Source organism: Treponema sp. J25, from assembly GCF_004343725.1.
Classification (GTDB): domain Bacteria; phylum Spirochaetota; class Spirochaetia; order Treponematales; family Breznakiellaceae; genus J25.
This window is the reverse complement of sequence record NZ_PTQW01000041.1, coordinates 1-57,671: the sequence shown is the minus strand read 5'-3', so window position 1 is coordinate 57,671 and position 57,671 is coordinate 1. Positions and strand designations below refer to the sequence as shown.

Genomic DNA, 57,671 nt, shown 5'->3' with positions numbered 1-57,671 from the left:
CGCAGAGCCTTTTGTGCTACTTCTGGTCCGGCATCTTTATAGAGGTCCACAAAACCCGCCATCATATCCTCCAGGGTATAAGTATGCCCATTTTTTGACGATTCGCAAGGGGGCGCTTCCGCCGGGGCCACCACTGAAGGTACCGGCCCTCCTCGGTGGAAAGGGCTGGTACACTTTTCTGTGCCCCTTTGAGGATTGGTACCATGATACTTCCACACCTTTTTTAGAAGGTCGCTTTTCTTTTAGTTCTGGGATAGGCCTGAGGCCCCGGCGGGGCCCTCAACGGGCCTCGATGGAGATTCTCTGACGTTCCAGGTACGGGGCTTCTTGCTACGGGTCTTCCGCGAGAAGACCCGTAGCACGGTACCACATCGCTTAATCAGGCAGAACCAGGGCAAGGACCTCTTCAAAACGTTCCACGGGGTGGAATTCAATCCCCTTCTTTACATGCTCTGGAATCTCGTCAAGGTCCCGCAGGTTTTTCTTCGGGATGATGATATGCTTTGCCCGGTTCCTCTGGGCCGCGATGGTCTTCTCTTTGAGTCCTCCGATCGGAAGCACCTGGCCCGTAAGGCTCAATTCCCCCGTCATGGCATAGCGATCCGCAATGACCCGACCGGTTACGAGGGACACCAGGGCCGTGGCCATGGTAATACCCGCCGAAGGCCCATCCTTTGGCGTGGCCCCCTCAGGAATATGCAGATGGATGTGATGTTTTTCAAACCACTCCTGGCCAATGCCGTATTTTTCTGCCACCAACTTACGGGTGTAGGTGTACGCGATGGTAGCGGACTCTTTCATCACCTCTCCCATTTTACCGGTAAGGGTAATCCCCTCTTTCCCGGGGATAGCTACCGCTTCGATGATAAGGGTGTCCCCACCCAGGCTTGTCCAGGCAAGGCCTACGGCCATTCCCGGCCGATCTGCCCGTTTTATCTCTTCCTCTGCGAAGATGGGTTTACCCAGATATTTTTCCACCGCGGGCTTATCGATGACAAAGCGGGGAAGTCCATTTCTGGCGAGGTTATTCCCTTTTCCTTTTCCCCGAGGCGCAGAAGAGGCTTCCACCGGCTTCGCCGCTTGATCGGCTTTTTCTTGACCCGGTACCGTTTCCTGCCCCGCCGCAAGCTGTACGGGGGAGGTTTCCCGGGCGCCCTCTTCCTTTGCCGAGGAAACCCGCGCCGAGACGGTTCCCTCCTGACTCGTATCGGGCACTGCCCTGGCCTCGCCGGCAGGTTTCCCCGAAGAGGAGACCCCTTCCTTAGCCGAGGCTTCGGCGCTGGCCCCTGCAGGGGGAGTGGATGCCCCATCGACTGTTTGTTGCTCCTCTTCCAGAGCATCCACCACCTGTTTTGCCAGTTTCCGATGAATCTTATCCAGGTTCTTTTCGAAATTACGGACCCCCGCTTCCCGGGCATAGCCATTAGCAATAAACAGCAGAGCATCCCGGGTATAGCGTACCTGGGTCTTTTTAAGCCCATTCCGTTCAAGGCTCCGCGGAATAAGGTACTGCCGGGCGATTTCCAGTTTTTCCACATCAATATAGCCCGGCAATTGAATCACCTCCATCCGGTCTAAGAGCGGAAGGGGAATCGTATCCAGGGTGTTGGCGGTAACAATAAAGAACACATGGGATACATCAAAGGGCAAGTCCAGGTAATGGTCCCGGAAACTGTAGTTTTGTTCCGGGTCCAGTACCTCAAGGAGCGCGCTGGAAGGGTCCCCTTGAAAACTGGAACCCATTTTATCGATCTCGTCTATCATAAACACCGGGTCCTTGGTCTTTACGATTTTAAGCCCCTGGATGATCTTCCCCGGCATGGCACCCACATAGGTCCGACGATGCCCCTTAATTTCCGCCTCATCCCGCATGCCCCCCACCGAAAAGCGGAAGAACTGCTTATTCAGGGCCCGGGCAATAGAACGGCCCACACTGGTTTTCCCCACCCCCGGGGGACCCACAAGGCACAGGATAGAACCCTTGGTGTCCTTCCGGAGTTTTCGCACTGCCAGATACTCTACGATACGATCCTTCACGTCCTTAAGCCCATAGTGGTCCTCCTCCAGAATTTCCCGGGCCCGGTGAAGATCAAACTGTTCGGGTTCGGGATCTTTCCAGGGAAGGTTCACGATGGTATCCAGGTAATTGCGGGTTACGATAAACTCACTGGAGTTGGGATCCATGAGGCTGAATTTTTCTAATTCCTGTTCTACGGCCTCTTTGATTTCCCCTTCAAAATGGAGCTCTTCGATCTTTTCTTTAAAGCGCTGGTACTCGCTGCTCTTCGCATCGGTGGTCATCCCCAGCTCTTGTTTAATCGCCTTGAGCTCTTCCCGCAAAAAATATTCCCGCTGGCTTTTTTCAATCTTTTCGTTGATTTCTTTCTGGATCTTCTTCTGGATTTTTAACAGTTCCTGCTCCTTTTTAATAAAGACCAGGACCTGTTCCATCCGCTTGCGCACATTAAGGATTTCCAGGATCCGCTGCTGTTCGGTCTTATCGATATTAAGGATGCTGGCAATGAAGTCGGCGATCTTCCCGGGATGATCAATGTTGATCATATTCAGGCGCATCTCTTCCGAAAAGAGGGGGTTGTTTTCGGAGATCTGCTTCATCTCGCTGATCAGGGCCCGGGTAAGGGCCTTTACTTCGCTGGTGTCATCCTCTTCATCTTCCAGATATTCCACCGCCGCCACGATGGGGTTTGCCGGATTCAGGGCCTTTTTTATCCGGAAGCGCTTCAGGGTAGAAATGAAGATATTCACCCCCCCATCGGGAAGGTTAATCTTCTTTACGATTTTGGCCACGGTTCCTACCTTATACAGGTCATCGATGGTGGGATTCTCGGTTTCATTCATCAACATCACGAGCCCAATGAGCCCGTCTCCCGAGAGGGCCTCTTCCACCACCTTTACGTCGGTGGGATTCCCAATCATGATGGGAGTAAAAATACCGGGAAATATGGGGCGCCCCATGAGGGCTACCAGGTACAATTTGTTGGGTAATATTTGTTCAATAGGAACGATGCCTTGTTGATCTGACATAGTGCAACCTCTGGCTAAAATATCGCAAATATGGGGCAAAAAAGCAAATAGAAAGACCAAAAGCACAAAAATTCCCGGTGTAAGGTTCTAAAAAGCTCCCAGGCAAAAGGGTACGCGGCTACCCTTATGTTCTGGGGCAGAACCGTATGGCGACAAAGGAGAGGAAAGACCATTTTCACCGGTGGCCCCTTTCCGAAAAAAAAGGAGAAGACTATAATCAGTAAAACCATACCACCACACAAGGGGCAGGGGCATGCAACAAACGAGTCAGGTAGAACTCATCCGGGAAGCCTTTTTTTACCAGAGCCGCTTCCACGGAAGGACGATGGTGTTTAAAGTTGATTATCCCCTTACCGAAGCCCCATCCTTTCCTTCCCTGATGAACGACCTGGCCTTGCTTGCCCAAACGGGCATCCGGGTTGTGATTGTACCGGGGGCCAAAGAATGGATTGATGCGGTCCTCACGGAATACGAAATTCCCTGGTCATATGAGGGGACCGTCCGGCTGACTTCAGGCCAGGCCATTCCCTTTGTAAAAATGGCGGCCTTTGAAGTGGCGACCCGCTTTATGACGGCCCTTTCGGCGAGCCGTATCGACTCGGTGATCGGTAATTTTGTGCGCGCCCGTGGCTTAGGCGTGGTAAATGGAGTCGATTATGGGCATTCGGGGGTGGTAGAAAAAATTCTGGTAGAACCCCTGTCACGGGTACTCCAGATGGGGATGGTTCCCATTATTCCCTGTATCGGCTGGAGTATTGCGGGGAAGCCCTACAATCTTCCCAGTGATGAAATAGCCCTGGAAGTATGCCGGGCCCTGGGGGCGGTAAAATTCTTTATCCTTTCAGCCCATGGACCTCTCATGACATCCCACTACCAGGTGCCGGCGAACCTTTCCTGCGATGCCTCGGGCCGTATTGGACGCCTTACCCTTCAGGAAGCCCAGGCCATCCTGGATATGAACAGCCCCCAAAAGGACCGCCCCCTGGAAGAACTCCAGTTGGCCCTGCGGGCAGGCCGGGCGGGGGTGGAGCGGGTACACCTGGTAGACGGCCGGGAAGAAGGGGCGGTACTCCGGGAACTTTTTTCCAATCTGGGGGCAGGGACCATGATCTACGCCGATGAATATGAGTCGATCCGGCCCCTTTTGGCTGACGATATCCCCCAGATCCTGCGGCTCATGGAACCCCTTATGGAACAGGGGATACTCCTCCGCCGCAGCGCCGACGATATTCACGAAAAGATAAAGGATTACGTGGTATTTGACATCGATGGGTCCGTACACGCCTGTGGAGCCCTCCACGATTGGGGGGAAGGACAGGGAGAAATTGCCGCCCTGGCCACAGATCCCCTCTACGGGGAACTCAACATGGGGCGCCGTATCGTGGGCTATCTCATAGAAAGGGCCCGCAAGCAGGGCATGAAGCGGGTTTTTGTGCTCACCACCCGGACCCACGATTGGTTTGAGTACCTGGGGTTCAAGGAAATTTCCGTAGAAGAGCTTCCCGAGCGGAAACGCCGCCTCTACGATTACAAACGAAAGAGTAAGGTGTTTGCTCTGGACCTTAGCTCCCTTCCCCAGGGTTCGTCATAAGATGGGCGGTTCTATTTTGAACAGTTCTCATAGGAGGAAGAAAAGCCCCGTGCGCCCCCGGAAAACTTCGGGCCTAAAAGAAAAACCAGCTCCCCTCAGAGTAGTACCGTATGGCACGCAATAAAACCTACCAGGCCATCGTTCTGACGGTAAAAAACTCAGGCGAATCGAATCGGGAGGCGGTCTTCCTTACCCGGGAAGAGGGGCTCCTGCGGGCGACCCTTTTTGGCGGCCCCAAAAGCAAGCTACGTTCCCACGTGAGTTCCTTTAATAGGGGTACGCTGTGGGTATACCACGATCCGGTGCGGGATAGCCGCAAGGTAACCGATTTTGACGTAGAAACCTGGCGCCCCGGCATTCGGGAAGACTATGGGAGAATTCTGGCGGCCAGCTTTCTTGTCGAATTGGTGCTCCAGGGACATGGCGGCGGCGCCAATCCAGAAGAGGTATATCTTCTTTTAGATGAAAGCCTGGAAATCCTGGCGGAGGCCCAGCGGGACCAACGGCGACACCTGGTGCTTTGTTTCATATGGCAGTATCTGGACATTCTGGGGATTTTTCCCGATTTTTCCCATTGTGGTTCCTGCGCTTGCCCCATCGGTCATCTTGATATACTATGGTATCTCCCGGACCAGAATCTCCTGGTGTGTTCCACCTGCCGGGAAAGGGCGGCTCCCTCAGCTGGACTGGCAGCGGTCCCCCTGTACCCGGGATTCCGGCGCTGGTTCAGGGAGGTACACAAGCAGCATGGCCCGCAGGCCCTCCGGTACACCCTTGAGGATGAGGTGCTTGCCAGGGCTATACAGGTAGGAGAGGGACTATACACTGCCTTCAGTGGTAAAAGGATACAATGGCATGAGGAATAACAAAAAGCGGACCTACCCAGAAGGAGGGCTATCATGCGAGCGGTAGATATCATCATGAATAAACGAAATGGCAAAGAGCTTTCCCGGGATGAATTAGAGTTTCTTATCAGAGGATATGTGGAGGGCCGTATCCCGGATTACCAGGTTTCTGCCTGGGCAATGGCGGTGTACTTCCAGGGGATGACTCCCCGGGAAACGGGCGCTCTTACGGAGATAATGCTTCATTCCGGAAAAACCATCGACCTTTCGGGGATAGAAGGCCCCTTTGTGGATAAACACTCCACCGGGGGAGTGGGGGATAAAACAAGCCTTATCCTGGCACCCCTCGTCGCCTCCCTGGGAATCAAGGATCCCATGATGTCTGGCCGGGCCCTGGGGCACACGGGAGGAACCCTGGACAAACTGGAAGCCATCCCCGGCTATCGAACAAACCTTTCGGTGGAAGAATTCCGGCGCATCCTTGCAACCACCGGCTTTGCCATGACCGGCCAGACCAGCGAGATCGTCCCGGCGGATCGGCTCCTGTACGCCCTACGGGATGTGACCGCCACGGTGGAATCGATTCCGCTCATTACCGCGAGTATTCTTTCCAAAAAGGTGGCCGAAGGAGCAGAAGCCCTGGTATTCGACGTTAAATTCGGGTCTGGTGCCTTCATGAAGGATTTTTCCCAGGCGGAACAACTGGCCCGGTCCCTGGTAGAAACGGGCAAGGCCATGGGGAAACCCATTATTGCCCTGCTTACGGACATGAATGAACCCCTGGGGACCATGGTAGGAAACTTTTTAGAGGTCGAAGAAAGCCTTGATTGTCTTGAAGGAAAGGGTCCAGCGGATCTCATGGAGGTTACCCTGGAACTTGCCGCCCGGATGGTACTGCTGGCGGGAAAGGCCCCCGATGCAAGCACTGCCCGCCAACTCTGTGAAAAAGCCCTGGCAAGCGGCAAACCCCGGGAACTCTTTCTTAAAAATGTGGAAGCCCAGGGCGGCAAGCCGGAAGAACTCCTCCGCTTACGGGGGACCTATCGCTCTCCCCATTGGAAAGAAGTCCGGGCACCCCGGAGTGGATATATCACCCACATCGATGCTTACGACATAGGCCGAGCAGGGGTGCTCCTGGGCGTAGGGAGAAACACCACCAGCGATCCGGTCAGTCCCACAGCGGGGATCCAATTCCATCATCGGCGGGGAGACAAAGTCCAGAACGGAGAACTAGTCATGACTGTGTGGGGTAAGGATCAGGGAAGCCTTGAGGAGGCGCTTCCCCTTCTGGAGGGAGCCCTGCATATAGAGGACGCCCTCCCCGCACCACGTAATCTTGTGGCAAAGGAAATTTGCGCCTCATGAAATGGGAAAAGAAAGAAATACCCCCGGAACTCGTAAAGAGCCTTGCCCAACGGTATGGTTGCGATACCCTTACCGCGGCCATCCTTGCCCGACGGGGCATTTTACGGGGAGAAGAAATTCAATTCTACCTTGAATCGGATCTACGCTATCTCCACAATCCTTTCCTCTTCCCCGGCATGGAAGACGCGGTGGATCGGATCCTGTCGGCGGGGGAAGAACAAGAAAAGGTCCTGGTTTTTGGGGATCGAGATGTAGATGGCATCACCAGTACGGCCCTCCTGGTTCGTCAATTACAACGTATGGGGCTTACCGTAGAATGGCGGGTTCCTCTGGGGAACGATGCCTACGGTCTTTCAAGACAAACGGTTCAAGAATGGGCAAAACAGGGGGGAACCCTCATCATCACCGTAGATTGTGGGATTTCGAACCATGAAGAAATTGCCCTGGCCCAGGAATTAGGCATCGACGTCATTGTGGTAGATCATCATAACCCTCAAGAAGAACTGCCCCCTGCCCTGGCTATCATAAATCCAAAACTTAAAGACACCCCCTATCCCTTCCGGGACCTGGCAGGTTGTGGGGTGACCTACAAACTCGTGTGGGCCCTCCGCTTTGCCCGGAAAAGCAGTCTCTACGGGCAAAACCTCTGCTTATTAACCACCCGCCCCACCAACGATGCCTTTGAAGTGGAGGTTGCCATCCTTCGAAACCTGGTCGTGGTCCGGCGACTTACCGAAACAATCATCCCCGGTATGGTAACCATAGAACAGACCCGCATTCTGCCCCTCATTCAAGACACGCCTATTCTTGTCTGGGATAGGCCGCTCCATGTTCGCAATTTCCATAAAATGTTCGGGTCCGGTATAGAGCCCTACTTTCAAGATATACGAGAAGAAATTGGCCGGGAATTTCCCCAGGTGGCGGGGAAGAGTCTTCTCAGATTAAAGGAACTTTCCCGTATCGCCCGCTATAGCGAAGGGAACCCTACCGAATTAGATACGTTTATCAACCTTTTCGTAACCTATATTCAGAAAAAAGAAAACCTTTACACGGAGGAAGACCAGGAAGATCTCCAACTCGTTGCCCTGGGCACCATCGCGGACATGATGCCCTTACAGAACGAAAACCGCATCATCGTAAAGAATGGGGTCAGCGCCATGGAAAAGAAGGCCCGGCCGGGGATCTCGGACCTTTTCTTTAAGCTCGGCCTCAGCGGACGACCTATTATCGCCAGTGATCTTTCCTGGCAGGTGTGTCCCGCCATCAACGCCAGCGGAAGGATGGGCCGGCCCGATCTGGCGGTGGAACTCCTGTTAGAAGAAAAACTTTCCCGCCGGGAGGAGCTCGTCCAGGCGGTTCTCCAGATGAACGAGGATCGCCGAAAACTGGGGAATGACATCTGGGCGGTAGTAGAACCGATGGCTGCGGCAAGCTTAGAACAATTTGGGGGAAAGCTCGTCGTTGCCTTTGGCCCCGAAATCCACCGGGGAGTAACGGGCATCATGGCCGCCCGGATGGTACAGCGCTTTAAAGTCCCCGCCATCGCTGTGGCCTTTACCAGCGAAACTACCCTTTCGGGCTCCCTCCGCTCTACCCGGGGATACGATGTCCGTTCTTTGCTGGAACAATGCGCAGACCTTTTTACCGACTGGGGAGGCCATGATTATGCGGCAGGTTTTACCATGGACCATGAGAAGTGGCCCCTCTTTCTGGATCGACTTAAAATAGTCAGCGCCTGCATGGAACTCGAAGAGGCCCGGGATGAAGAAATCCTCCATATCGATGCGGAACTACCCCATGGCTATCTTACTCCCGAGCTCCTCAAGGTAGTAGATACCTTTGAACCCTATGGAGAGGCAAACGACCACCTCTTTTTCCTTGCCCGGGGCTTACCGATTATCGATATACTTTTGATGGGGAAAAACGGAGCCCCCCACGTAAAACTGACGGTGGATGCGGGAGCCTACAAGTGGCCCGCCGTATACTGGCAGGCCGCAGAAAAGGTAAAAACCGAGTTTGACCTCCACGACCGGGTGGACCTGGTATTTCGGTTACAGCGTAATTGGTTCAATGGGACTGAAACGCCGCAGCTTATCATCACCGACCTTAAACGATCGGAAGTTGCTCATGAAAAAAAACAGGTTTCATAAGATTTTAGCATTGCTCGCCTGTATCGTTACGGGTCCCTATCTGGGGGCCCAGGAACCTACCGCTTTCTTCGTGTATCCCGAAAAGCCCCGGATAGGAGACGCCTTTCAAGTAGTGTTCCTCTTACCCAACCAAACAGAAGCCGCCGGTTCCTTTAGCGACTATCAGGTCGAGCTTTTGTCGCCGAAGGGGAAAAGGATCCTTTCTAGTCCCTTTTTCATCTTTGATACCTATCAAAATGAAACAGAAACCGGCACTATTGCCATGGCCCTGCTTACCACCGGTCCAGCCTACGAGGGAGCTACCATCCTTATCCGGATTCTTAAAGGAGAACAGCCCTTACAAGAAGGAAGCATCTCTCTGGAACCGGTCCAATTCGTTTCCATGGAAATAGCCCTGGATAGCACAAACACCGACCTATTAACCAAACCGGATCCCCGTAAAGAAGCGGAAAGCCGGGAACTCTGGCAGGTCCTTACCACGCCGACACCCCTTCTCCACAGTCAGGAACCCTGGGTGGAACCGGTGGCAAGCAAACGTCGTACCGCCTTCTTTGGAGATCAACGGGTGTACCGGTACAGTAATGGTAAGCAGAGCACCAGTATTCACTACGGTCTTGACTATGGCGTTCCCCGGGGGACACCGGTGCGCGCCTGTGCACGGGGGCGGGTTGCCCTGGCCCGATATCGCCTGGTAACGGGGAACACGGTTATTCTGGAACATGCCCCGGGGGTGTATTCGCTGTACTACCACATGGATACTATTTCGGTAGCGGTAGGAGAAATAGTTGAGCAGGGGGCCCTCATAGGCACCAGTGGTTCTACTGGCCTTTCCACGGGGCCCCATCTCCACTGGGAAATTCGCATCCAGGGGGAAAGCGCAAACCCCGATAGTCTTATCACAAATCCTCTGCTTGACAAAGATGCTATTCTCAGTAGAATATCGACCTATCGTGCGAAGGCACGTAATTCTGACCGGTAAGCGGAAAGGAGGTGAGAAGAGTGGCCCACATTGTCGTTGATGAAAACGAGATGCTGGAAAAGGCGATCAAACGCTTTAAGCGGATGGTCGAGAAAGAAGGCATCATCCGGGAATTTAAGAAGCGGGAATACTACGAAAAGCCTTCTACCATCCTGAACCGCAAGAAAAAGGCAATCCAGCGCAAGCTGATGAAGAAGAACCGCAAGGGGAAAGCCGAATACTAAATCCCCAGAGGAATTTCTCAGGAAGTGGAGAAATTCCCTATCTATCTAAAAAGGGAAGGGGCTCATCCAACGTATGCACGGCTCAATTGCTGGAGGATGCCCCGAAAGGATGGTAAGAGATTACCACCCAAAAGTCGTAGATTGGTATAGAATGATGAGGCCCGGAAAGGGCCTTATTTTTTTACCAAGTTCCTTTTCCTTAAAAAGAGAGACCTGCCATGGGATGCGATGTTTCAGGCCCCCTAAGGGTATACCTTAAAAAAACAGCAAGAAAGGCCTGGTTCCTGGTTGTCTTTTTCTGGACCGCCTGCACGAGTTTCTCGGCATATCTCCCCGGTCCTGAAGAACCTTCTGTACCACACCCCTACCCCATTACTTTTCAGGCAGACACCATTCAGGACTTGGAAGAAGCCCCATTCATTCCCCTCGTTCCCGGTATAGCCTATACCAGTTTTGCTATCCACAATCCCCCCCTGGAAAGCTGGGCGGTGATGGTGGACCTTTCTCATCCTCAGCTAAAAATAATCGTGGGGCCACCGGCAGAACGCCCCGGTGTGGGACGGTCCATCACGGTCCGGCACTTTGCAGAGAAAACTAACAGTCTGGTTGCAATTAATACCGCCCCTTTTGGACCCGTCTCCGATAGGGAAGGAGAAATCCGGGAGCACATCGGGCTTGGTATTCACAAGTATGAACTCCTTTCTCCTCCCCATCCCCGATATAGTGCTCTTGTCATAACCCAGGAAAAAACCGCGGCTATCATAGAACAAGAGGTCCTGATAAAAGATCCCCAGCTTCTTCAAGAAATTCCCTACGGAATTGGGGGCTTTTTCACCATTCTAAAGGATGGGGAGATTCTTCCCTATCGAGCCATCCGCAATCCCCGTTCTGCCATTGGAGTGCTCCCTGATAAGAAGCATATCATTCTCCTGGTGATCGATGGACGACGACGATCGAGTGTAGGGGCTACGGCCCAGGAAACGGCGGAAATTCTCCGTCGGTTAGGAGCCCGGGATGGCCTGTTACTCGATGGAGGTGGGTCTACCACCCTGGCAGTAAAGCGGCCCGGCGAAGCGGCGGAGGTCCTGAACATCCCAATACATGACAACATCCCTGGGAAAGAACGGGCCGTCGGCCTCTGTCTGGGGATACGGTACACAGAATAGAAGGGAGACCTACCCCGTAATCCCGTATTGTGCTCATTCGCAGGTATGTACGGATCGTTAGAACCATGCAAGGGGGCACTGAAACAGCACGTGCCCCTGTGACGGTCCATTCCTTAATTTATTCGCGTTCATTCACGGATCGTTAGATCTATACAGCGGAGTCATTGCAATAGTACGCCGCCCTGTGACAGTCTATTTTTCAATTTATTAGCGTTTATTCGCGTTCATTCGTGGATCGTTAGTCCATACAGCGGATACGCTGAAACAGTACGTCGCCTTGCCACGGTCTATTTTTCAATTTATTGGTGTTTATTCGTGTTCATTCGCGGACTTCTTTCTCGATAAGGAGGGCCCCAGAGGGAGTGGGGGCCCCATGATGGACCCCTCCAAATAGACCATTAGGTCCATATGAAGGAATCCTTATTTTTTACCACGGAAGCTTTGGAGTGTATCCTAGGATAAGTTCTGGCCGTTGATAGGTGGTACGATATTCCTCTTCCGTAAGGAACCGTCGCGTCGGGCTTTCAGTAAGAAGGGCCCCTTCGCCTTCATTGCGATATTCCCGGAAAAACTGTTTATCCGCCGTATTTACGTTGTCCCAATCGGTCCAGCCACCCTGACTGGAGAGGGCAGAAATCCGAGAGTTCATGATTACCACTTTAGCAGGGCCCTTGCCGTTACTTCCTCCCGTCCAGGCACCTCGTCCTAAAAACACCGGTTTAGCACTCTGTAGGGCAGGATCGGCGGTAAACAGGCACTGATTAAACACATAGCCGTTATCAAAGCCAAGACCACCAGAATCGGCAGGAGCTGCGGCCGTAATATAGCCTCCCTGGGGATAATAGATAGAATGAATGTGGCACCGCTGAAAAAGAACCGTGGCCCCACCACAGATAAAATCAACCTCTCCTTCTATGTAGCAGTTTTCAAAGTAGAGCCGACCAGAACGAAGATACATAGTATCCTGTTGTCCTAGGAAGAGACAGTTTCTTATAACCCCCTGACCTACATTCCTCGTAGCAAGGGTTACCGAACGTCGTTCCGAACTTCCCCAGGTTTTGTTCCATTCGGCACCTTTATTATAGAAAGTAAGATTCACCGCATTAAAACTTTCTCCATTAAGACTTACGTCTACAAGAATATTGCCATCGATCCCACCGGTATCTGCTTCGTACCCATAAATAATAGTAGACACAGGGCTTTCCCCTAAGAGGGTAATATCGGGCTTTGTTATTTTAAGCTTTTCCCGATACAGGCCCTTCTTGATATAGATCACAGATCCCGGTTGAGCAGCATCGATCGCATCTTTAATGGTGGCATAAGTACCACTGCCCCCGCCAGGTACCACCGTAAGAACAGGACGGGAGCCAGCAAGTTTTTTAAGATCCGGGAGAATGGGCCGAGGATCTATAAATTCCGCCTTATTTTTGCTGTACGGAAGACGGGACAGATCTATCTCGTTATTCTGTATAGCCGCCGGATCTACCCAACCTGCTTCCTTTCGAACCTCTGAGGCCAACATGGTGATTCCCGCTGGCTTTGTGGCAGGCCGCTTACTTGGTGGATCCTGATCCTGTACAAGAAGGGGCACTTTTGTTAAGTCATATCCTAACCGCTTTCCCAATTCTTCCAGGGAAAGGTTCTGCACATCCTCATCAGGAATCACCAGGACATAGAGGTACCGAGCAAAACCATTGGTACTTCCATCGTTCTCTCCAAAGGCAATAAAGTGACCTGCCCCCGCCCATTCGGTACTCTGTTTTACATAGGCCTTTGTTTCGTGCCGCAATTTACCGTCCACATAGGCCCGGGCGGTAATGGCCTTTTCGTCCGACTCCACTTCAAACACCATACGGAATTCATGCCAGTCCGAAACGATATCATCCGGTTTAAGGCTTGTTTGACCGGTGCTTCCCTTAATTTGATTACTATGGTTATGCCGCAAAAGGGCTTGATACTCTCCCCGCTGCCAGCCTACCCAGAAAACCCCAAAGGGCGTTCCCGTATCCGCGTCCTTAGCCCCCCGGGCTTTAAAAATCACGGTGACCCGTTTTTCACCTCCCGTAAGGGGGATAGTAAAAAAATCATTAACCCCATCGGTAGTATTAAGTCGTAAGGCACCCACTCTTTTTTGGTCATCAAAGACAAAAGAAAAATGACTTTCAATCGTATCCAAGTGACCAAACCCATGGGCTTCCAGATCCTTCCGGACATTCAGAGCCTTCTGGCCAGGAATATACAAAATAGCCTTTCCTACCTGAGCTATGACTCCGGGCACCATCATAAGGGCTAACAAACAAAAAAAGGCCCCTTTTACCACATAATTTTTGATACTCCCTCGTTTCATTTCAAACCTCCCTGTATCGTAAGCCAGTGGACCGCAAGATCAGGCCAACTGGCGATAGTCCCGCTTTTTTCCCGAAGACCAAAACCATGTCCCCCTTCGGGGAAAATATGGGCCTCCACAGGAAGCCCCCTTTTACTACAAATCTCACATAACCGCAGCGTATTAGCCACCGGAACCGCCCCATCATCGAGGGCGTGAACCATAAAAAGAGGGGGCATGTCTTGCCGCACCTGTAATTCTGCCGAATGAAGTTCCACAAGTTCAGGGGATGGCTGGAAGCCCAACAATCGAGAACGGGATCCTTGATGGGTAACACCGGCCTGCATGGAAACCACGGGATATATAAGAAGCCCCAGATCAGGGCGACATTTCTCTGCATCGATATATTCTGCAATCCCCGCTGGGACTTGAGTATCCCAACGAGTACAAAGTTCCGCCGCCAGGTGTCCCCCTGCAGAAAACCCCATCACCGCCACCTTCCCTTCCGGCCATCCCCAGGAAGCCCCTTGTTCCCGGATTAGGGTCATAGCCCGTTGCGCATCCTGGAGCGGGATTCCGTGATCCTGCCCATGGGGAGCTTCGGGAAGTCGATACTTTAATACAAAGGCAGTAATTCCTACACTGTTGAGCCAGGAACCAATCTCAAAACCTTCCTTGTCAATTACAACCCGTTCATAACCACCCCCGGGTATTACAAGGACAGATAAGGGGAGCGGTTTTGGGGCTATCATAGGGAAAACAGAAGGATAGCAAACCTTTCTGATAGAGCGATCCTGACACACCACCGGGTCAGCCGATCGCTCCTCCACAATTTCATCAACCAACTCATGGGAAAAAACACCACAAGAGGATGGACCCTTTTCCCACAAATAGATCTCTGGCACAGGCCAGGTTGTTTTTACATAGCCCAACATTTCTCTATCCTGCTATTTTTGCTTCACCAGGCCAAACTGTCGTTCTAACCATACAAATGATGCTTCTTGTTTTTCTTGATCATAAATATGCCCCGTCGCCCAGAGGCGAGTTTCCAGTTTTTCAGGAGCCCGAGCAGCTTTCCAGATGGCCTGCAGTTTTTCAAAGGCCTGCTTCACCGAAGGAACGGGGAACAGCGTATCCGCTTCTCCCGCGTATACGAGCATTGGCTTGGGAGCCGCAAGACCCGCCACATCAGGATAATCCAGGTATCGACCAATAAAAGGATGCAGCATAGTAAAAGCCGACTGACCTTTAAGCTGGTTATTCCCCGGCACCATCAGCCCCTGCATGGTTGCCATCCAATTCACCACTACCGCAGCCTTAATATCCGGCGAGAGGGCCGCCACCTGCCAGGAACGAAAAGCCCCCATGGAAAAACCCACCGCCACTAGCCGACTCGTATCTACTTCGGGAAGAGAAGCAAGGAAACGAGCTGCCCGGACATCCTCCAGGGCGATAAGGCCTGCATAGCTTACCCCCATATTCATCAAGTTAGCAGCCAGTGCCTGTTGAGCCTCCGTACTCCAGCCCTTTACCGAACGATCCCCCCAGCCCAGGGCATCGAAACTAAGTACCACAAAACCTCGTTTTGCAAGCTCATCCCCTACATAGCGCCCACCATAGTATTTATCTATCCAGACGCGGCTTGAAGCTCTTTTTTCTTCATCGCCCCAGGGCTCCACAAGTTTTTCTTTTCCGATATCGAACTTACTGCCATGGTCATGTAACATCAGGGCTGCCGGGAAAGGCCCTGTACCATGGGGTACTAAAAGGTAAGCCAGCACCCGACTATCCCGGCTGATATTAAAGACCACTTTCTGGGCCCTATAGGATCCCCGATCCACCGTCTCAATAATCTTCATATCGAAGGGGGTACTATCTTCCCAGGGGATCATTATTTCCCAAGCTTTTTCAAGAGCAACCGCTTTCCATTTGGGGAAATCTAGATCCGCTTTCCAGCCAAGAATAAAAGGCATGCGATCCCGCAGGGCCTCATAGAATACCGGTAGCGGCTTATCTACCCCTGTAATAGCCTGGGTTTGATACTCACTGGTCTGAGCCGAAAGAACGAGAGGTATAGTTAATCCCATCAATAAAAAAACTCTCCTAAATCCGTAATAGCGTCGTTTCATACGATAAGGGTAACACCCTTCGGTATTATTTTTCCGCCTTCTTTTTGTATTTTGGAGTATTAAAAAAGCGAAATGTTTCAGGCAGGAATGGACACCAGAAAAGAGAGAAACGAAAAGACCGGATCTACAGGCTTTTTACAGAAGTTTTTGAATATGCAAGTAAATATTGAATAGTACAGGATAGAAAAAAAGGAGGGGCCCCTTTTGAGGCCCCTCCCAGAAATCTCAGGATAACTCCTGAATCAGGATTCTATCAGGGTTCCCTTTAGAAACTTACCTTTACTACGATGGGGAGAGAGAATCCCTCATCCTGAGTATAGGTGGGATTGAATGCTACAAGACCATTACCCACCTTATACTGGAGTTCGGCACCAACGAGGTAATCCCCAGAAAGATACACATGATCCTTATCGTATCCTACGAGGCCCATGAGGGTTACATCAGCAATAGTATACTTTACGGCCCCTTCGATGTAGAATTTCTTATCGGTCACATTGTATTCAGGGGCAACCTGAATCCCAAAGGCGTCTTTGGAATAATCAATAACACCGTATACCGCATGCTTGGTAAGCCCCTTGTATCCCGCAGAAGCAGAAAGACCTTCCACAGCGGTAAGGGTAAAGCTGGCGCTCACATTGGAATCCTTAAGGTTATCCTTGTCCGCAAAGTATGAATGAACAACAATATCACCCACCTTGCTTATAGAATACTTTCCAAAAACACCAAAATTTTCCGTACCAACCTTGGTATTACCAGGCAGGGCCACCACACCGATGTTGAGGCCCTCTACAGGAAGTACCTGCAACAGCATCCCCTGCTTCTGAGCGGTATAATCACTCGTGGCATTGTACACATTCCCCAACACGTAATCCGAATATCCAGAGGAAATATCGTAATCGTAGTTGTAGAGCTTTCCACCGGTCACCACCACTTTGCCACCAAAAAGATTAATCTTCCCGTAAGCATAGACCACATCAATATCGGTGATCTTATCGCTGGTATTAACCGTCAGTTCCTTACTAGAAAGCTGGAAACGGCTCGCAAATTCCAGATTATCGGCGGTCCACTTAAGATTAAGCCGGAGTCGATCTACGTAGTTAAAATTCCCCTCATCGGTTAGGGTTCCGATGGCCCGGACATACCCATTGATAGTTGCTTGTCCAAAGACTGCACCAGCCAGGACAACCGCAGCACAAAAAAACGCAAGATGTTTTTTCATACTGTTCCTCCTAAGAAGTAAGGCTCTGTCAGGAAAGATACCTTTCCTTGCACAGGACAGAAGTATCATAGCCAGGCACATAAAGAGTGTCAATAGACAAAGTTAGACTAATTTAACTTACTGGTTTCTAAAAAGCGTTTTATTATAAAGATTAAAAAAGGCCCCTGCTCACAACAGGGGTCCCTTTTCTCTCATTTTTTTCTTTTTTATGAGAGTCTCTAGAACTTGACAGGGGCAATGGGGATACCTGGGGCTATTTTTTTTTACCGCGGGCAAAGGCCCCCAGTAAACGGCCTCGCCTCCCACGCAACAAAGCCTATTTTTGCACCGAAAGTTTACCAGCCCCCGCATATTGAGACACCAAGGCAGGGACATTCGCTGCTTGATGAAGGGTATAACTATAATACGCGGTAGGTTCCCAGGGCTTGGAAGAACTCATGGCTGTAGTGCTCCCCACGCCGGATTCAAGAATATTACCGGCACTATACACAACGCCATAGGAATCTTTAAAGGCATAGGCAATACCGGAGGCAAAATAGTTTTCTTCAGCCACAATCTGACAATCCTTTCGTACCCCAACGGCATAACTATTACTGCGCCCTGCGCTTCCATCCATGCCATAGTAATTGTTGTATATATGAATTGTGGCAAATCGAACCATAGGGAGCCGCTGACGGCAATTTAAAAAATAGTTGTGATGGAGCGTTATCGTTTGATGATTCTGGTCTCCCGTATCGGAATCGCTACTGCCAATCAGCATGGTCTTATCATGATTTTTAAAGAGGCACCACGAAACCGTGACAAAATCATTGGCTTTGGTAATATCACAGAGTCCATCATAGGTTTGCCACTTTGTCATTACCCCATCACTGGTAGTAACCGAATCAAGACCTTCATCGCTGATAGCAAGAGTATCTTCCAGTGTACAGTGATCTATCCAGACGTACTTGGATTTTTGGATGCTGATGGCATCATAGTTGGCATTAAGCCCATCGTTTGCTTCAATAGCGGGGAAGGGATCGTAGGCATCCTGGATATGCAAATTCCGGACAACCACATTTTGAACCCCACTGATGATGAGGGTTCCCCCTTTAATTCCAGAACTAGCAGACAGGCCAATGATCGTCGTATTACTTTTCACAGGGACTTGAACCTGGCTCTTCCATTTATTGGCCAGGTATTTCTGTACCGTTACAATCGCTCCTGAGGGATCTGCCGTATAGGAAACTTTACTCGCATACAAGGTTTTCCAGGCACTGTAACTGGTAACCACATACTCACTACCCAGGGAATTAGCCGAGACCGCCTCGGCGGTATATTTTGCGATAAAGGCATCAAGCCCACTGGTGCTCTCTTTACCAGAAGAAGGAAGCATTCCCTCGGTCATGTCGATCATGCCATCAATGTATATAATACGTGCATCCCCGGCCGAAAGGGCTGAGAGCAGTGCCGAACGAGTGTTTACAGTGTAGACGGTCCCCCCGTATCCTCCGGGTTTTGATGGGGCCGATACGGTGGCCCCTGTCAAATCGCCACTCCCCTGGTAGGAGGCCCACCCGGTAAAGGCATCGGATGCCGAAATCGCCTGTTCCCCCTGAGCAAGGCCAGTCACATACGAAGCCGTCCCCGCTGTACTTTCCTTACCCGGATTTACCCCATAGCTACAACAGGTAGTAGAAAGAAAAATACTAGCCCCCATCAAAAAGCCAAAAATCAATCTTTTATTCATTGTCATGGTTTCCCTCAAGACGGCGCCCCTTTAACAGGTAAGCCTTTTAAAATTAGCTCAACCTTAAAAATTCCTCAATAATTAAGATAACGATACGGGGCTTCACACACTCCCTAATTTCCTTACTCTTTCATAAACACGATATAATCCAGGGCCATACCGGTTTCGCCTTTTTTGGCGGGGCTATGGGGCTGAATCGTAATGGTAATCGTTTTTGGTTCCGATACGGTAAAGGTAATCGGAACCCGCTTGGTTAATTCCCAATCCCCAATGGGAGGATCCGAGGGATATACCCGGTACGGGCGTTCATCAAGGAACACATAAAAAGCATCCTGGGAAGAACTTGGGGCCTTTTCATTTACCAGAGCCGTATAGGACCCCGCAGGGAATTGAACCTGAATGGTTGCCAGGGAACTGTCCTTTTCTACCCGGACAGCCTTACCTTCAGACGCCTTAGCATCTTCGATAACGGGCATGTCGGTGAGTTTCATCGATTCCAGTTCAATTTTGAATTCCTTCGCATCCGCGGGGAACACCAGTACCCCTGCAGGCTGGTTACTCGCCGGTGCATTCCCTTGGGTCTTCGCTTCCGTTACTACAGGTGCAGTTTGCGTTGTAGTCGCACCTGCAGAAGAAGAATCCGGTACGGAAGCACAAGAAAAAAACGCCAAACCTGTGAGCACCACAATCATCCATCGTAAGCGATTCATAAAGGGTTACCTCCTTGCCTAATGGTGAAAAGTATCGTAGCCCCATTTGTTTATTTTATGCCGACCATTTTTTGTACAATTCCAACTTTTTATTGTGGTTAAAATGATGGAAGCAAAGAGACAGCCCCAGTCCAAATATTGAAGGGATTGAAATCCAACGCAGTCTTCTCAGAAAACATCCTAATTATTGCAATAATGAGAGGGAAAAAACCTTTAAAAAGGGAAAGTGTCTTTCCTTCGCCCAGGGATTCATCACACCAGATTAAACGCAAACAGTAAAGAAGAACTCAAAAAAAATCGGAATAATCTAAATTCTGGTAAGAACTATCATAAAAAAAGCACGTATAGTATTTTATTATGAAAGCATACATACTGACATTACTGTATACAGGAATGCTTTTTATGACCCCAGAACATGTATTCTCACAAAAAACATCAGAAACAGATACGGCGATATTTAATCGAGAACAGGTTGAACAGGTAGAACAAAAAGATCGGCCCCGCACTACCACCAAACCAATACTGTATCTTGTGGGGGATTCCACTGTTAGTTCTTTTAAAGATCCATATTACTATCCCCGGTATGGCTATGGAACCCAGTTATTCCACTATTTTAAGGATATCGAAATAGTCAACCTTGCCCTTTCTGGAAGAAGTTCTAAGAGTTTTATAAGAGAACAAAACTATCAAAATCTTATACAAAACCTAAAGGCGGGAGATTTTCTTCTCATTGGTTTCGGTCATAACGATGAAAAACCAGAAGAAGCCCGCTATACTAATCCCCAGGGAAGTAAAGAGGATCCATCATCTTTTAAATTCTACTTATATTCATACTATATAAAACTTGCTCTAGATCGGGGTGCTACCCCCATTCTTTGCACCCCTATTGTCCGAAGAAATCCCGCTGGATTGTATAAAGGAACCTTCGTTCATATCACCGAAGATAAACCGGGATATCCCGGAGGAGACTATGCCGAAAGCATTCGTCAATTGGGCAAAGAACTCGGCGTTACCGTACTGGATCTCTGTCGAAGAACCCAACAACTATACGAGGCCCTCGGAAGTGAAAAGACCCTTTATCTCCACGCGTGGATTACCGACAAGGCTGACAGTGTAGACAATACTCACCTGAATAGGTACGGAGCAGCAATGGTTGCTTTTCTACTACGAGAAGAACTCGCCCAGACCAATAATCCTTTAAAAGGCTATCTTCTGGAGAATTCCGTAACTCCTAGTGAACATGATTTTCTTACCCCTAATCCGCAATATCGAACTCCTTGAAAAAATTATTGATCTTTATAACTTAGAAAATGCTTTGATAAAAAGAAAGTAAATTTTATTAAACAGCACATAATGATTTACGACAGGTCCTATTTACAAAAAAATAAACAAAAAAGGGCCCTTTTAAGAGGGCCCCATCAGAGTAGCAGAGCAGAGAGATTTTTTTTCATCCCTCCCTTCAACTTAATTGATACACAGGCTTCTATTCTTTTACCGCTCCTACAGTAACACCCTGAATAAAATATCGTTGGGCAAAGGGATAAATAAACAAGAAAGGAATAACCGTGACCACCACTGATGCATTTTTTACCATATTCCCGTACCCAATTATGGTAGGATCGTTCAGATTTTGTTCGTTTAGGATGAGCTCCCGCAATTTAACCTGGAAATTATACAGCTCCGGTTTAGAGACATACATCACATAGGCGAAAAATTCATTCCAGTACTGAACGGCAAAAAACAATCCTATCGATGCAAGGGCTGCTGCCGAAAGAGGCAAGACAATCATAAAAAACACCTGAGGAGGAGAAGCACCATCAATCTCAGCGGATTCAAAAAGGCTTGTAGGGATTTGATCGAAGAAATTCTTCATTAAAAAGATATTAAACGCATTTACACTGGCTGGTAGCAACACAGCCCACAGAGTATTGGTCATCCCTAGATTTTTAAGAACTAAAAAAGTAGGAACCAATCCTCCGTTAAAAATCATAGTGATAAAAATGAATTTTGAAAAAAAGCCACGGCCAATCAAATCTTTTTGAATAAGAACGTATGCAGCAAGGGTCGTAATAAGAAGACCAAGCAATGTCCCCGTAACGGTAGTAAAAATCGAAACAAGAAGGGGCCGGTACAGATTCTTATTTGAGACAATCACCCGATAAGCTTCCAATGAAGGATTTCGAGGCCAGAGCGTAAGGCCATACACAGCAGAACGATCAAGAGAATCAGCAAAAACCTTTAAAAGCGGAATAAGCATGAGAATAAGCAAGAGACACATAAAAAGGCCATTGCAAATTCGAAACATATCTCGAGCTAGATAATGTTTGTTCTTTAAGAAACCATGCGTCATATCATACCCCTTTAAAAAATAGAAGAACCACGAATTTTTTCATTTATTTTATTAGTAATAAGAACTAAGCTCATTCCAATAAGGGATTTAAAAAGACCTATAGCAGTTCCCATACCGTAATTCGCCTGCTGAATTCCCGTTCGATAGGCAAACACCGATACTACATCCGATACTTTAAGCACATTGGGATTCATAAGGACAAAAACAGATTCAAAAATATTCAGTACCTTACCAAGATTAAGAACAAATACAATAATAATGGTCGGAAGAAGAGAGGGAAGCGTAATATAAAGGGCTTGTTTCCACTTTCCCGCCCCATCGATTTCCGCCGCTTCATACAACTCAGGGTTTATCCCTGAAAGAGCGGCAAGATAAATAATGGTTCCCCAGCCAGTTTCTTTCCAACGTGAGACAAACAAATAAATAGGGGTCCACCATTTTTCTTCCGCGAGAAAATAAATTCGTTCCTTTCCTAAAAAGGCAAAGATATTATTTATCAATCCTCCCTGGGGAGAAAGTATAATTGTAAAAATCGATGCTACAACCACCCATGAAAGAAAATGAGGAAGATACAAAACACTTTGTACAAAGGCCTTGAATTTCTTCTGTTCAATTTCATTTAGAAGAAGGGCAATAGAAACAGCGAGGATCGTACCAAGAGCAAGATTAGAAAGGCTTAAGAAAAGAGTATTATAAACGGACCTCCAGAAATTCACTGATCGGATTCCAAAAAAGAGGTCCATAAAATTAGCCAGGCCTACGAACTTAAATTTAAAAGGAGTAAAATCAAAAAAAGCAAGCAGCACCCCCACCATGGGAAGATAACAAAATAAAAGGGCAAAAACAAAGACCGGCAAAAACATGAGATAATACATCCGGTCGTGATACATTTTTTTCATGACCCAGGAAAGAGTAAGAGTTCGTTTCTTCATAGGGAACATATCCTTTTTAATACCATGAGAGCCCTATAAAAACAGGGCTCTCATCATGGCAAAGTTGGCTACCCTTCAACAGAGTAGCTAACAAATAACTGTTATTAAGGAGCGACCTTTGCAAGTTCCGCGAGAATAGCCTCGACGTATTTTTGAGCATCCTTCTGATATTGGGCAAGTCCTTCCTCGATGCTGAGAGTTCCGTACACAATTTTCGTCACATAGTTCGCCTTAATGGTATTAAGTTCTGGCAAAAGCTGACTAATAGTATCCGAAGAAGGAAATACCTTATACGAAACCGCATCTTTCTGGAAAATAGCTAAGGAATTAGTAATTCTCTCATCAGTAGGCTTCCAGGCAGGATTCCAATCAAACACAGGGAGTTCAGGAGAGAACCAGGCTTTTACAAAGGGCTTTGCCGGATCCTGAACCGAAGGAAGGAACTGGATCATTCCATCTTTTATCTCATAAGTTTTTCCTTCCACACCAAAGGTAGCAAAGGTTTGGCCCTTATCTCCGTCCAATAAAAATTCAAAGAAATATTTAAAAACTGCTTCGGGATTCTTACAATTCTTAGTAATTGCAATCACCGTTGCAGGGCGTTCAATATATTTAGTTTCTTTAATGGCCGGAATCGGGGTTACCTTAGCCTGGGGATTATTTTTTTCGATATTCAAGGCCAGATTTCGGTTCCAGGTACCTGCCCAATAATTGAAGACCCCAACAACACCGGAGTAGAATTTATCCCGACAGGTAGATGTCTTGTTGGTAATAATCTCTTTATCAATAAGCCCTTCCGCATAGGCATCCCGCATTCGCTTAAGGGCAGCTACCATCGCGGGATCACTCATCCCGTCGATCCACTTACCATCTTTTTTGATAAAATCGGGACTTGCATCCTGATAGAATTCTCGTAGATAAATATCCAGCGGATATTCAGAATTCACCAGACCTGCTGCGGTAAGGGGAATGACTTTATCGGGTTTAAGACCATCGGGATTCTTGTTTTTAAAAAGCCGAAGCATATTGATAAATTCATCATAATTTGTAGGAGGCTGAAGACCAAGTTTCTCAAGCCAGTCACCCCGAACATAGGTTACCGTTCCATTACCCCGTTCATAGGGAATACCATACAGCCGTCCATTTATCTTTAATGCTTCGATAATCGCCGGATCCTTTACCCGATCTTTTAGAGAGGATTTTTCATATAGTTCCGTGAGGTCATACAAAGACCCATTTGCCCCATAAGAAGCGTAGGCATAGCTCCCCAGGAGTACCACATCCGGCACATCACCGGTGGAAAAGGCCAGGTTAAGTTTTTGGTAATACTCATTGTGGGCCGGTTGGTTTACTACCAGCTCGATTCCTGTTAGAGCCTTATAGCCTTCTACCAGAATATCCTGCCCATTTTCCTTTGGCAAAAAGGTCCCATCTACCATAAGAGAAATGGAGGTGGGTTTTTCTACTTTTTTTGCTTTTGCCGCCGTTTCACCCTGGGAACAACTAGAAAAAATACTAGCTGCCAGGGCCACCGCAATGGTTATGGCCAAGAATCTTTTATGGATCATACAATCTCCTTTGAAAAAATTATTAAGGATATTATATCTTATCAGTCTTTATCAGGAATGAAACGACCAATCTTAGGATTAAACCGTTCTTTTTTTATTTATACTTTTCCTCTTATGATTTTTCATGTGTTCCTAAAACTTACTCCCTTTCTTAACTTACCCAAAATTTTCCGAGGGGCCTATAACCTCTACTCGTTCAAAATCGGCCCAGCCAGAGCCGGAAAGCAAACCGCCGTCCCCGATACACACCGAGAAAACACCAAAACGACTTCCTACCCATCGTCCCGGTACTGCTTGAAAAGGTTCGCCAATAGCATCAAAGGTACGTCCATCACAACTCCAAGCCCAGGCTCCTTGCCCCCCTTCTCTTATGGTCAGGCGAAAAACAAGCGGAAAAACCTCCGACTCAAACATCAGCCCCTTATATAGCACATCCTTTTGTTCTTTGCTTCCCCAACCGGTAACCAACCGAATACATTGTTCTTCCCGGAGAGCTCCCAGGTAATAATAGGTCTCTCCGCACACCATGAGTCCTGAAAGAACCTCTTCTCCAGCCATCCCTGTAAGAACCGCATCTACCGTGAACTGAGGCGCCGGGAATTTCTGGCTTAGGATATTCGGGTATTGATATAACCAGAACTCTTCTCCAGGACAGGGATACGCAAAAAGACGAAGGGAGCTTTCTCGTTCTTTAAGAGAGCAGGGAGGGGACATAGTATTTCCTTCCCATTGCCATTGGAGAGCAAGGTCGGGTCCATCAAACTCATCGCTGAGGTCAGTTGCACTGGAGAAGTTAGCCTTCTCTTCTAAAGAAGTGGTCGTCGGAGGATCTAATTTTTTTTGTCCGATTTCCTTCAGTGCTTCTTCGGCAATGGGTGTCCCCAATATTTTCTTCTGACATGAGGGCATGGGATACACCGATACCGGCTCTCCAATATCATCATTATTTTGATCGATACCTATACAGGGCCAATCATCGTGCCACGAAACAGGTTGCAAATGCCAGATCCGTCCATACGCATCCCGATCCTGGAAATGGATAAACCAGCCAGAGCCATCTTCTAATTCTACATAGGCCCCCTGATGAGGACCATTTACGGCCGTATTCCCTTGATGAAGTACAATCCGTTCTTCGTAGGGGCCCCAGATAGAACGAGACCGAAGTACGGTCTGCCAACCCTGCTTTACCCCGCCGGCGGGGGCAAAAATATAGTACCACCCATTTCGCTTATACAATTTAGGCCCCTCTATTGTAGGCTGGGTTTCGGTACCATCAAAAATGATCCGGCCATCCCCGACCAATGCAGAACCATCGGAGCGCAGCCTAAAAAGCTGGAGCTTACTTTTAATACCACAGCGACTTTTAGCAAAGGCATGAACAAGATATGCCGATCCATCCTCATCCCATAAAGGACAGGGATCAATCCAGCCTTTTACCGCCTGCACACAGCGAATCGGTGTCCAGGGTCCTCGGGGATCCTGCGCCCGGGTCATAAAAATCCCCTCATCGGGCATGCTAAAAAAGATCCAGAACCACCCATCGTGATATCGGATACTCGGGGCCCATACGCCATCCCCATGACGGACCGGCCCATCATAATACACCGGTAAACGAGGAATCGCATACGAAATAAGACGCCAGTGAACCAGATCTTCTGACTCAAGGATTGGGAGTCCCGGAGTATGAACAAAGCTACTTGCGGTTCCGTAGAAACGATCCCCTACCCGAATCACATCAGGATCTGAATAGTCCGCATAGAGGATAGGATTCCGATACTCCCGCTCCGAGGCACAGGGGTTCCAGACAGTATCAAGGGGTACACTGTTCATAAGATTTTGAGGTCCAGTATATCAGAGGAATTTTCAAGGGAGGATGCAGTATCCAGGCTTCTTTTTTAACTATGCCGGCGTAGTACTATTTTTTATCTGAATAATCCATCCCCCTTGTTTGCTGATGTGATATAGTACCTTCATGAATACGATACAGACCTACGCCAATCCTGTATATCCCGGCTTTCATCCCGATCCTTCGGTGATCCGGGTAGGAAACGATTTTTACCTCGTGAACTCCACTTTTCATTATTACCCCGGCATTGTCATCTCCCATTCCCGGGACCTAGTCCACTGGCGGCCCATTGGTCACGTTTGGACCCGCAGTGACTGGCTTGATATCCGGGGACTCATGGACGGTCGGGGTTTTTGGGCCCCCGATATTTCCTATTACAATGGTCTTTTTTACATTTTTGTGACCCTACGGCTTAACGAGATTCAACAGGATGGAAGCCCCTCCTCTCTTATTCGTCGTCAAATGGTGGTGACTTCTCCCAATCCAGAGGGGCCCTATTCCTATCCTCGATTTATCGATGTGGATGGCATTGATCCTTCTCACTTTGTTGATGAGGATGGGAAACACTACATGCTCCTAAATCCGGGGGTACGCATTATTCCCCTTACTGACGACTGTTCTACCGTAACAGGGGAAATCAAAACCATCTGGGAAGGCTCAGGGGGACGGATCCCTGAAGGGCCTCACCTGTTTAAAAAAGATGGATGGTACTATATCCTTACTGCCGAAGGCGGTACCGGTTATGGCCACCAAATAGGGTCCGGTCGATCCCGATCTCTGTATGGTCCCTATGAAAGCAACCCTCATAATCCTATCCTGAAACAAAACGATCCAGAGTCTCCCTTGCAACGCTGTGGTCATGGGAAATTTGTAGAGGCCCCCGATGGCTCCTGGTGGGTATTGTACCTCTGCGGAAGACCGGTTTCTGCCCATCCCGTCAATCTTGAAGCGGACCGCTTCTGTATTCTGGGAAGAGAGACCGCCCTGGACCCTGTCCAGTGGACCGACGATGGTTGGCCTATCATCAATGAGAAGAAAGGGCCAAGTCTTGTGAATAGGGCCCCAAATCTTCCCTGGAGCCCTTTTCCTGAAAAGAATAGGGATGATTTTGAAGCAGCCCATCTCGATATTCGGTGGTATACTCCCCGGAATCCCGATTTTTCCGCCTATTCACTAACCGAGCGGCCAGGCTATCTTCGACTCTATTGCCGCAGTGCTAACCTTAATGAACTTACGGCACATCCCCTACTCCAACGGGAAACAAGCCTTGTATCGGAGGCCACGTGTCTCATGGAATTTAATCCCCAGAGCCCTGGTGAAGAAGCAGGACTCACCCTGTACTACGATACCAAAACACATATCAAATTTGGGAGAAGACGAAAGGGAGACTCCTGGTATCTTTTTGTAGAAGACCAACGAGGAACCGGATACATCCCCGTGGCAGAAAGGCCAGAATATCCTATACCAGAAAGGGTCCCCGGGCAAGAATCACTCACAATACCCCAGGGAAACACCAACAAAACCGTTCCTTCCTCTCAACTATATCTACGAATACTTACCAGAGCTCTGGAACGGCATTTTCTGTATTCATATGACGGCCTTCACTGGGAAGAGCTTGTAACGATTTCCGATTGCTACCATCTTTCAGACGAAGGCTACCAGGGGCCCCATAGCAAACGCTTTACCGGTACCATGGTAGGAATCTTTGCCTACAATGGTGGTTCCTGTAGTACTACCCCCGCCGATTTTGACTGGTTTGAATACATCCCCCAGGAGAAGTAGGATCCCCTAGGAGTGCCGAAAGCGCCTTTTCGCTTGCCATACATAGGGGGCCCCCACGAGAAAGTCAAAAAAGTGGCCTCTAAACCCGCCGACGGCGAGCTTAGAGGCCAAGAAGAAGGCTCTTACCAGCAATGCTGGTATAACCGGTCCCCCTTATCTCCTGACAAGGGGGCTGGGTTATACAAACACTGCGGAGGGCGTACCAGCGTACCACCTCCGCCTTAACTTAATTAATTAGAATTTCACCCGGAACACCACGGGCATATCCATAATAGTGGAGGAAGAACCCGTTTCAGGATTGGTGATGGTAAAGCGCAGAGCCGCATCGATGGTAGCACCCTTCTGGGCCGTGAGGGTAATACCGGGCTTTACAACCAGGACATTGCCCCTCTGGGCCGCGGCAGTATTATCCCCAGAGAAATTCGTATTTGCTACCATAAGAGAGGGGGTAATAACGTCATTAATCTTATAAGAGAGGCTCACCATATCATAGATAATAAGCCGCTTATCTCCTACGGTAACATTGTTGTGGGTGGTGATAGCAAGCGCATCGATGGCATAGCGGGCCCGGAGTTCCCCTGCATTGCGGCTATTAACAGAATTGTCCAGGTCCTGGTATCCCGAGTAGCCAGCCACAAGGGTAAGCCCCTTTACCATGAGGAGGTTTCCAAAGGCACCGATCTGCATCTTATTCTTGCCGTTCATCACAAAGGACACATTGGCATCCACCACATCCTTTACTTTGTAAGCTGCCCGGGCACCAAAGAACTCGGCCACGTTATAATCCTTATATGCATTTGAGGCACTCACGTTACCGGTGGAAAGACTTACCGTCAGGTCCTGGAACACATAGTCCGCGGCCGCTTCGATTTCCCAGGGAGTTATGTTGTCCGATTCGGTTACACTCACCCGGCCCTCTGCGGAAGCACTATATGTAAGTACCCCATATTTAAGGTCCCAGAGGCCCCCAAAGCTGCTCGCATCGGTGGTAACCCGGCTCGCATAACGATGATCCCATTCCCCAGCGGTAAGTTTGAGATCCCCAAACTTCATCCAGCCGTAATAATCATCAGTTACAGTAGTACCACCGCTCGAACCGATAAGATCGCTTACTTTAAGAGAAAGATAGGCCCCTGCATTCTTGTCGCTATAAGAAATGGCCACCGTATCGGTACTGGATACATCCCCGATACCTAATTTCTTGGTCATGTTCCCATTGGTAACATCATAGGTAAAAAGGTTAGAACTTACCCGGGCGTTCAGATTGAATTTGGGATCCGCCGCAAATACCATAGTTCCCACAAGCAGTAATAGGGCACTGACGTGCACAATTCGTTTCATCATACTCAAACTCCTTTCAAATTAGTTTCTCCGGAAAAGACCTTTTTCACCGGCCTTTATTCCATGTCACCATCCTAGGGTGAGATGGCTAGAATTTTCTGTCCATTTTTTTGACTATTCCGACTTTTCTGAAACATCGTTTCACTTCATATCCATAGGCACCCTCCTTCGTTCTGGACGGTACCTATACTTCAAGACAATTGTTGATTTCGTATCAAAGGCTGATAAAAAAGCAATGAAATCCTTCTTGCCCTTCTCTCCATTCCCTACTAGAATAGGGATACCTATGCTCGAGTTTGCCCATTTGCATGTCCACTCGGACTATTCTCTCCTTGATGGGGCAGCTTCCATCGAAAGCCTTATCCACAAGGCAAAGACCCTGGGGATGAAACACCTGGCCATTACCGATCACGGCAACATGTTTGGGGTGCTCAAGTTCTACAAAAAATGCCTCGAACAGGAAATCCATCCTATCATTGGTAGCGAGTTTTACATGGCCCCCACGTCCCGCCACGAAAAGAAAGGCAGCGAACAGGGCAACAAGTACTATCACCTGGTACTCCTGGCCACAAGTGAAGAGGGCTACCGGAATCTGATGAAGCTTTCCTCCCTTTCGTACACCGAGGGCTTTTACTATAAGCCCCGCATCGACGAGGAACTCCTTATCCAATATGGGAAAGATCTCATCGGCCTTTCGGCATGCCTCGGGGGCGAAATCCCCAGTCTTTTACTGGAAGGCAAACTAGAAGAGGCGGAACGGCGGGCCCGGCGGCTGCGGGATATTCTTGGGGATAACAACTTTTATCTGGAACTCCAGGATCACGGTATTCCGGAACAAAAAAAGGCCAATGCCCTCCTGGTGGCCCTGAGTAAACGGACCGGCATTCCCCTCGTGGCCACCAACGATATTCATTATCTGGACCCAGAAGATGCGGTGGCCCAGGATATCCTTCTTTGTATCTCTACCAACAAAAAACGCAGTGAAATTTCCCGGATGCGTTTTGAAACCAATCAGTTCTACATGAAAAGCCCCGAAGAGATGGCGGCCCTTTTTCCTGATTATCCGGAGGCCCTCTTAAATACGGTCCGCATTGCGGAGCGATGCGAAACAAAAATACCTCTTCCGGGCCCCATGCTTCCCGACTTTGAACTTCCTGAACCCTTCACCGAAGAGGCCGCATACATCCGCCACCTTACCTATAAGGGACTGGAGGAACGCTATGGGACCGTTACCCCGGCCATACAAGAACGGGCCGACTACGAACTTAACATCATCATAAAAATGGGGTTCGTAGGCTATTTTCTCATCGTAGCGGATTTTATCACCTGGGCAAAAAACCACAATATCCCCGTCGGTCCCGGCCGGGGCTCCGGTGCCGGTTCCATCGTGGCCTATGCGATGAAGATCACCGATATCGACCCCTTAAAGTACAACCTCCTCTTTGAACGATTCCTTAACCCTGAACGGGTGTCCATGCCCGACTTTGATGTGGACTTCTGCTTCGAACGGCGGGGTGAGGTCATCGACTATGTGACTCAGAAATACGGCCGGAACCGGGTGGGCCAGATCATCACCTTTGGAACCCTTAAAGCCAAGGCGGTTATAAAAGATGTGGCCCGGGCCCTGGACATTCCTCTGGCAGAGGCCAACATGATTGCCAAGCTCATCCCGGAAGACCCCAAGATGACCCTAAAAAAGGCCTTCGAGGCCGAACCCCGCCTGGCCCAGCTTGCGGAGGATCCCCGCTATCAGGAACTATTTGCCATTGCCAAAAAACTAGAAAACAAAAACCGCCACTCCAGTCTCCATGCGGCGGGAATTGTAATTGGGAAAACCGAACTTACTGACTATGTTCCCCTCTACCGGGATGCGAAAACCGGTACGGTGGCCACCCAGTTTACGATGGACCAAATTGAAGAATGTGGCCTTGTCAAAATGGACTTCCTGGGTCTTAAGACCCTCACCCTCATTAAAAATACAGAAGAACTCATTCACCAGCGGGGGGGAGAATACGCCCAGTTTTCTATTGAAAAGATCAGCGAAGAAGACGAGGCGACCTTTGCCCTCCTGGGAGAAGGCAAGAGCGCCAGTGTGTTCCAGTTTGAATCCCAGGGGATGCAGAACATTTTGAAGCAGGCAAAACCCAACAAAATAGAAGATCTCATCGCCTTAAACGCTCTTTATCGACCAGGGCCCATGGCCTATATTCCCCAATTTATCGATTCTAAATGGGGACGGCAGCCCATTGTGTACCCCGACCCCTGCCTTGAACCTATCCTCAAAGAAACCTACGGCGTTATCGTCTACCAGGAACAGGTCATGCAGGTGGCCCAGAGGATCGCCGGTTACAGCCTGGGGCAAGCAGATCTGCTCCGTCGCGCCATGGGAAAGAAAAAACCCGAGGTTATGGTCAAGGAAAAAAGCCGTTTTATCGAAGGGGCAGTAAAACGGGGCTTTAAGCAGGAAGATGCGGACCGAATTTTCGAGATCCTGATTCCCTTTGCGGGCTACGGCTTCAACAAGAGTCATGCCGCGGCCTACTCGGTCCTGGCTTATCGGACGGCCTACCTTAAGGCTAATTTCCCCGCCGAATTCATGGCGGCCAACCTTACCAACGAAATCTCCAATCCCGACAAACTAAAAGAGTACATCGACGAAGCCCGAAAGATGGGTCTTACCATAGAACCACCGGACATCAATCGGTCGGGGAAATACTTTACGGTGGTAGACGGCATCATCGTGTATGGACTTTTGGGAATCAAGGGACTCGGGGACGCGGCGGCGGATGAAATTCTCAGGCAGCGAGAAAAGGGGCCCTACCGGGATTTTATGGATTTTCTTGATCGGGTAGATCTCCGGACGGTTACCAAAAAAACTATCGAACTCCTCATTAAAACGGGAGCCTTTGATACGCTTGGTAGGACGCGGCCCACCCTCCTCGCCAATCTAGAACGGGCTGTAGAATACGCCCAGAACAAAAAAGAAGACAAACGATTCGGTCAGTCGAGCCTCTTTGAAGATACGGGCGAAAAGGAATACCCCGATTTTGAGTTCCAGAACGCCCCCGATTGGGACCATGCGGAACAGCTTAAAATAGAGATGGAACTCATCGGCTTTTATTTTTCAGGGCACCCCCTGGATCCCTATCGGCAGGCATGGGAACGGGCGGTGACCCTCGATCTCTCTCATCCGGAACAGTCAACACCGGGGAAGGAATACATCATCCTTGGCATGATCAAGGCCCTTCGCCCCATCCAGACCAAAACCGGCAAATGGATGGGTTTTGGCACCCTGGCAGATTATCGAGGAGAAATGGATCTTACCTTTTTCCCCGAAGTGTGGGAACGCTGTCGGGATCGACTGAAAGTAGATGATATTGTAGCCTTCCAGGGAAAGGTGGACACCAAACGGGACCGACCGAGTTTTCTTGTGGATCAGTTGCTCGACATTAACAACCTGGTAGAACGGTCCTATCGGGAAGTCCATATCCGACTTCGCCGGGACATTCTAAGCTCAGAAGAAAAACTGTATCCCCTCCGGGATGAGCTCCTGGGTCTTTCAGGAAACTGTGCCGTGTATCTCCACATTCCTCTCGTTCAGGGAGAGGCGGTAATAAAAGCGGCAAGTCAGATTAGCCTCTCCGCAGAACCCTGGGTACTCGAAAACTTAAAGCAGTTTGAGGGGGTCACCGAGGTCTGGCGGGAATAGGCGCCTCTTATACCACCCGGTTCTTGCCTTCCCGTTTTGCCTGGTAAAGCCTGGCATCGGCCCGACGAAGAAGATCCTCGTAACCTTCCTCTTTCTGATAGCCCGCAACCCCAAGAGAAACGGTCACCCCCGACACCCCATCGGGCCAGGGGGAACTGACTACATTTTTGCGGATCTTTTCTGCCACGATCCGGGCCGCTTCCTCCTCAGTCTCTGGGAGAATCAAAAGGAATTCCTCCCCCCCATAACGACCTACCACATCGGCGGCCCGGACCGACTGCTCGAGCACCCGTCCCACAGACTGCAGAATCCGATCACCCGTAAGATGTCCCTTGGTATCGTTAATTTCTTTAAAATTATCAATGTCTACCATAATTACCGAAAAGGCTCGCCCGTATCGACGGGCCTTTGCTTCCTCCTGCTCAAGCTGTTCAAAGAGATAGCGCCGATTGTACAGTTCTGTTAACGGATCGATGAGGACCATCCGTTCTAGCTGCTTTCGGTACTTGTAGGCCCGTACATTGATCTTAAGCCGAGAAATAAGGCTAGCCCCATCAAAGGGCTTATGGATGTAATCATCAGCCCCCGCAAGAAGCACCGAGGTAAGGGATTTTTCCCCGGTGAACTGGGACATACAAATGATGACCGCCTCAGGGAAGCGTTCCCGCAACACATTCACCACCTGATCACCACTCGTTCCGGGTAACACCATATCAATAAGATAAATATCGTAGGATTCAGTTCGTGCAAGCAATTCCTGAGGATCCTGAAAACTTTCTACTTTTGTAAAACCATACATCGAAAAAATACTGTGCAGAAGTCGGATAATCACCTTTGAATCATCAAGGACGGCGACCCGTAAATTACGCATGTACCGAGAAAGCTCGTCTTCCGCGGCCTGGGCCTCAAAGAATCTTCTAAGGCGAGCCTCATCGACCTCATTTTTAAGGATATAATCCGCCACTCCAAGGGAAAAGAAATGTTCCCGCAAGGTAAGGGAATCGGTGCTGGTCACAATAAGGACGGGCACCTCCCGGGAAGAGACATGGGACATCTCCATGATAAGACTATCCGCATCCCCATCGTCAAATTCCATCCCACAGAGGAGCATATCCACATCTCCCTGGGCAAGACGCTGGAGGGCTTCCTTTTTTGTGGCCACGCTTTCCACCGTATGGCCACAGCGAAGAATAATTTCTTTAAGGTATTTTTGGAACACCAGGCTTCGATCCACATGGAGTACCCGTAACATACGCCACCTCACCTCTTTTTGAAGAATATACAACGACGCAGGACCACCGATCGATTGCTGCGACGGGGCAATTCCAAACTGATGATTTCGTTCGGTTTTCCTTGCTTTGGTTATAGACGTTTCCATACTTGATAGCTACGTTTTTATACGACACTATACAATACAATCAAGCATTTTGTACAATATGCTAAGGAGTTTTTCGATGATACTTTCAATAGTAATGAAATTATTAAGCACCCTTACCTCTCTGTATATGCTACTCATCTTTATCCGTATTCTTTTGAGCTGGTTTGAAGGATTCCCCCCCAATTCGGCAAGTCGATTTCTCGCATCTATTACCGATCCCTACCTTGGTTGGTTCCGCCGTTTTCCCGCCCTTCAGCGGGGCTCTATCGATTTCTCGCCCATCTTGGCTTTAGGGACCCTCGCGGTCCTCAATAACATCTTTACAACCCTGGCCATTTACGGCCGTATTACCATTGGTATTATTCTTTCTCTGATTCTGGGAAGCCTCTGGTCGGCTATCGCCTTTGTTGTAACATTCTATGCGGTGATGACGGTAATCCGTTTCATAGGGTATCTGGCAGGCGTTAACTCGGTGAGTCCCGTATGGCGCATTATCGATACCTTCCTAAAACCCCTCTTGTATCGGATAAATCGTATTTTGTACCGGAATCGGATTGTGACATATCAGACTGGCCTTATCAGCTTATTTCTCGTGTTAGTCTCCGTGTACCTCGTTCTCAGTATCCTGGTACGCCTTTTTTCCCAGATGCTGGTACGCCTTCCTTTTTAATAGAAAAACATAGGGGAAACGCTAGATGTTCGTGCGAGAGTTACGGGCCCATCTTGAATCCCTCCCGGGAATCGGTCCCCATCTGGCAGCTCGTCTTGCAAAGTTAGGGATTACTTCAGTAGCATCCCTCCTTACCTACTACCCCCGGGGCTGGGAAGACCGGAGCCGTCGTATTCCCCTTAAGGACTTTCAAAAAGAACCTACCGTATGTACCCAGGTACGGGTTCTGGCCCATGACTGGATTCAAACTCGTCCCGGCATCTTTGTAAAAGGAAGAGAACAGCGGATTCTCAAAATTTACATAGAAGACGAAACAGCCCAGGCGGTCCTTGTGTGTTTTAATCGTCCCTTCCTGGAGCGACAACTGGTGGTGGGTAAGAGTTACTGGCTGTGGGGCCAATTTCAGTACCGATATGGAGAACTGCAATCATCCAATTTTGAATTCGAAGCAGTCCATGATAAGAATCAGCCCCCTCGTCTTTTTGGTAAGATTTTACCTATTTATGGCCTTACCGAGGGACTTTCCCAGAATCAACTGCGGACGATCATACAGCGAGCCCTAGAACGGTATGGGCTCCATATCGAAGGGGAACTCCCCGATTCTTTAGTGAAAAAATACAACCTGCTCCCCACGGCACAGGCCCTCCGGGCGGTCCATTTTCCTCTGAACCAGGAAGAACTTGAGCGGGCCCGAAAGACCCTTATCTATCAAGAGCTTTTTTACCTGGAATTGCTCATCGGGCGAAGGGCCCAAAACCGTCGAGCCCATGGGGGAGATCAAGAAAGAAAACATAAGGAGGGGGCGCCATTGCTCAACCCTGATGGCCTATTACCCCTCCAGGAAGCGCTCCTTCGCCGTCTTCCCTTCCCCCTTACCCCAGGACAGCAGCAGGCCATCAAGGATATCAACAAAGATATGGCGGGGCCCATTCCTATGGCCCGTCTTATCCAGGGAGACGTAGGATGCGGCAAGACCCTGGTTTCTTTTTTTGCAGTTCTGGCAGCCCGAGAACTAGGGGGCCAGACTGCGCTCATGGCTCCCACTGAACTACTAGCCCGCCAGCATGCGGAAAATGCGGCCCGCCTCCTTGAACCCCTGGGACTGCACGTGGCCTTTCTCACGGGTAACATTAAGGCCCAGGGTCGATCCCATCTCCTTAAGGCCCTCGCCGCAGGGGACATCGACCTTGTGGTAGGCACCCATGCCCTTTTCTCCCAGGATGTGGTCTACCACCGGCTACAACTCGTTATTATCGATGAACAACACCGTTTTGGGGTACTCCAGCGGTCTCAGATTCTTGCCAAAGGGAACAATCCTGATCTCCTTATGATGAGCGCCACCCCTATTCCCCGTACCCTGGCCCTTACGGTGTTTGGCGATTTAGAGGTCTCCACCATCCATGACATGCCCGGCGGTAGGAAACCAGTAAAAACCCACCTGGCGAAACAATCCAGTGAACAACGGGTATATGACTTTGTGCGACGGGAACTAGAAAAGGGACATCAGGCCTATTTTGTGTATCCCCTTATCGACGAGGGGACGTCGGAGGTTACTGCCAACCTTAAAGACGCCCAGAGTATGGCAGAGCGTCTTGCCCGGGAGGTTTACCCCGAGTATAAGGTGGCCCTCATTCATTCCCGGCTGGAAGAAGAAAAAAAGCGGGAAATCATGGAGGCCTTTCGAAAGGGGGAAATACATGTCCTGGTAGCTACCAGCGTTGTAGAGGTAGGGGTAGATGTGCCCAACGCCACTTGTATGGTGGTCGAGCATGCGGAACGGTTTGGTCTTGCGGCACTCCACCAATTACGCGGTCGGGTTGGTCGAGGAGCAGATCAAGCTTATTGCTTTTTAGTATATTCGGACAACCTGTCAGAGGATGGTAAACATCGACTTACCACGATGCTCCATCATCAGGATGGTTTTATCATCGCCGAAGAGGACTTAAAAATCCGCGGGCCTGGACATTTGGCGGGGAAAGAACAGTCAGGGTACTTTACCCTGGGCATGGCCGATCCCATCCGGGATGTGGAAACCCTCCAGAAGGCCCGGCACGATGCCTTTGCCATCATCGAAAAGGACCCGGGCTTACTCCTCCCTGAGCACACCGTACTTCGGGAGGTCCTCTCCCGTTCCCCTCCGTTTGAAGGGGTAGCCCTGTAGGTCAGCCGAGTGATGCGGTCAGGGAAACCAGGGCCACGAGTTCACCCCCTTTTGAAGAGGTATCATCTAGATCAGAGCTAGGAGATAAAACTTAAAAAATACCGATGGAAGCGGCTGTCATTGGTAAGTTCAGGGTGAAAGGTCGTGGCAAGGAGCTTCCCCTGGCGGCAGGCCACCACATGGCCCCGATGGGTGGCAAGAACCTCTACCTCGGGGCCCACCTGGCTAATCACCGGAGCCCGGATAAATACCATAGGGAAGGGGCCGCCTTCGATGCCCTTAACCGGTTCCATGGTTCGAAAGCTCTCTAGCTGGCTCCCATAGGCGTTGCGGGTCACTTCGATATCCATCACGGCCAGGTGCCGCCGATGATCGTTGCGAATCTTACCCGCCAGAAGAATAGCTCCCATGCAGGTTCCCCACACCGGGAACCCTTGTGCAATACGCTCGAGCACGGCTTCTCGTAACGCCGTACCCCGGGGGTCAGTGGCAAGGATATGCCCCACCGCCGTGCTCTCTCCCCCCGGCAGAATAAGGGCCTCTACCCCTTCCAGGTCCGAGGCAATCCGTACCAGACGGACCTTTACCTCGGGGATGGACGAAAGCATTTCTGCGTGTTCCGCCACTCCCCCTTGAAGGGCCAATATTCCCACCAGGGGCATTACCACCCCCGCTCCGCAAGACGTTCGTGGGGGGCCAATTCCCTGAGATCGATACTATTCATGGCTTCTCCGAGCCCTTCGGAGACTTCCGCCAAGATTTGGGGGTCCTGCCAGTAGGTAACGGCCTTTACGATAGCGGCGGCCCGTTTTTCCGGATCCGAAGACTTAAAGATACCCGATCCCACGAAGACCCCATCGGCCCCCAGGGCCATCATCAACGCCGCATCGGCAGGCGTAGCCACCCCTCCGGCCGCAAAATTCACCACCGGCAGTTTTCCATGTTCCGCCACATATACCACGAGGTCATAGGGAGCCTGCAGTTCCTTGGCGGCGGTCATCAATTCTTCCCGGGGCAGATTGACGAGGCGCCGAATTTGATCATTCACCGTTCGTAGGTGCCGCACCGCTTCCACCACATTGCCCGTACCAGCCTCTCCCTTAGTTCGGATCATGGCCGCCCCTTCGCCGATTCGCCTGAGGGCTTCTCCGAGATCCCGGGCCCCACACACAAAGGGAATCCGGAAACTCTTTTTATCAATATGATAGGATTCATCCGCGGGGGTAAGCACCTCGCTTTCATCAATATAATCAATCCCAATCGCCTCTAGTATGCGGGCTTCCATAAAATGACCGATCCGGACCTTTGCCATGACGGGGATACTGACGGCGGCCTTTATTTCTTTTATGAGTTTCGGATCGCTCATACGAGCTACCCCACCCTGCCGCCGAATATCCGCCGGCACCCGTTCCAGGGCCATAACCGCCACCGCCCCTGCGGCCTCCGCAATTCGGGCCTGTTCGGCATTGACCACATCCATAATAACCCCGCCCTTAAGCATCCGGGCAAGGTCCCGATTTATCTCAAACCGATTCTCCATATGCAAGCTCCTTGTCATCTAACAATATGCCCCGGGGAGTTATGTATGTCAACAGGCTAGGGCATCCTTTTTAGTACGCTGACCCTTTGCGAGAAATTACATTTTAGGGTAGACTAAAAAACCCCTTCCTGTGGGCTTTCCCTTTTTTAACAGTACAGCAGGAATGGTTTTAACCTGTCTTCATGACGGTGATCACCTTTATGTACAAGGAGCGCTCCTATGGCACCCATTATACCACCCGAATATAAACCGATTCTCGATCAACGACAGACCGAAAACGCAATTAAGCTGGTAAAGGATTTTTTTGAGCGGAACCTTTCGGCAGAACTCCGGCTTTCCCGGGTTACGAGTCCCCTCTTCGTTCCGCGGGGGTCAGGAATTAACGATGATCTCAATGGGGTAGAGCGACCGGTTCGTTTTCCCGTTAAAAACCTTCAGAACCAAGAGATGGAAGTGGTTCAATCCCTCGCAAAATGGAAGCGCATGGCCCTGGCCGATTACGGGTATAGCCCGGGAACAGGGCTCTACACCGATATGAACGCCCTTCGCCCCGATGATGACATCGACGCAACCCATTCTATTTACGTAGACCAATGGGATTGGGAACTGGTTATGAAAGAGGGCCAGCGGAACCGGGCCTTCCTTCAACACATCGTCGAGCGAATTTATGAGGTGCTCAAACGGACCGAATTCGTGGTCCACGAACAGTATCCCTCGATAACCCCGATTCTCCCTGAGAAGATTACCTTTATCCATGCCGAGGATGCCCTCAAGCAGTACCCTCATCTGGAACCGGCCGCCCGGGAACGGGAACTGGCCCGAAGGTATGGAGCGATTTTTATCATAGGAATTGGGGCCCCCCTTTCTAATGGGAAGCCCCACGGCGGCCGGGCCCCCGATTACGACGACTGGACCACGCCAGGGGAAGATGGTAAACCGGGACTCAACGGCGACATCATTGTCTGGGATCCGGTGCGGCAGGATTCGCTGGAACTTTCTTCCATGGGGATCCGGGTAAATAAGGAAGCTTTGTTACGTCAACTGGAACTCACCGGCACCGAGGAACGGAAGCACCTACTCTGGCATAAACGACTTCTGGCAGGCGAATTTCCTCAAACCATTGGCGGTGGGATTGGACAATCCCGGCTGTGTATGTTCTTCCTGAGAAAGGCCCATATCGGCGAAGTCCAGGCTTCGGTATGGCCCGACGAAACGGTGGAAATTTGCAAGAAGCAGGGGGTACCCCTTCTGTAATTTCTGTAATGGGAGACCTCGGGCGCACCTTTTATAATGAGGGGCGTGAGGGCACCTTTTAGCCCCCCATTATAACGGTACGATGACTATTTGACAGCTTTTAAAAAAGAAAATTTCAAGGGGCCCTTAGCCAAGGGGCCCTTCTTTTTATTGGCCAGAAAAACGCCCCTTCTTTACGCCACGTAACTTTCCAGGTACTGGCGCCGGGAGGGGTGCTGGAGCCGCTTTAAGGCCTTCTTTTCAATTTGACGAATCCGCTCTTTGGTAAGGTTAAAGCGATCCCCAATCTCCTTAAGGGACATGGGAGCATAACCGTTCAGACCAAAACGATAGCGAATAACCTCCGCTTCCTTCTGGGTTAAGGTAGCCAGCACCGCATCGATATCCTCTTTCAGGGCATTTTCGATGGCCTGTTCTTCTGGCGCCTTGTAGGTAGTATCTTCAAGGAAGTCCCCAATACTGGAAGCATCCTTGTCGGTGTATACGGGGCTTTCCAGAGAAACCATTTCCCGACTGATATTAATGAGGTCCGCCACATGGGAAGCATCCATATCAAGAATGCGGGCAATCTCCTGGATTTCCTCATCAGAAGAATTCCCCTCCATAGTGCGCCGGGCCTTTTCTATCTGCACGAGTTCATTCGCCCGATTCAGGGGTAAGCGAATCATCCGGGATTTCTCGCATATGGCTTTTAAAATCGCCTGTCGAATCCACCACACCGCATAGGAAATAAAGTGATACCCCTTATTCACATCGTACCGTTCAATCGCATGGAGCAATCCTATATTCCCTTCACTGATAAGATCCGAAAGGGGAATACCCTGGTTTTGATATTTCTTCGCCACATTCACCACAAACCGAAGGTTGGCCGCCGCAAGCTTATCCCGGGCGGCCTTATCTCCCAGGGCCGCAGCCCGGGCTATGGCATCCTCTTCTTCCCGGGTAAGAAGGGGAATCTTATTTATTTCTTTAAGATATATCGAAAGGACATTCTCATCCGAAAGTACTTCATTGGTATGTTTATTCTTTTTCACCATGGTCTTTGCTGTCATAGCTAACCTCCCAGTGTGCTAAATATACAGCAAAAACCATGCCATATTAACGCCTAGAAATCAAAAAAATAACAAAACACTACAATACAAAGAAATACAATCGCTCGCCCTCAGCGTATAAAGCACCAACTAACGCCTCTTTTATTGCAGTTGGGTAATTATGACACAAAAACAAAAAAACCGTCAAAAATCGTAGCCTTTAGATACAATTCGATAACAACACATCCGGGCAGGAAGCCCTGAGCCACAGGGACAGGGATCATCATAGTGAAGCCGATACGAAGGAGAGGCCCTCCGGGAGAAACGGGCCAGGACCGGTTCCCGTTCGGGGGTAAGGGCGTCTTCAAGATATAAGAAGGGAAAATCCAGACGGGCCCGTTTAAAAAGCTCTAGTTTTTCTTCCACCGAAAGGTGGGAAAAGATCCGCTTTTTTGAAAGCAAGCGCCAGGTGTCATCGATGATTGCGTATACCACATCCCGTTCTGCGGCAGAACAGAAGCGGCCATTACCGCGTTTTCGCAGGTATTTTTCAATCTGGATCGCCCTGAAGGCATCGTAATCATCCAGATCGGGATTCTTCTGCTTCCGCCTCCCATAGCCATTCACCCAACGGTCGTATAACCGGGCAATATACCCGGTTTTTACCAGGCGCCGAGCTTGAACCCAACTTTGCACCGCCAGTTGATGGCGGCCTATCCGGTCTAGGGCCAATCCCAACGAAAAAAAACAGGGGCCCAGTTTGTTTATATCCTTTACCGGGCACACATCGATAGCCCGTCGAAAGAAGTAAATCGCTTCTTTATAGTGATGCCGACGTACGTGCCGTTTCCCCAGTTGATAATACAATTGCCAATAAGTTATATCCATAGGCCTATACATAAAATACCCTTACCATTCCAAAAAAGCAAACACTTTTTTTGTTGACCTTTATCCCTTCTCTTTCGTATATTATAACCGTATTCTATAAATACTCACATTCTCGTAGATACATTCAGGAGGAATTGGTATGACGGTAAAGCCTCTTGCTGACCGGGTAATGGTTAAGCTTGAAAAATCCGAAACGAAAACCGCGGGGGGAATCATCATCCCTGATACGGCTCAGGAGAAAACCCAGACCGGTGTAGTAGTTGCTGTGGGTGATGACAAGGATGCTATTAAGGTTTCTGTAGGACAGAAAGTAATGTACGATAAGTATGCGGGAACCCAGATTAAAATAGATGGGGTAGAGCATCTTATCCTGAAGATGTCGGATATCATCGCTATTATCGAATAATCCAAACAGACAGGAAAAACAATAAAGGGCTCCGAAAAGGAGCCCTTTTTAATATCCACCAGAAGGATGGCGCTACAGCTTTTCTGCGAAGGAACCATCCTTATCGCTGCAACGATCGACGTATACTATCAAGCACGCCATTTACAAACTTATAGGACTCATCGGTGCCAAATTCCCGGGAAAGATCGATGGCCTCATCAATAATGATAGAAGGAGCCATCTCTTTTTGGAACATGAGGGCGTAGGTGCTTATACGAAGGATAGCCAGGTCCACCTTATTCACCCGCGAAAAGTCCCAATTCTTAAGGTGGGCCTTAATGGTAGCATCGATGGCCTCAATGTTTTCAAGGGTTCCCTGGATTAAAAGGCGCGCAAAGGCAGCTACACCCTCATCAAGTTTGTGCTGCTGCTCTTCTTCGAGCCAGGGGAAGTCCAACAGGTCTTCCAGCGGTACCCGCGAGACATCCCACGAATACAGGGCCTGAAACGCTAAAATACGAGCCTTGTGACGAGAGGCCATACTTACCAGGCTATATTCTTTTCAAAAATCTGAAAGGGGTTCCCCTTTCGCAGTTCCGCCACCAATTCATTGGAGGCCTTCTCGAGAACCGCCTGTTGCCGCTGCTGGAGGAGCATGTTGCCAATGTATTCCCGGACCGTGATGCGAGTTCCGAGTTGGTAAATATCGTCCAGCTCTAACACTTTCTGGGAATAGGTCTCCGTAACCTTAATAATTTGATATCCCTTCTGATTTTCTAGAAGCCGCGACACTTCCCCCTGCTTGAGCGAAAAGGCCACATTCATGAATTCGGTGCCCACAATCTGCTGGGCCTCCGCACTCTTTGGAAGATACCCCCCATCTCCTGCCTGATACCCCGCATTGGGGGTCTGTCCCTTGAGAACCATCTCATCGAATTTAGCGGGGTTCCCACCGATATCTTTTGCCAATTTCTCTGCCAATTCTTTTGCTTTGGCTTTACTCGCCGCATCATTTCCGGCAGGAACAAAAATCATAGAAAAACGGACCGTATCGGGACGCACCAATTTGGCTTTATTCAACTCATAAAAATCCTTAATTTCCGCTTCCGTAGGGGCCTTGATAGACTGGATAAGATCTTTTTTTTGGGTAAGCAGGTATTTCTGGACCGTGAGTTCCTTGCGTAGTTCTTCTTTATAGGTAGCTAAATCATAGCCCGTTTCTTTTTTTACGGCCGCTTCGAATTCCGCATCCGTAGGCTGGCGCCCCAGGGACTGGGCCATCAGGGCCCTTGATTGTTGCAACTGTTGATTAAGCTCCGCATCAGAGACAGTCACCTTGTCCCGTTCTGCCGCCTGGAGGGCAAGCCGCTTGTTAATCATTACCTCGAGCACCTGTTTTCGTTCATCCAAGGTCAAGGTCCGCCCTGACTGGGCTTCCAGCTTTTGGACTTCCGTTTTGAGCTGTTTCACCGTGATAGGTTCGGTTTTCGTAAGTTTTACCAGCGCTACCGGTTGAAGCTCTGCCTGCGCAAAAAGCCCCACCACCCCACAACACAACAGTATTACCACACTTGTAATCCGTTTCATATATACCCTTCTTCATTACTCACAATTCCGCCGGCCCTTAGATATAGCCGGCGGTTCTTTTTCTATTATTATTAACCACTTCTATACACTATTGTTACGAATTTTTCTATTTTTCCTTTTTTGAGGCTCCTTCAGGGGCACCAACTTTTCCTCACCGCCATACCATGGGCCCCTGCTTTTTTATTCCAACACCGCCCGAATTCGTCGCACCCCCGCCGAAGAGGATTGTTCCTTTTGAATTTTGAATTTTCCCAGTTTTCCCGTCCGATCCACATGGGGACCACCACACACCTCTTTAGAAAAATCGCCAATCGTATACACCTTTACCTGGGATTCATACTTTTCCCCAAAGAGGGCGATAGCCCCTGCGGCCTTTGCTTCCTCGAGGGACATGATTTCCATGGTAACCGGGAGATCCCGCTGGATCTGCTCGTTGACGATGGCCTCCACCCGGGCAATCTCTTCGGGAGTCATGGGCATAGGATGGGAAAAATCAAACCGGAGCCGTTCCGAGGTGATATTCGAGCCCTTCTGGGCCACGTGGTCCCCCAGCACAATCTTTAACGCCTTATGGAGCAAGTGGGTTGCCGTATGATACTTTACGGCCATCTCTCCATGGTCTGCAAGGCCTCCCTTAAACACCTGTTCGCTTCCGGCCCGGGAAAGCTCCTGGTGCTTCTTAAAGGCCTCATCAAACTCTTCCCGGTTCACCGAAAGGCCATGCTCTGCGGCGAGTTCTTCGGTTAACTCAATAGGAAAGCCATAGGTGTCGTACAGTTTAAAGGCCAAGCGGCCAGACATCACCCGCCGGGGATCCTTTAAAAGGTTAGGGAGAATTTTTTCGAACTCATGTTCCCCCTTCTGGAGGGTTTCGAGGAATTTGTTTTCTTCTTTCTGGAGTTCCGAAAAAATCCGATCCCTGTTTTCTTCCAGTTCAGGATAGGGGCCTTTCAGCTGCTCCACCACCACCGCGGCCACTTCGGAAAGAAAAGCCCGGTTTATACCGAGCTTGCGGCCATGACGAACCGCCCGGCGAATAAGACGGCGCAATACATAGCCGGCACCCACATTGGAGGGGGTTACCGCCTTAGGATCTCCCAAAATAAAGGTACTCGCCCGCCCATGATCACAGATAATCCGCACCGACGTATCCTTTTCAGGATCGGTGCCGTAGGTATAGCCTGCCAGGTTTTCCACCGCTCGGATAAGGGGAAGGAATATCTCTGTTTCGTAAACCGATTTCTTTCCATTGAGAATCGTCACGGTTCGCTCGATGCCCATGCCCGTATCCACACATTTCCTGCTTAAGGGCACATAGCTGCCGTCGGCGGTCTTGTTATACTGCATGAAGACATCGTTCCAGATTTCAAGCCACTTACCACATTTACAGCCCGGACCGCAATCGGGACCGCAGGCGGGGCGTCCCGTATCGATAAACATCTCCGTGTCGGGACCACAGGGGCCCGTCGTGCCCGCCGGTCCCCACCAGTTGTCTTCCCGGGGCAAGAAACGGATTCGTTCTTCCGGAATACCCAGGCGTTTCCAGATAGCCGCCGATTCTTCGTCCCGGGGGATACCCGGTTCACCCGCAAAGACGGTAACCCCTATTTTTTCTATGGGGATCCCCAGCCATTTGGGATCGGTGAGAAATTCAAAACTCATCGAAATGGCTTCTTCTTTAAAATAATCCCCCAGGGACCAGTTGCCCAGCATTTCAAAGAAAGTCAGATGGCTGGCATCCCCCACCGACTCTATGTCACCCGTTCGAATACACTTCTGGTAATTGGTAAGCCGCGTCCCCGCCGGATGGGGCTCGCCCAAAATGTAGGGGACCAGGGGGTGCATTCCCGCCGTCGTAAACAGAACGGTGGGATCGTTATCAGGGATGAGGGACTTTCCCTGAATTTGTACATGTCCTTTGGACTTAAAGAATTCGATGTATTTCGTTCTCAGTTCGTTTGCATCCATAACTATCCCATACTAGGGGAGCGGGCCTTTCCTCGTCAAGGGTAGGAAAGGCTTCTTTATCGGCGATGATACCCTGTTCGCTCCCCTTTTAAAGATTATCGTTTTCCAGGATCGTATATCTCTCCCGCCGCCCGGGGTCCTACGGACTTATTGGAAAACAGCACCAGGGCTCCAATAGTCAGCACATAGGGCAAGAGGTGGAAAAATTCCAGGGGAAGCCCCGACATAAGGGGAATATCCCGGGCATAAAGGGACAGGGCCTGGGAAAAACCAAAAAAGAGGGAAGCCCCTAACACGCCCCAGGGATTCCACTTGCCAAATATCAGGGAACCCAGAGCAATAAAGCCCGTTCCATGAATGCTGGTCACCGTGTACTGGATATCCTGGGTAAGGACCATGACACCCCCCGCCAGCCCCGCAAGAAGCCCCGATGCCAGCACCGCCAGGTACCGCATGCGGTACACATTGATTCCCATAGAGGCCGCCGCCTGGGGATGTTCCCCGCAGGAACGAAGCCGCAGACCGAAGGCGGTTTTATACACCACAAACCACACCAGAACTACCAGGGCAAGGGCCACAAAAAAGGTGGGATACACATGATCAAAGAGCATGGGCCCTATGATGGGGATGTTACTCAGGCCAGGGATGGTGATCTTTGCTAAACCGGTGCTAAAGGCGCGGGTCCGTTGTTGCTTAAAAATAATCTGACAGAGATAGACCGTAAAACCGCCGGCGAGGATATTCAGGGCCGTGCCCGACACCACCTGATCAGCCTTAAAGTTGACCGATGAAAGGGCATGTAAGAGGGAATAGACCATCCCCGCAAGCAAGGCACACAGGAGACCAATCCACGGGGCCCACCCGGGGAGCACCGGTTCGAGCAACACCGTAACCGAAGCGGCGGTAAAGCCCCCTACCATCATGATCCCTTCCAGGGCCACATTCACAATCCCCGAACGCTCACTCAACAGCCCCCCCAGGGCTGCAATAACAATGGGAGCCCCAAACATAAGGGCAATGGGGAACATTTCAATAAAGACCTTCATGAACGAGCCCTCCCTTTTGAACCACCCTTTGAACCGATATTTGAACTAATGAAAGAAAGGAGCATTTCGATACCAAGCCGCATGGCAATAAAGAGCACTATCGATGCCTGGATAATCTGGGAAATTTCCCGGGGAATTCCCTGGGATTGCATGAGCGGCTGGGCTGCCTTAAGGAGCCCAAAGAGGAGACCTGAGAAGAGGACTCCCCCCGCATGGTTAGCGCCGACCAGGGCCACCGCAATACCATCCATGCCGTATCCTTCAAAGGCGGGGAGCACCCGACCAAAATTAAAGGTTCCCAGGGTTATTACCGCCCCCGCAAGACCCGCAAAGGCACCGGCTATCATCATGGAAAGCATGATATTGAGTTCCACCCGCATGCCCGCATAGCGGGCCCCTTCTTTGTTAAACCCCACCGCCCGCAGGCGATAGCCAAAGGTGGTCTTTTCTATTATGAACCAGAAGAAAAGAAGGGCGAGGACCACAGGGATAATGCCCCAATTTAAACGGGACCCATTGGTAATACTCGAGAGGAAGGCACTCTTCAGCGTAGCCGTAGGGGGAAAATCAGGGGTCTTGACCCGGTCCACCGAACCAAACTGTAAAAGCGCCCAGTTTACAAAATGGAGGGCCGTATAATTCATCATGATAGATACCACCACCTCGTGCACATTAAACCGGGCCTTGAGGTACCCCGGAATAAGGCCCCACAGGGCCCCCGCAGCCATAGCCGCCAGGAGGCAAAGCAGCGGATGCACCAGGGGAGGCGCCTTTACCAGGAGGGCCACCGTCACCGCCGCAAGAGAACCTATCATGAGCTGCCCTTCCGCCCCGATATTAAAAAGCCCCGTCCGGAACGCAAAGGCCACCGATAATCCCGTAAGGATAATGGGAAGGGCCTGGACTATGAATTCTCCCACATAGCGGGGATTAAAATCGCTTGCCCCCGAGAGGTCCAGCCCTGTTAATGTTCGGATAAGGGAAATAAAAAGGACCGCCGGCGATCGTCCTGTCACAATGATGACCAGGGCCCCCACCAGGAAGCCAAGGAGGACCGCTACTAAGGGCACCACAATTCGTCGTTGCTCCCTGCGCTTCATACACTCACCGCCTTTCGGGAACCAGCCATATACAGTCCCAATTCATTTTCGTTTGTCTGCGCCGCATCTACTTCTGCCACAATTTCCCCATTAAAAATAACCGCGATTCGATCAGAAAGGTCGAGGATTTCATCCAGTTCCAGAGAAACCAGGAGAATCGCCTTGCCCTTGTCCCGTTCTTCCACAAGCCGTTGATGGATATACTCAATGGCCCCCACATCGAGCCCCCGGGTAGGTTGCGCCACAATAAGCACTTCCGGAGAGCGATCGATTTCTCGGGCCACGATAGCCTTCTGCTGATTCCCCCCCGAAAGGCTCCGCGAAGGAGTGGCGGGGCCTTCGCCGGATCGCACATCAAACTCGTTGATAAGCCGTTCGGCGTTTTGGCGGATCCGCTGATAATCGAGAATCCCATAGCGAGAGAAGGGGGGACGATTAAATGAATGGATTACCAGGTTTTCATCGAGCCGGAAATCCAGGATAAGGCCATGTTTGTGTCGGTCCTCCGGGATATGACCCAGACCAGATTCGAGTCGTTCCTTCACTGACGCGTGGGTAATATCCTTACCTTTTAATAGGATCGTGCCCTTTTCCACCGGCGCAAGACCGGTCAGGGCATACACCAGTTCGGTCTGGCCATTTCCATCAATACCACAGAGGCCGAGAATTTCCCCGGAACGGATATGGAAACTAACCCCCCGTACCGCCATGAAGCCCCGGGCATTTTTAGCATACAAATCACGGACTTCAAAAACCACATCCTTTGGCTGAGCAGGTTTCTTGTTCACCGAAAAACTCACGGATCGGCCAACCATCATTTCCGCCAGTTGGGCTTCCGAAACATCCCGAACCGGGACTGTCCCCACTACTTTTCCCCGTCGAAGGACCGTGCAGACTTCAGCTACTTCCTTTATTTCTTTTAGTTTATGGGTGATAAGTAAAACGGTCTTTCCCTCCTGCACTAAACGACGAAGGATCCCCATCAGTTCGTGCACTTCCTGAGGGGTTAATACGGCAGTCGGTTCATCAAAGATAAGAATCTGGGCATCCCGATAGAGCATTTTGAGGATTTCTACCCGTTGTTGCATGCCTACAGAAATATCTTCGATTTTAGAGCGGGGGTCGACCTCAAGGCCATACCGTTTTGATAACTCAGCAACCCGTTGTTCTGCCTCTTTAATATTGAGGCACAGACCCTTTCTCGGTTCCTGTCCCAGAATGATGTTCTCAGTAACCGTAAAATTATGCACCAGCTTAAAATGCTGATGCACCATTCCAATTCCGAGGCGGGTGGCTTCATTGGGATCCTTTATGAAAACTTCCTTTCCTCGAACCTTAATGGTACCCCTATCGGGTTGGTACAACCCAAACAGGATGCTCATGAGGGTAGATTTTCCTGCCCCATTTTCTCCCAACAGAGCATGGATAGAACCTTCTTCCACCTGCAGGGTTATTCCATCATTTGCCCGAATTCCCGGAAAGGTTTTTACGATATCCAGCATTTCTATGATGTAGGCCATGCACACCCCCTCTTGTAAACAGCGCATACCACCGGAGCTTTTCCCGCCGCCGTAGACGCCGCATCTCTAAAAAAGAAAAGGGGGTGTAAAAACACCGTTTTTACACCCCACCCCTCTTAGACTAACGTGTTATTTTGCGGGCTTATCGGAAACAACCAGTTCACCACTTGCGATCTTCGCTTCGTATTCTTTTACTTTAGCGATGATATCGTCCGAAAGGTTAGGATTGGTTGCGGGGATACCCACCCCTTTATTCTTAAGGGAGAACACCAGGGTTTGACCACCAGGGAAATTGCCTTCCTTTACCATCTTGGCTACTTCGTAGGCCGCTACGTCGACCCCTTTTACCATGCTGGTAAGGACTGCCGATTTACCTTCCGCATAGACCCCATCGTTATACTGATCCTTGTCTACCCCAATGGCCCAGCGGATATCTCCCTTGGCGCTGCGTTCCTTCGCTTCTTTAATAAGCCCATTTCCCGTTCCACCCGCGGCATGGTAAATGATATACGCCCCGGCGTTATACTGCTTCTGAGCAATGGCCTGCCCCTTATCGGGAGCTCCGAAGTCCCCCGCATAGTCTACCAGGACCGTGCATTCGGGATAGACCGCCTTTACGCCCTGCTCAAACCCGGCCTGGAACTTTTCGATAAGAGGGAATTGCATCCCCCCGAGGAATCCGACGATCTTTTTCCCATCGGCCTTTGCCTTAAGCCCGGCGGCTACACCTACCAGGAAAGACCCCTCATGTTCAGCAAATACCGCGGACACCACGTTGGGTTTGGTTACTACCGTATCGATGATAAGGTACTTGTTCTGAGGATATTTGTCGGCCACTTCTCCTATGGCTTTTTCAAAAAGGAAGCCCGGCGCCACGATAAGGTCGAGCTTTTCATCAGAGAACGTGGAAAGATTGGGAATGTAATCGGCCTCTGCAGAGGATTGCAGGTACTTATATTCTCCCTCTTTAAGACCAAAATCTTTGGCAAACCGAACAATTCCTTCCCAGGTACCCTGGTTAAAGGATCGATCATCGATTCCACCGATATCAGTTACCAGCCCAATTCGGAAGGCCCCTTTCTGAGCGGTTCCTTCTTTCTTTTGGCAGGACACAAACAGGAGCCCCATCACCGCCAGGGCCACCACCGCAGCAGTAATAATTCGTTTCATATACTTCCTCCTCCTATCAATGACGCTTTCCCTTATTAGGGCAGCGTTTTGTATCATAAGCCGGAATAGGGTTTCCGTCAAGGAAAAGACTTTTCCTCAGTCATAGGGGAAAGTCTTCGCCCCTTCCTGATAAAACCCACACAACCCTTACTCCGGAAGTTCCGCCACAATCGCCACCCCCGAGGAGGTGCCAATCCTATCTGCCCCAGCCTCTAACATGGCAATGGCATCGTGATACGAACGTATTCCCCCCGAGGCTTTTATTTTCATGGTGTCGCCCACCACCTTTTTCATAAGCCGCACATCCTCCACGGTGGCACCGCCCGAGCCAAAACCGGTGGAAGTTTTCACAAAGTGGGCCCCCGCCTTTCGAGCCAGTTCACAGGCAAGGCGTTTTTCTTCATCCGAAAGGTAGCAGGTTTCGATAATCACCTTGACGGTGGCCCTTTCGGCGGCTTTTACCACCGCCCGGATATCCTCTTCCACCGTTCTATGGTCCCCTCCTTTGAGGGCCCCAATATTGATTACCATGTCCACTTCCTGGGCCCCCTGTTTTACGGCAAGCCGGGTTTCCTCCGCCTTTACTTCCTTTGCAGAGGCCCCCAGGGGAAATCCAATCACCGTACAGGTAAGCACATCAGACCCGGAAAGTTCCTTTGCAACCAGCGGAACCCAAACAGGATTCACACAGACCGATGCAAAGTGATTTGCCCGGGCTTCTGCACAGAGTTCCCGTATTTGCTCTGCCGTAGCAGTAGGTTTTAACAGGGTGTGATCAATCGTTTTGGCAAGCGTTGCCTTCGTCCATTCTTTTGGCACGATACGTTCCTCCTCAGTACACTGTGAAGTGTACTACAAAGGGGGGGAGCGTTGCAAATCAATCCGAGAGGGGGGCGACGTTTGGGAAATGGGGTTATTTTCTTCACACCGTAGAGGCTAGCGCCAAAAGCGGAAGAAAGTATCCCCTCTGGGACGACGCATGTGGAACGGGGCAACTTTCTTCAGCCCGTAAAGGACCTACCAGCGAACCCCCTAAAGGATTATATCTCTACCCAGGGGCGACCAGGCCCTTCTCTTTTACCGCTCTCCCAAAAGGGACTTGAGTTCCTGGATGTCCCGAACCAGCTTTGTCCGGTCCAGGTTCTGGAACCGCTTGGGCACCATTTCTTTAGAGGTGCACTCCAGGACGGCAACCAGATTCTGCAGTTCTATTTCATAGGGATAGGAGGGGGGCACAAAATCGGCAAGGGCTTCTTCCACATCCTCCCGGGTAACAAAGGTGCGATCCTCCATAGCGGCCCGGAATTTTGCCCGGATAAGGACCGCTTCGAGGTCAGCCCCCGAAAATTCGTGGCGGAATTTTTTGAGCACCTCCGCTACGGGGAACTTTCGAATAGAAAGGTCAAGCTTGCGCACCAGGGTCTCGAAAAGGGCCACCCGTTCCGCATCGGTTTCAGGGTAAAAAAGGGCCAGGTGTTCCTCGGCCCGGCCCTGCCGTTTTAGGTCGATGGGAATCAGGTCGGGGCGACAGGTAATAAGGAACCAGATGATCTTACCCCGATACTCGGTGTTCCCCATAAAACTCGCAATCTGGGCGAAGACCCGGTTACTGGTCCCCGAATCGCCCTCCTGGTCTCGATCACCAAGAAAGGCATCGGCCTCGTCAATCATCACCGCCACCGGGGCCATGGCCTTAAGAATATTGAGCACCTTTTCCAGATTCGATTCGGTAACTCCCTGCCATTTAGACCGGAAGTTGCGGAATTTCACCATGGGGATCCCGATTTCCCCCGCAAAGGCGCTGACCATGAAACTTTTGCCGGTACCCACGGGGCCCGCAATAAGATACCCCATGGGAAGCACATCCAGACGCCCCTGTTTTATCGCCCGGGCGGCACTCTTAAAGCGCTTTTTGACAAAATCATGGCCCGACACATAGGAAAGGTCATGGTTTGTTTCCATAAATTCCAGAAGCCCCGCCGCCTCGTTTTCGATGATCTCCTTCTTTTTCTCCCGAATATAATCAAGAGACAGGGGTACATCTTCCTGGTAACTTTCCGAGGCCAGACGATTCAGGTTCATTAGGTTAAGGCCACTCGTTACGGTAGCCACCCGCTGGGGAGTAAGGCCCCGTTCCAGAAGGAGGGTGCCCTGTTTTTCCAGGAATTGAAGGAAACTCGCCCGGACCGCCTCGTCAGGAATGGGAATGTTCACCTTTACCGTAGAAGGGGACCCCACCAGCCGGGAGGAAATATCGGCTAAGTTTTCGGTAAGCAGGATGATCGATACATCTCCCTTGGTAAAAATGGGATCATGGGACCAGCGATTCAGGGTTACCAGGCAATAACGGTCTTCTTCGGTAAGCCGCACAATGTCACTGGCAGGGACGATGGTTTCCGCATAGTCGATGATAAGCACAATCCGCCGTTTCTCGGGTATGTTCATCAAAAAGTACTTTTCCAGGTAGTAAAAACTCTTGGTAGGATCGGCGGATACAAAATCTTCTTCCGGGACCTCAGGGAAACGGCTTTTCATGGCCCGCTTATAATCCCGGGCCATTTCGATGGTACAAAAAGAAACCCCACTAGATCGATCATAAAAGGCAATGATATCCCGGTTACCGAAAAGCACTTCCGCTATGTATTCCTGGATGCGGACAAAGATAAACTCCCCTTCGTTCATCTTGTGGGGGAGGAAATCCCGAATATTCCCGTGAATAATGTAGAGGTTTGCGGTTTTTGAACAATACTTATAAGAAAGGTCCTGCGCCCAGGCAGGAAGAATCTTGATAAAGGGCAAATTCTTAACGATGAGTTGTTCCGCCATAATCCCTCCCACCGCTAGCATAGCAGATATTGCATTTTTTTACCAGGAAGGAAATAAGAGAAAAACCCTATCAGGGATTACATCTCAATGGGCTGGATTACTGAGTAAGAGGAACGGGGGTCCGGGGGCAGCGACAGAAAAGACGACAAAATGGGGAGGGGGCAATAGGCTGCAATCAGGGTGCCCCCGGAGAAGGGGGTGGGCCGGGACCGTGGCCCGGCCCAGGGGGAAGGCCTTCCCCCTCAACAATGTGGGCAACGTAAAGCGGTTAAGTCCGCATCAGTCTTGCTCTGTTTCTTCTGTACACCCTACTGGCATCGTTTTTTGTTTTTTCCACTCCCTTGTTTACGATGACGAAGAGGAAGGAGCATTTTTTCCTTCGGTGCCGTCGGTACCGCCAGAGATTGGGCTCGGTGCCTTTGGTGCAAAGAACATGCGATAGAGCACGAGGGCTATTCCTACTAGGAAAAGTCCGAGGAGGTCAAACCAGAGGGGTTGGAATTCCACCACCGAATACTCGGTAACTGAATAGCCAGGGATACTTACTTTAAGAACTGACATAACCAGGAGGGGCAGAAAATTAAAAAGGCTGTGCAGCAAAATAGTAGGAAGCAATGACTGCGTTTCAATATAGATAACAGCGAAGATACTCCCTATAATAAATGGCCCGATTAATTGCCAGGGACTGAGATGAATCAAAGAAAATAGCAGGGCCGATAATAAAATAGCCTTTGTTTTTGCCATGCGGCTTAAAAAGCCCCGCAGGACAAGGCCCCGAAAGAAAAGTTCCTCAGTTATAGGGGCCACAATACAGAGGGTAAAGAAAGAAGAGACAAAACCTCCTTCGCTCTGGAAAAGGGAGCCATAAATGTTTTGAAAAAACTCAGGCATGGGAAGCACTACCCGAGTAAGATTGTCAAGTTCTGAAAGAACAATAGAAAGGCCCACCATTAAAATACTTCCGATAACCAGATATCGCCAATCAAAGGGGGGTAAGGGGAACCTCTGCGTAAAGGGTTCCTTGAGGAATTTCTTGGAGCGAAGAATAAAAAAGCCAAAGGCAAAGGTATTTGCCAGCCCTCCAATCAGGGTGGTATCCGCTGGCACATGGAGGACATTTGCCAGAATGCCCAATACCGCTCCTGCGACCGCCTGGAACAGCACTATCAGGGCTAACATGCCTATCGTCTGTTTAATACCCGGATAACGGATTTCCATAAAAACCTCACTTTCTCTATTGTTTTTAAAGCCCATGTAAAAGGCAATTGAAAGCTGTTCTTACTTTACATACCTGGAATGGCTTTTTTATTTTTGGCACCTCAGCCATCACCATACTAGCACCTAAAAACAGGACCAGTAAAGACGCAATTACCTTTTTCATTGTAATACCTCCAGAAAATTTTTGTACTCCTGGCCAGAAGATGTCTTGATTGTATCCCCCCCCCCCCCGTGATATTGTCAAGTCAAAAAATTATTTTGTGTCATTCTGGAGGTGTTATGGCGGGGATTCTTTCTTTCCTTTTGCTCCTTCAGCAAGTACAGGGTCTTGAACCCCTGCGTTTTTCCCATGTGGCCGAGCAGGGCTACGATACTTCCTGTGGGCTTTCAGTCCTTTCGGACCTGGTATCCCGGTATTGGAATTATCCCCTTTCCGAAGAAACCCTCGTCTCTGAGTGGTTTACCCTCAGGCAGACCTCTGAGCGCTCCCATACGAACGACATCGGAAGAGCCGAGGAAGACTACACCATTTCCTTTAAAGATATGCAGGATCTTCTGGCCCGCCATGGTTTTGTATCCAGGGGCTTTCGTTTTAGTTATGACCAGCTTGTAAAGGCCGCTCGGTCTTACGCTCCGCTCATTCTCCATTTTGCAGACCAGGAGGGACACTTTGTGCTCTGCCTTGCGGCAGAGGAAGAATACCTCGTGATTGCCGATCCCGCAGAGGGAGTATATTGGCTTAGCCGGGACGCTCTCCTTTCCCATTGGCAGGGCTATGCTCTTTTGATCCAGCATCCCACGCTTCTTAAAAACCAACCCGCCCTTGAAAGAACAGTGCAGGAAGCCCATTCACGGCAAGAAAGTTTACAATTCCTTTCGGGGATCCAGGGAGGAGGATACCGATGAGTCAGGGGATTCTTGGAGAAATGTTGTCAAAGGGGAAGAACAAGGATAGGCAACGTACACCAAGAAAGCGACCGAGCCGGCGGCTGCCTTCTGGTAAAGAGCACCTGAAACCAGGTATGCGCTCTATCTCCCCAATGCTCCTTGGCATGGCATGGATGCTCTCGGCCGTACTTTCCCTTGAAAGTCAGGAAACATCCCACAACCGCATGGCGGTTCAGGGAAAGTGGCCCTGGCAAAGTACCCTTGGAGGGGGACTCACGGTCCTTCCTATCGTACAGGGAGATACCCAGGCGATACTTTGCGTTGAAGCCTCGGCGGATGTCCTACTCAATCAACGCTGGTATTTTTCTTTTGGATTTCCTCTCTACCTTCGCCTGCCCCTCGCCACCATCGATATGGTCTCCCCTGTCGTTGCTCAGGGAGATGCAACTGTAGAAGCTGCCTGGATAGGCCATACGAATCGGGGAGAACATCGGCTTGGGGCAAGCTGGACTTTTCCAACCGGGATAAACGAAGGGGTCGCAACCCAAGATAATACCATCCAGACCGGAGGCCTCCTTCACTACCTGGATCTTTTTTGGCAGTATACCCGCTACACCGATCCGATAAGCCTTACGCTGGGACTCCGTGTTGGGACTAGCCTCCCGGGAAGCCGTGAGGGGACTTCCTACTGGGAACCCTTCTCGGTAGGACTTACGACAGGCACCATGATATTGGTAAACCGATCGGTTGCCCTACAGGCTCGCCTGGTCCAGGGCCTTGCCCTTCCAGCCCGGTCGGGGGACCAGTGGCTTTCTACGACGGTGAGCTACGACGCTCGCCTGAGTGGTGGCCTGTGGTATACCGACCAGGAGCATACCCTTGCCATGGAAGTGAGTCACAATATGCCCCGGCCCCTCGAAGGCTTGGCGGTTTCTTTCCGGTATTTTTATACGGTAAAACCGAAGGATCGATAAGAAAAACAAGTACGAAATCATCTGAAAAAAATATGATCATAACTATTTCAGGCTCTCGCTCAGTTTTGATCTCGGCGCAGGAGGGGGCTAAAAACCTTAGAGATTAGCGCGGGGCCTTGACATTTTTTATCTCCTTCGCTAGTATACCTCCCTGTAAGTCATTCCCCTGTAGCTCAGTTGGCAGAGCAAGTGGCTGTTAACCACTGGGTCCCTGGTTCGAGCCCGGGCGGGGGAGTGTAGAAGGCGACCATTAAAAAGTGGTCGCCTTTTTTGTTTCCCAGACAGCTCAAAGCAAAGAACCTTTATATCCCGACCGGGCTCGCCTTTCAGTCGCCCGCGTCCTGCGGGCTCCTTCCAGGCCGCCTTCGGAGCCTGTCGGGGCATCCTGGCCCCTTTCCCTCGCCTTCGCTCGGCGGCTCCTTCGTTTCGAGCCCGGACTGGGCAGTAAGAGTCTATTGAAAAAGTATATCTAAGCAATAAAAAGGCTTCCTTTTCGGAAGCCTCCTACACACCCCCCAACCGGGCTCGAACCTCGATGAGACCGGGGCCCTTGTCCTTTTTTGTTACTTCCCGTACTGTAGTCCATAGTATGAACACCATAGAGGTAGTGGCGGCCATCGTGTATAACGATGCCGCTCAGATTCTCTGTACCCTCCGCTCCCATGCTATGCATAATGGGGGCCTCTGGGAATTCCCGGGGGGGAAGATAGAAAAAGGAGAGAACCCCTGCGAGGCCCTGCAGCGGGAACTACGGGAAGAACTGGGAATCGAAGTAACCTTAGAAAAAACGCCCTACGGCGAATCGCAGGTTCCACACGGAGAGGCGGTAATCCATCTTACCGCCTACAAGGCCTATCATCGGGGAGGTACCTTTCATCTTACGGAACACGCGGCCTACCTCTGGCTCGATCCTGCCTACCTTAGCTCTCTACGATGGAGCCCTGCAGATCTTCCCATCGTACAAAAAATATACGAGGGAGCCCCTCCTTTTTCTTCCTGATATTGAAGAGGGTTGATTCCTGGTAAGAGGCACCACACCCCATGGTGTGTTAAGAGACATG

General features: G+C 50.1%; 45 protein-coding genes and 1 tRNA gene (1 of these 46 running past the window's edge). 18 read left to right on the top strand and 28 right to left on the bottom strand.

Annotation, left to right across the window (positions count from 1 at the left end; all coding sequences use genetic code 11):
- Positions 1-65, bottom strand: partial view of a methyl-accepting chemotaxis protein gene (locus C5O22_RS11745; protein ID WP_132782046.1) — the start only. It extends 1,540 nt beyond the left edge of the window; the window shows 65 of its 1,605 coding nt (coding positions 1-65); it begins with the start codon at positions 63-65; its stop codon lies off the left edge, out of view.
- A 310-nt stretch (positions 66-375) separates the two neighbouring features.
- Positions 376-3,045: an endopeptidase La gene (gene lon, locus C5O22_RS11740; protein ID WP_132782044.1), complete on the bottom strand. Its 2,670-nt coding sequence runs from the start codon at positions 3,043-3,045 to the stop codon at positions 376-378.
- Positions 3,046-3,298: 253 nt separating this feature from the next.
- Here lon and argA point away from each other — a divergent pair, with 253 nt between their 5' ends.
- The 7 genes from argA (at position 3,299) to C5O22_RS11705 (ending at position 11,365) form a co-directional block, all read left to right on the top strand.
- Positions 3,299-4,636, top strand: a complete 1,338-nt coding sequence (gene argA, locus C5O22_RS11735) for an amino-acid N-acetyltransferase (RefSeq protein ID WP_132782043.1) — start codon at positions 3,299-3,301, stop codon at positions 4,634-4,636.
- Between the two features lie 110 nt (positions 4,637-4,746).
- Positions 4,747-5,502: a DNA repair protein RecO gene (gene recO, locus C5O22_RS11730; RefSeq protein ID WP_132782041.1), complete on the top strand. Its 756-nt coding sequence runs from the start codon at positions 4,747-4,749 to the stop codon at positions 5,500-5,502.
- Between the two features lie 33 nt (positions 5,503-5,535).
- The gene (locus C5O22_RS11725; RefSeq protein ID WP_132782040.1) at positions 5,536-6,846 is read left to right on the top strand and encodes a thymidine phosphorylase; all 1,311 of its coding nucleotides are present in this window, start codon (positions 5,536-5,538) and stop codon (positions 6,844-6,846) included.
- Positions 6,843-8,996: a single-stranded-DNA-specific exonuclease RecJ gene (gene recJ / locus C5O22_RS11720; protein ID WP_132782038.1), complete on the top strand. Its 2,154-nt coding sequence runs from the start codon at positions 6,843-6,845 to the stop codon at positions 8,994-8,996. The genes C5O22_RS11725 and recJ overlap by 4 nt, the downstream gene beginning before the upstream one ends.
- The gene (locus tag C5O22_RS11715; protein ID WP_165910517.1) at positions 8,974-9,975 is read left to right on the top strand and encodes a M23 family metallopeptidase; all 1,002 of its coding nucleotides are present in this window, start codon (positions 8,974-8,976) and stop codon (positions 9,973-9,975) included. The genes recJ and C5O22_RS11715 overlap by 23 nt, the downstream gene beginning before the upstream one ends.
- A 20-nt stretch (positions 9,976-9,995) precedes the next feature.
- Complete coding sequence (gene rpsU, locus C5O22_RS11710) at positions 9,996-10,199, top strand: 30S ribosomal protein S21 (protein WP_132782034.1); 204 nt, start codon at positions 9,996-9,998, stop codon at positions 10,197-10,199.
- Positions 10,200-10,417: 218 nt separating this feature from the next.
- Positions 10,418-11,365 (top strand): phosphodiester glycosidase family protein, encoded by a 948-nt coding sequence (locus C5O22_RS11705; protein ID WP_132782032.1) that lies wholly within the window; start codon positions 10,418-10,420, stop codon positions 11,363-11,365.
- Between the two features lie 427 nt (positions 11,366-11,792).
- Here C5O22_RS11705 and C5O22_RS11700 read toward each other — a convergent pair whose 3' ends face one another.
- The 6 genes from C5O22_RS11700 to C5O22_RS11675 all read right to left on the bottom strand — a co-directional run bounded on the left by C5O22_RS11700 (position 11,793) and on the right by C5O22_RS11675 (position 19,478).
- Positions 11,793-13,712 carry a pectinesterase family protein gene (locus C5O22_RS11700; protein ID WP_132782030.1) on the bottom strand — a complete coding sequence of 640 codons (1,920 nt, stop codon included), beginning with the start codon at positions 13,710-13,712 and terminating at the stop codon, positions 11,793-11,795.
- A complete protein-coding gene (locus C5O22_RS11695) occupies positions 13,709-14,626 on the bottom strand; it encodes an alpha/beta hydrolase (RefSeq protein ID WP_132782028.1) in 918 nt (305 codons plus the stop codon). Before C5O22_RS11695 ends, C5O22_RS11700 begins: the two co-directional genes overlap by 4 nt.
- Before the next feature lie 12 nt (positions 14,627-14,638).
- The gene (locus tag C5O22_RS11690; RefSeq protein ID WP_132782065.1) at positions 14,639-15,778 is read right to left on the bottom strand and encodes a dienelactone hydrolase family protein; all 1,140 of its coding nucleotides are present in this window, start codon (positions 15,776-15,778) and stop codon (positions 14,639-14,641) included.
- Between the two features lie 307 nt (positions 15,779-16,085).
- Positions 16,086-17,039: a hypothetical protein gene (locus C5O22_RS11685; protein ID WP_132782026.1), complete on the bottom strand. Its 954-nt coding sequence runs from the start codon at positions 17,037-17,039 to the stop codon at positions 16,086-16,088.
- Between the two features lie 316 nt (positions 17,040-17,355).
- Positions 17,356-18,768 carry a pectate lyase family protein gene (locus tag C5O22_RS11680; protein ID WP_165910516.1) on the bottom strand — a complete coding sequence of 471 codons (1,413 nt, stop codon included), beginning with the start codon at positions 18,766-18,768 and terminating at the stop codon, positions 17,356-17,358.
- Between the two features lie 122 nt (positions 18,769-18,890).
- The gene (locus tag C5O22_RS11675; RefSeq protein WP_132782022.1) at positions 18,891-19,478 is read right to left on the bottom strand and encodes a carbohydrate-binding protein; all 588 of its coding nucleotides are present in this window, start codon (positions 19,476-19,478) and stop codon (positions 18,891-18,893) included.
- Between the two features lie 357 nt (positions 19,479-19,835).
- On the opposite strand from C5O22_RS11675, the gene C5O22_RS11670 reads away from it, so the two are divergent.
- Complete coding sequence (locus C5O22_RS11670) at positions 19,836-20,759, top strand: SGNH/GDSL hydrolase family protein (RefSeq protein WP_243692936.1); 924 nt, start codon at positions 19,836-19,838, stop codon at positions 20,757-20,759.
- Positions 20,760-20,961: 202 nt separating this feature from the next.
- Here the strand turns inward: C5O22_RS11670 and C5O22_RS11665 are convergent, their stop codons facing one another.
- The 4 genes from C5O22_RS11665 to C5O22_RS11650 all read right to left on the bottom strand — a co-directional run bounded on the left by C5O22_RS11665 (position 20,962) and on the right by C5O22_RS11650 (position 26,158).
- The gene (locus C5O22_RS11665) at positions 20,962-21,828 is read right to left on the bottom strand and encodes a carbohydrate ABC transporter permease (RefSeq protein ID WP_132782020.1); all 867 of its coding nucleotides are present in this window, start codon (positions 21,826-21,828) and stop codon (positions 20,962-20,964) included.
- 11 nt (positions 21,829-21,839) lie between these two features.
- Positions 21,840-22,760 (bottom strand): ABC transporter permease, encoded by a 921-nt coding sequence (locus tag C5O22_RS11660; protein ID WP_132782018.1) that lies wholly within the window; start codon positions 22,758-22,760, stop codon positions 21,840-21,842.
- Between the two features lie 104 nt (positions 22,761-22,864).
- Positions 22,865-24,328: an extracellular solute-binding protein gene (locus C5O22_RS11655; RefSeq protein WP_132782016.1), complete on the bottom strand. Its 1,464-nt coding sequence runs from the start codon at positions 24,326-24,328 to the stop codon at positions 22,865-22,867.
- A 156-nt stretch (positions 24,329-24,484) separates the two neighbouring features.
- On the bottom strand, positions 24,485-26,158 hold the full coding sequence (locus C5O22_RS11650; RefSeq protein WP_132782014.1) for a glycoside hydrolase family 43 protein: 1,674 nt from the start codon (positions 26,156-26,158) through the stop codon (positions 24,485-24,487).
- Between the two features lie 142 nt (positions 26,159-26,300).
- On the opposite strand from C5O22_RS11650, the gene C5O22_RS11645 reads away from it, so the two are divergent.
- Positions 26,301-27,956, top strand: coding sequence for a glycoside hydrolase family 43 protein (locus C5O22_RS11645; RefSeq protein ID WP_132782012.1), 1,656 nt, complete (start codon positions 26,301-26,303; stop codon positions 27,954-27,956).
- 234 nt (positions 27,957-28,190) lie between these two features.
- Here the strand turns inward: C5O22_RS11645 and C5O22_RS11640 are convergent, their stop codons facing one another.
- Positions 28,191-29,300, bottom strand: a complete 1,110-nt coding sequence (locus C5O22_RS11640) for a hypothetical protein (protein WP_132782010.1) — start codon at positions 29,298-29,300, stop codon at positions 28,191-28,193.
- 283 nt (positions 29,301-29,583) lie between these two features.
- Between C5O22_RS11640 and dnaE the strand changes: the two genes are divergently transcribed.
- Positions 29,584-33,006, top strand: a complete 3,423-nt coding sequence (gene dnaE / locus C5O22_RS11635; protein WP_132782008.1) for a DNA polymerase III subunit alpha — start codon at positions 29,584-29,586, stop codon at positions 33,004-33,006.
- Positions 33,007-33,013: 7 nt separating this feature from the next.
- Here dnaE and C5O22_RS11630 read toward each other — a convergent pair whose 3' ends face one another.
- Entirely contained in the window at positions 33,014-34,384 is a 1,371-nt protein-coding gene (locus C5O22_RS11630) for a sensor domain-containing diguanylate cyclase (RefSeq protein ID WP_243692935.1), read from the bottom strand.
- 76 nt (positions 34,385-34,460) lie between these two features.
- Here C5O22_RS11630 and C5O22_RS11625 point away from each other — a divergent pair, with 76 nt between their 5' ends.
- Entirely contained in the window at positions 34,461-35,054 is a 594-nt protein-coding gene (locus C5O22_RS11625; RefSeq protein WP_132782006.1) for a YggT family protein, read from the top strand.
- A gap of 25 nt (positions 35,055-35,079) precedes the next feature.
- Positions 35,080-37,215 (top strand): ATP-dependent DNA helicase RecG, encoded by a 2,136-nt coding sequence (gene recG / locus C5O22_RS11620; protein WP_132782004.1) that lies wholly within the window; start codon positions 35,080-35,082, stop codon positions 37,213-37,215.
- A 77-nt stretch (positions 37,216-37,292) separates the two neighbouring features.
- On the opposite strand, the gene pdxT is transcribed toward recG, so the two are convergent.
- Positions 37,293-37,877, bottom strand: coding sequence for a pyridoxal 5'-phosphate synthase glutaminase subunit PdxT (gene pdxT, locus C5O22_RS11615; RefSeq protein WP_132782002.1), 585 nt, complete (start codon positions 37,875-37,877; stop codon positions 37,293-37,295).
- The gene (gene pdxS, locus C5O22_RS11610; RefSeq protein WP_132782000.1) at positions 37,877-38,755 is read right to left on the bottom strand and encodes a pyridoxal 5'-phosphate synthase lyase subunit PdxS; all 879 of its coding nucleotides are present in this window, start codon (positions 38,753-38,755) and stop codon (positions 37,877-37,879) included. Before pdxS ends, pdxT begins: the two co-directional genes overlap by 1 nt.
- A gap of 219 nt (positions 38,756-38,974) precedes the next feature.
- Between pdxS and asnA the strand changes: the two genes are divergently transcribed.
- Positions 38,975-40,009: an aspartate--ammonia ligase gene (gene asnA / locus C5O22_RS11605; protein ID WP_132781998.1), complete on the top strand. Its 1,035-nt coding sequence runs from the start codon at positions 38,975-38,977 to the stop codon at positions 40,007-40,009.
- Positions 40,010-40,182: 173 nt separating this feature from the next.
- Here the strand turns inward: asnA and C5O22_RS11600 are convergent, their stop codons facing one another.
- The gene (locus tag C5O22_RS11600; protein WP_243692934.1) at positions 40,183-41,061 is read right to left on the bottom strand and encodes a sigma-70 family RNA polymerase sigma factor; all 879 of its coding nucleotides are present in this window, start codon (positions 41,059-41,061) and stop codon (positions 40,183-40,185) included.
- Positions 41,062-41,244: 183 nt separating this feature from the next.
- Positions 41,245-41,928, bottom strand: a complete 684-nt coding sequence (locus tag C5O22_RS11595; RefSeq protein ID WP_132781996.1) for a YchJ family protein — start codon at positions 41,926-41,928, stop codon at positions 41,245-41,247.
- Positions 41,929-42,067: 139 nt separating this feature from the next.
- Between C5O22_RS11595 and C5O22_RS11590 the strand changes: the two genes are divergently transcribed.
- Positions 42,068-42,334 carry a co-chaperone GroES gene (locus C5O22_RS11590; protein ID WP_132781994.1) on the top strand — a complete coding sequence of 89 codons (267 nt, stop codon included), beginning with the start codon at positions 42,068-42,070 and terminating at the stop codon, positions 42,332-42,334.
- A 100-nt stretch (positions 42,335-42,434) separates the two neighbouring features.
- Here C5O22_RS11590 and nusB read toward each other — a convergent pair whose 3' ends face one another.
- The 10 genes from nusB to C5O22_RS11540 all read right to left on the bottom strand — a co-directional run bounded on the left by nusB (position 42,435) and on the right by C5O22_RS11540 (position 54,748).
- Positions 42,435-42,854, bottom strand: a complete 420-nt coding sequence (gene nusB / locus C5O22_RS11585) for a transcription antitermination factor NusB (RefSeq protein ID WP_132781992.1) — start codon at positions 42,852-42,854, stop codon at positions 42,435-42,437.
- A gap of 2 nt (positions 42,855-42,856) precedes the next feature.
- Entirely contained in the window at positions 42,857-43,900 is a 1,044-nt protein-coding gene (locus C5O22_RS11580; RefSeq protein WP_132781990.1) for a peptidyl-prolyl cis-trans isomerase, read from the bottom strand.
- A gap of 180 nt (positions 43,901-44,080) precedes the next feature.
- A complete protein-coding gene (locus tag C5O22_RS11575; protein WP_132781988.1) occupies positions 44,081-45,868 on the bottom strand; it encodes an alanine--tRNA ligase in 1,788 nt (595 codons plus the stop codon).
- A 95-nt stretch (positions 45,869-45,963) separates the two neighbouring features.
- Positions 45,964-46,914 carry an ABC transporter permease gene (locus C5O22_RS11570; protein ID WP_132781986.1) on the bottom strand — a complete coding sequence of 317 codons (951 nt, stop codon included), beginning with the start codon at positions 46,912-46,914 and terminating at the stop codon, positions 45,964-45,966.
- Complete coding sequence (locus tag C5O22_RS11565) at positions 46,911-48,014, bottom strand: ABC transporter permease (protein WP_165910515.1); 1,104 nt, start codon at positions 48,012-48,014, stop codon at positions 46,911-46,913. Before C5O22_RS11565 ends, C5O22_RS11570 begins: the two co-directional genes overlap by 4 nt.
- Positions 48,011-49,534, bottom strand: a complete 1,524-nt coding sequence (locus C5O22_RS11560) for an ABC transporter ATP-binding protein (protein ID WP_132781984.1) — start codon at positions 49,532-49,534, stop codon at positions 48,011-48,013. Before C5O22_RS11560 ends, C5O22_RS11565 begins: the two co-directional genes overlap by 4 nt.
- Before the next feature lie 129 nt (positions 49,535-49,663).
- A complete protein-coding gene (locus C5O22_RS11555; RefSeq protein ID WP_132781981.1) occupies positions 49,664-50,704 on the bottom strand; it encodes a BMP family lipoprotein in 1,041 nt (346 codons plus the stop codon).
- Between the two features lie 147 nt (positions 50,705-50,851).
- Entirely contained in the window at positions 50,852-51,523 is a 672-nt protein-coding gene (deoC, locus tag C5O22_RS11550) for a deoxyribose-phosphate aldolase (protein ID WP_132781979.1), read from the bottom strand.
- Between the two features lie 258 nt (positions 51,524-51,781).
- The gene (locus C5O22_RS11545) at positions 51,782-53,530 is read right to left on the bottom strand and encodes an ATP-binding protein (protein WP_132781977.1); all 1,749 of its coding nucleotides are present in this window, start codon (positions 53,528-53,530) and stop codon (positions 51,782-51,784) included.
- A 345-nt stretch (positions 53,531-53,875) separates the two neighbouring features.
- A complete protein-coding gene (locus tag C5O22_RS11540) occupies positions 53,876-54,748 on the bottom strand; it encodes a CPBP family intramembrane glutamic endopeptidase (RefSeq protein WP_165910514.1) in 873 nt (290 codons plus the stop codon).
- Between the two features lie 279 nt (positions 54,749-55,027).
- On the opposite strand from C5O22_RS11540, the gene C5O22_RS11535 reads away from it, so the two are divergent.
- The 4 genes from C5O22_RS11535 (at position 55,028) to C5O22_RS11520 (ending at position 57,610) form a co-directional block, all read left to right on the top strand.
- The gene (locus C5O22_RS11535; RefSeq protein WP_132781973.1) at positions 55,028-55,654 is read left to right on the top strand and encodes a C39 family peptidase; all 627 of its coding nucleotides are present in this window, start codon (positions 55,028-55,030) and stop codon (positions 55,652-55,654) included.
- A complete protein-coding gene (locus tag C5O22_RS11530; RefSeq protein WP_132781971.1) occupies positions 55,651-56,610 on the top strand; it encodes a hypothetical protein in 960 nt (319 codons plus the stop codon). Before C5O22_RS11535 ends, C5O22_RS11530 begins: the two co-directional genes overlap by 4 nt.
- A 162-nt stretch (positions 56,611-56,772) precedes the next feature.
- Positions 56,773-56,845, top strand: a tRNA-Asn gene (locus tag C5O22_RS11525).
- Positions 56,846-57,199: 354 nt separating this feature from the next.
- The gene (locus tag C5O22_RS11520) at positions 57,200-57,610 is read left to right on the top strand and encodes a (deoxy)nucleoside triphosphate pyrophosphohydrolase (protein ID WP_165910513.1); all 411 of its coding nucleotides are present in this window, start codon (positions 57,200-57,202) and stop codon (positions 57,608-57,610) included.
- The last annotated feature ends 61 nt before the right edge of the window (positions 57,611-57,671 follow it).

What these genes read in the sequence shown, in the direction of transcription:
- C5O22_RS11650 (WP_132782014.1), bottom strand. Translation starts at nt 26,158, where the DNA reads ATGAACAGTGTACCCCTTGATACTGTCTGGAACCCCTGTGCCTCGGAG.
- recO (WP_132782041.1), top strand. Translation starts at nt 4,747, where the DNA reads ATGGCACGCAATAAAACCTACCAGGCCATCGTTCTGACGGTAAAAAAC.
- C5O22_RS11600 (WP_243692934.1), bottom strand. Translation starts at nt 41,061, where the DNA reads ATGACAGCAAAGACCATGGTGAAAAAGAATAAACATACCAATGAAGTA.
- C5O22_RS11665 (WP_132782020.1), bottom strand. Translation starts at nt 21,828, where the DNA reads ATGACGCATGGTTTCTTAAAGAACAAACATTATCTAGCTCGAGATATG.
- C5O22_RS11675 (WP_132782022.1), bottom strand. Translation starts at nt 19,478, where the DNA reads ATGAATCGCTTACGATGGATGATTGTGGTGCTCACAGGTTTGGCGTTT.
- C5O22_RS11705 (WP_132782032.1), top strand. Translation starts at nt 10,418, where the DNA reads ATGGGATGCGATGTTTCAGGCCCCCTAAGGGTATACCTTAAAAAAACA.
- recJ (WP_132782038.1), top strand. Translation starts at nt 6,843, where the DNA reads ATGAAATGGGAAAAGAAAGAAATACCCCCGGAACTCGTAAAGAGCCTT.
- pdxS (WP_132782000.1), bottom strand. Translation starts at nt 38,755, where the DNA reads ATGGAGAATCGGTTTGAGATAAATCGGGACCTTGCCCGGATGCTTAAG.
- nusB (WP_132781992.1), bottom strand. Translation starts at nt 42,854, where the DNA reads ATGGCCTCTCGTCACAAGGCTCGTATTTTAGCGTTTCAGGCCCTGTAT.
- pdxT (WP_132782002.1), bottom strand. Translation starts at nt 37,877, where the DNA reads ATGCCCCTGGTGGGAATATTGGCCCTTCAAGGGGGAGTGGCGGAACAC.
- recG (WP_132782004.1), top strand. Translation starts at nt 35,080, where the DNA reads ATGTTCGTGCGAGAGTTACGGGCCCATCTTGAATCCCTCCCGGGAATC.
- C5O22_RS11530 (WP_132781971.1), top strand. Translation starts at nt 55,651, where the DNA reads ATGAGTCAGGGGATTCTTGGAGAAATGTTGTCAAAGGGGAAGAACAAG.
- C5O22_RS11715 (WP_165910517.1), top strand. Translation starts at nt 8,974, where the DNA reads ATGAAAAAAAACAGGTTTCATAAGATTTTAGCATTGCTCGCCTGTATC.
- C5O22_RS11560 (WP_132781984.1), bottom strand. Translation starts at nt 49,534, where the DNA reads ATGGCCTACATCATAGAAATGCTGGATATCGTAAAAACCTTTCCGGGA.
- C5O22_RS11670 (WP_243692936.1), top strand. Translation starts at nt 19,836, where the DNA reads ATGAAAGCATACATACTGACATTACTGTATACAGGAATGCTTTTTATG.
- C5O22_RS11695 (WP_132782028.1), bottom strand. Translation starts at nt 14,626, where the DNA reads ATGTTGGGCTATGTAAAAACAACCTGGCCTGTGCCAGAGATCTATTTG.
- C5O22_RS11630 (WP_243692935.1), bottom strand. Translation starts at nt 34,384, where the DNA reads ATGGAAACGTCTATAACCAAAGCAAGGAAAACCGAACGAAATCATCAG.
- C5O22_RS11655 (WP_132782016.1), bottom strand. Translation starts at nt 24,328, where the DNA reads ATGATCCATAAAAGATTCTTGGCCATAACCATTGCGGTGGCCCTGGCA.
- C5O22_RS11660 (WP_132782018.1), bottom strand. Translation starts at nt 22,760, where the DNA reads ATGAAGAAACGAACTCTTACTCTTTCCTGGGTCATGAAAAAAATGTAT.
- C5O22_RS11580 (WP_132781990.1), bottom strand. Translation starts at nt 43,900, where the DNA reads ATGAAACGGATTACAAGTGTGGTAATACTGTTGTGTTGTGGGGTGGTG.
- C5O22_RS11575 (WP_132781988.1), bottom strand. Translation starts at nt 45,868, where the DNA reads ATGGATGCAAACGAACTGAGAACGAAATACATCGAATTCTTTAAGTCC.
- asnA (WP_132781998.1), top strand. Translation starts at nt 38,975, where the DNA reads ATGGCACCCATTATACCACCCGAATATAAACCGATTCTCGATCAACGA.
- C5O22_RS11680 (WP_165910516.1), bottom strand. Translation starts at nt 18,768, where the DNA reads ATGAATAAAAGATTGATTTTTGGCTTTTTGATGGGGGCTAGTATTTTT.
- C5O22_RS11725 (WP_132782040.1), top strand. Translation starts at nt 5,536, where the DNA reads ATGCGAGCGGTAGATATCATCATGAATAAACGAAATGGCAAAGAGCTT.
- C5O22_RS11690 (WP_132782065.1), bottom strand. Translation starts at nt 15,778, where the DNA reads ATGGGATTAACTATACCTCTCGTTCTTTCGGCTCAGACCAGTGAGTAT.
- C5O22_RS11625 (WP_132782006.1), top strand. Translation starts at nt 34,461, where the DNA reads ATGATACTTTCAATAGTAATGAAATTATTAAGCACCCTTACCTCTCTG.
- argA (WP_132782043.1), top strand. Translation starts at nt 3,299, where the DNA reads ATGCAACAAACGAGTCAGGTAGAACTCATCCGGGAAGCCTTTTTTTAC.
- C5O22_RS11640 (WP_132782010.1), bottom strand. Translation starts at nt 29,300, where the DNA reads ATGATGAAACGAATTGTGCACGTCAGTGCCCTATTACTGCTTGTGGGA.
- C5O22_RS11570 (WP_132781986.1), bottom strand. Translation starts at nt 46,914, where the DNA reads ATGAAGGTCTTTATTGAAATGTTCCCCATTGCCCTTATGTTTGGGGCT.
- C5O22_RS11645 (WP_132782012.1), top strand. Translation starts at nt 26,301, where the DNA reads ATGAATACGATACAGACCTACGCCAATCCTGTATATCCCGGCTTTCAT.
- C5O22_RS11540 (WP_165910514.1), bottom strand. Translation starts at nt 54,748, where the DNA reads ATGGAAATCCGTTATCCGGGTATTAAACAGACGATAGGCATGTTAGCC.
- C5O22_RS11520 (WP_165910513.1), top strand. Translation starts at nt 57,200, where the DNA reads ATGAACACCATAGAGGTAGTGGCGGCCATCGTGTATAACGATGCCGCT.
- C5O22_RS11685 (WP_132782026.1), bottom strand. Translation starts at nt 17,039, where the DNA reads ATGAAAAAACATCTTGCGTTTTTTTGTGCTGCGGTTGTCCTGGCTGGT.
- lon (WP_132782044.1), bottom strand. Translation starts at nt 3,045, where the DNA reads ATGTCAGATCAACAAGGCATCGTTCCTATTGAACAAATATTACCCAAC.
- C5O22_RS11595 (WP_132781996.1), bottom strand. Translation starts at nt 41,928, where the DNA reads ATGGATATAACTTATTGGCAATTGTATTATCAACTGGGGAAACGGCAC.
- C5O22_RS11700 (WP_132782030.1), bottom strand. Translation starts at nt 13,712, where the DNA reads ATGAAACGAGGGAGTATCAAAAATTATGTGGTAAAAGGGGCCTTTTTT.
- C5O22_RS11565 (WP_165910515.1), bottom strand. Translation starts at nt 48,014, where the DNA reads ATGAAGCGCAGGGAGCAACGACGAATTGTGGTGCCCTTAGTAGCGGTC.
- C5O22_RS11535 (WP_132781973.1), top strand. Translation starts at nt 55,028, where the DNA reads ATGGCGGGGATTCTTTCTTTCCTTTTGCTCCTTCAGCAAGTACAGGGT.
- C5O22_RS11555 (WP_132781981.1), bottom strand. Translation starts at nt 50,704, where the DNA reads ATGAAACGAATTATTACTGCTGCGGTGGTGGCCCTGGCGGTGATGGGG.
- C5O22_RS11545 (WP_132781977.1), bottom strand. Translation starts at nt 53,530, where the DNA reads ATGGCGGAACAACTCATCGTTAAGAATTTGCCCTTTATCAAGATTCTT.
- dnaE (WP_132782008.1), top strand. Translation starts at nt 29,584, where the DNA reads ATGCTCGAGTTTGCCCATTTGCATGTCCACTCGGACTATTCTCTCCTT.
- C5O22_RS11590 (WP_132781994.1), top strand. Translation starts at nt 42,068, where the DNA reads ATGACGGTAAAGCCTCTTGCTGACCGGGTAATGGTTAAGCTTGAAAAA.